Source organism: Archangium sp. Cb G35, assembly GCF_001896145.1.
Classification (GTDB): Bacteria; Myxococcota; Myxococcia; order Myxococcales; family Myxococcaceae; genus Archangium; species Archangium violaceum.
Map to the genome: position 1 here is coordinate 170,337 of NZ_MPOI01000020.1, position 56,716 is coordinate 227,052.

At 69.2% G+C, this 56,716-nt stretch carries 51 protein-coding genes and 1 tRNA gene (1 of these 52 running past the window's edge); 30 read left to right on the plus strand and 22 right to left on the minus strand.

Annotated elements, in window-relative coordinates:
* On the plus strand, positions 1-15 hold the 3' portion of the coding sequence (locus BO221_RS46555; protein ID WP_083682508.1) for a NaeI family type II restriction endonuclease. Its footprint begins 954 nt before the window's first position; 15 of the gene's 969 nt are visible here — the last part of the coding sequence; its start codon lies beyond the left edge, outside the window; the stop codon is at positions 13-15.
* A gap of 87 nt (positions 16-102) precedes the next feature.
* On the opposite strand, the gene BO221_RS46560 is transcribed toward BO221_RS46555, so the two are convergent.
* Positions 103-984, minus strand: coding sequence for a NaeI family type II restriction endonuclease (locus BO221_RS46560; RefSeq protein WP_073567470.1), 882 nt, complete (start codon positions 982-984; stop codon positions 103-105).
* A gap of 45 nt (positions 985-1,029) precedes the next feature.
* Positions 1,030-1,509 (minus strand): very short patch repair endonuclease, encoded by a 480-nt coding sequence (locus tag BO221_RS57750; RefSeq protein WP_369866157.1) that lies wholly within the window; start codon positions 1,507-1,509, stop codon positions 1,030-1,032.
* Positions 1,510-1,875: 366 nt separating this feature from the next.
* On the opposite strand from BO221_RS57750, the gene BO221_RS46570 reads away from it, so the two are divergent.
* The 3 genes from BO221_RS46570 to BO221_RS46575 all read left to right on the plus strand — a co-directional run bounded on the left by BO221_RS46570 (position 1,876) and on the right by BO221_RS46575 (position 3,727).
* The gene (locus BO221_RS46570; protein ID WP_083682512.1) at positions 1,876-2,949 is read left to right on the plus strand and encodes a DNA cytosine methyltransferase; all 1,074 of its coding nucleotides are present in this window, start codon (positions 1,876-1,878) and stop codon (positions 2,947-2,949) included.
* Positions 2,950-2,999: 50 nt separating this feature from the next.
* On the plus strand, positions 3,000-3,110 hold the full coding sequence (locus BO221_RS57755) for an NgoMIV family type II restriction endonuclease (protein ID WP_143196095.1): 111 nt from the start codon (positions 3,000-3,002) through the stop codon (positions 3,108-3,110).
* A 68-nt stretch (positions 3,111-3,178) separates the two neighbouring features.
* A complete protein-coding gene (locus BO221_RS46575) occupies positions 3,179-3,727 on the plus strand; it encodes a hypothetical protein (RefSeq protein ID WP_073567386.1) in 549 nt (182 codons plus the stop codon).
* A gap of 5 nt (positions 3,728-3,732) precedes the next feature.
* On the opposite strand, the gene BO221_RS46580 is transcribed toward BO221_RS46575, so the two are convergent.
* The 4 genes from BO221_RS46580 to BO221_RS55205 form a co-directional block, all read right to left on the minus strand.
* Positions 3,733-4,509, minus strand: coding sequence for a DUF3226 domain-containing protein (locus tag BO221_RS46580; protein WP_073567387.1), 777 nt, complete (start codon positions 4,507-4,509; stop codon positions 3,733-3,735).
* A 2-nt stretch (positions 4,510-4,511) separates the two neighbouring features.
* Complete coding sequence (locus tag BO221_RS46585) at positions 4,512-5,636, minus strand: ATP/GTP-binding protein (protein ID WP_073567388.1); 1,125 nt, start codon at positions 5,634-5,636, stop codon at positions 4,512-4,514.
* 193 nt (positions 5,637-5,829) lie between these two features.
* Positions 5,830-6,744, minus strand: a complete 915-nt coding sequence (locus BO221_RS46590; RefSeq protein WP_158080038.1) for a UbiA family prenyltransferase — start codon at positions 6,742-6,744, stop codon at positions 5,830-5,832.
* Between the two features lie 253 nt (positions 6,745-6,997).
* Positions 6,998-7,150: a hypothetical protein gene (locus BO221_RS55205; RefSeq protein WP_158080039.1), complete on the minus strand. Its 153-nt coding sequence runs from the start codon at positions 7,148-7,150 to the stop codon at positions 6,998-7,000.
* A gap of 215 nt (positions 7,151-7,365) precedes the next feature.
* On the opposite strand from BO221_RS55205, the gene BO221_RS46595 reads away from it, so the two are divergent.
* The 3 genes from BO221_RS46595 to BO221_RS46605 all read left to right on the plus strand — a co-directional run bounded on the left by BO221_RS46595 (position 7,366) and on the right by BO221_RS46605 (position 9,675).
* The gene (locus BO221_RS46595; protein WP_043400916.1) at positions 7,366-7,776 is read left to right on the plus strand and encodes a hypothetical protein; all 411 of its coding nucleotides are present in this window, start codon (positions 7,366-7,368) and stop codon (positions 7,774-7,776) included.
* A gap of 192 nt (positions 7,777-7,968) precedes the next feature.
* The gene (locus tag BO221_RS46600) at positions 7,969-8,400 is read left to right on the plus strand and encodes a CBS domain-containing protein (protein WP_073567389.1); all 432 of its coding nucleotides are present in this window, start codon (positions 7,969-7,971) and stop codon (positions 8,398-8,400) included.
* Positions 8,401-8,523: 123 nt separating this feature from the next.
* Entirely contained in the window at positions 8,524-9,675 is a 1,152-nt protein-coding gene (locus BO221_RS46605; RefSeq protein WP_143196083.1) for a site-2 protease family protein, read from the plus strand.
* Here the strand turns inward: BO221_RS46605 and BO221_RS46610 are convergent.
* Complete coding sequence (locus BO221_RS46610) at positions 9,664-10,233, minus strand: hypothetical protein (RefSeq protein WP_073567391.1); 570 nt, start codon at positions 10,231-10,233, stop codon at positions 9,664-9,666. The genes BO221_RS46605 and BO221_RS46610 overlap by 12 nt on opposite strands.
* 321 nt (positions 10,234-10,554) lie before the next feature.
* On the opposite strand from BO221_RS46610, the gene ggt reads away from it, so the two are divergent.
* Positions 10,555-12,387 (plus strand): gamma-glutamyltransferase, encoded by a 1,833-nt coding sequence (ggt, locus tag BO221_RS46615; RefSeq protein WP_073567392.1) that lies wholly within the window; start codon positions 10,555-10,557, stop codon positions 12,385-12,387.
* A gap of 27 nt (positions 12,388-12,414) precedes the next feature.
* On the opposite strand, the gene BO221_RS46620 is transcribed toward ggt, so the two are convergent.
* Complete coding sequence (locus tag BO221_RS46620) at positions 12,415-13,119, minus strand: Uma2 family endonuclease (RefSeq protein WP_083682544.1); 705 nt, start codon at positions 13,117-13,119, stop codon at positions 12,415-12,417.
* A 326-nt stretch (positions 13,120-13,445) separates the two neighbouring features.
* Positions 13,446-14,891: an ATP-binding protein gene (locus BO221_RS46625; protein ID WP_073567394.1), complete on the minus strand. Its 1,446-nt coding sequence runs from the start codon at positions 14,889-14,891 to the stop codon at positions 13,446-13,448.
* 456 nt (positions 14,892-15,347) lie between these two features.
* On the opposite strand from BO221_RS46625, the gene egtB reads away from it, so the two are divergent.
* The 7 genes from egtB (at position 15,348) to BO221_RS54505 (ending at position 20,796) form a co-directional block, all read left to right on the plus strand.
* Complete coding sequence (gene egtB, locus BO221_RS46630) at positions 15,348-16,682, plus strand: ergothioneine biosynthesis protein EgtB (protein WP_073567395.1); 1,335 nt, start codon at positions 15,348-15,350, stop codon at positions 16,680-16,682.
* 3 nt (positions 16,683-16,685) lie between these two features.
* A complete protein-coding gene (gene egtD / locus BO221_RS46635) occupies positions 16,686-17,711 on the plus strand; it encodes an L-histidine N(alpha)-methyltransferase (protein WP_198956320.1) in 1,026 nt (341 codons plus the stop codon).
* A 225-nt stretch (positions 17,712-17,936) separates the two neighbouring features.
* A complete protein-coding gene (locus tag BO221_RS46640) occupies positions 17,937-18,689 on the plus strand; it encodes a winged helix-turn-helix domain-containing protein (RefSeq protein ID WP_073567397.1) in 753 nt (250 codons plus the stop codon).
* Positions 18,690-18,916: 227 nt separating this feature from the next.
* Positions 18,917-19,090 (plus strand): hypothetical protein, encoded by a 174-nt coding sequence (locus tag BO221_RS55710; RefSeq protein ID WP_198956321.1) that lies wholly within the window; start codon positions 18,917-18,919, stop codon positions 19,088-19,090.
* Between the two features lie 25 nt (positions 19,091-19,115).
* A complete protein-coding gene (locus tag BO221_RS46645; RefSeq protein WP_073567398.1) occupies positions 19,116-19,400 on the plus strand; it encodes a hypothetical protein in 285 nt (94 codons plus the stop codon).
* Positions 19,401-19,437: 37 nt separating this feature from the next.
* Positions 19,438-20,109 (plus strand): DUF2231 domain-containing protein, encoded by a 672-nt coding sequence (locus tag BO221_RS46650; RefSeq protein ID WP_073567399.1) that lies wholly within the window; start codon positions 19,438-19,440, stop codon positions 20,107-20,109.
* A 120-nt stretch (positions 20,110-20,229) separates the two neighbouring features.
* Entirely contained in the window at positions 20,230-20,796 is a 567-nt protein-coding gene (locus BO221_RS54505; protein WP_073567400.1) for a hypothetical protein, read from the plus strand.
* Positions 20,797-21,124: 328 nt separating this feature from the next.
* Here BO221_RS54505 and BO221_RS46660 read toward each other — a convergent pair whose 3' ends face one another.
* From BO221_RS46660 to BO221_RS46685, 5 genes are all read right to left on the minus strand, one after another.
* A complete protein-coding gene (locus BO221_RS46660; RefSeq protein ID WP_073567401.1) occupies positions 21,125-21,682 on the minus strand; it encodes a hypothetical protein in 558 nt (185 codons plus the stop codon).
* Positions 21,682-22,134, minus strand: a complete 453-nt coding sequence (gene bacM / locus BO221_RS46665; protein ID WP_073567402.1) for a bactofilin BacM — start codon at positions 22,132-22,134, stop codon at positions 21,682-21,684. Before bacM ends, BO221_RS46660 begins: the two co-directional genes overlap by 1 nt.
* A gap of 3 nt (positions 22,135-22,137) precedes the next feature.
* A complete protein-coding gene (locus tag BO221_RS46670; protein ID WP_073567403.1) occupies positions 22,138-23,055 on the minus strand; it encodes a ParB/RepB/Spo0J family partition protein in 918 nt (305 codons plus the stop codon).
* A 198-nt stretch (positions 23,056-23,253) separates the two neighbouring features.
* Positions 23,254-24,045, minus strand: coding sequence for a ParA family protein (locus BO221_RS46675; protein WP_073567473.1), 792 nt, complete (start codon positions 24,043-24,045; stop codon positions 23,254-23,256).
* A gap of 3,259 nt (positions 24,046-27,304) precedes the next feature.
* Positions 27,305-28,609, minus strand: a complete 1,305-nt coding sequence (locus BO221_RS46685; RefSeq protein WP_143196084.1) for a sensor histidine kinase — start codon at positions 28,607-28,609, stop codon at positions 27,305-27,307.
* Positions 28,610-28,772: 163 nt separating this feature from the next.
* Here BO221_RS46685 and BO221_RS54515 point away from each other — a divergent pair, with 163 nt between their 5' ends.
* The 4 genes from BO221_RS54515 (at position 28,773) to BO221_RS46705 (ending at position 32,180) form a co-directional block, all read left to right on the plus strand.
* On the plus strand, positions 28,773-29,273 hold the full coding sequence (locus BO221_RS54515) for a helix-turn-helix domain-containing protein (RefSeq protein WP_158079782.1): 501 nt from the start codon (positions 28,773-28,775) through the stop codon (positions 29,271-29,273).
* Positions 29,266-29,775, plus strand: coding sequence for a transposase (locus BO221_RS54520; protein ID WP_083680704.1), 510 nt, complete (start codon positions 29,266-29,268; stop codon positions 29,773-29,775). The genes BO221_RS54515 and BO221_RS54520 overlap by 8 nt, the downstream gene beginning before the upstream one ends.
* A gap of 168 nt (positions 29,776-29,943) precedes the next feature.
* The gene (locus tag BO221_RS46700; protein WP_073567406.1) at positions 29,944-31,575 is read left to right on the plus strand and encodes a sigma 54-interacting transcriptional regulator; all 1,632 of its coding nucleotides are present in this window, start codon (positions 29,944-29,946) and stop codon (positions 31,573-31,575) included.
* Positions 31,576-31,670: 95 nt separating this feature from the next.
* Complete coding sequence (locus BO221_RS46705) at positions 31,671-32,180, plus strand: RNA polymerase sigma factor (protein ID WP_073567407.1); 510 nt, start codon at positions 31,671-31,673, stop codon at positions 32,178-32,180.
* A 124-nt stretch (positions 32,181-32,304) separates the two neighbouring features.
* Here the strand turns inward: BO221_RS46705 and BO221_RS46710 are convergent, their stop codons facing one another.
* The gene (locus BO221_RS46710; protein WP_073567408.1) at positions 32,305-32,973 is read right to left on the minus strand and encodes a hypothetical protein; all 669 of its coding nucleotides are present in this window, start codon (positions 32,971-32,973) and stop codon (positions 32,305-32,307) included.
* Complete coding sequence (locus BO221_RS46715; protein ID WP_073567409.1) at positions 32,973-35,144, minus strand: S46 family peptidase; 2,172 nt, start codon at positions 35,142-35,144, stop codon at positions 32,973-32,975. The genes BO221_RS46710 and BO221_RS46715 overlap by 1 nt, the downstream gene beginning before the upstream one ends.
* A gap of 140 nt (positions 35,145-35,284) precedes the next feature.
* Here BO221_RS46715 and BO221_RS46720 point away from each other — a divergent pair, with 140 nt between their 5' ends.
* Positions 35,285-36,016, plus strand: coding sequence for a M50 family metallopeptidase (locus BO221_RS46720; RefSeq protein WP_073567410.1), 732 nt, complete (start codon positions 35,285-35,287; stop codon positions 36,014-36,016).
* Between the two features lie 6 nt (positions 36,017-36,022).
* On the opposite strand, the gene BO221_RS46725 is transcribed toward BO221_RS46720, so the two are convergent.
* Positions 36,023-36,682, minus strand: a complete 660-nt coding sequence (locus tag BO221_RS46725) for an MBL fold metallo-hydrolase (protein WP_073567411.1) — start codon at positions 36,680-36,682, stop codon at positions 36,023-36,025.
* A gap of 146 nt (positions 36,683-36,828) precedes the next feature.
* On the opposite strand from BO221_RS46725, the gene BO221_RS46730 reads away from it, so the two are divergent.
* Positions 36,829-37,506, plus strand: coding sequence for a hypothetical protein (locus tag BO221_RS46730; RefSeq protein WP_073567412.1), 678 nt, complete (start codon positions 36,829-36,831; stop codon positions 37,504-37,506).
* Between the two features lie 33 nt (positions 37,507-37,539).
* Here BO221_RS46730 and BO221_RS46735 read toward each other — a convergent pair whose 3' ends face one another.
* Entirely contained in the window at positions 37,540-38,874 is a 1,335-nt protein-coding gene (locus BO221_RS46735; RefSeq protein WP_143196085.1) for a hypothetical protein, read from the minus strand.
* A 468-nt stretch (positions 38,875-39,342) separates the two neighbouring features.
* Between BO221_RS46735 and BO221_RS46740 the strand changes: the two genes are divergently transcribed.
* The 7 genes from BO221_RS46740 (at position 39,343) to BO221_RS46770 (ending at position 51,815) form a co-directional block, all read left to right on the plus strand.
* Positions 39,343-41,727, plus strand: coding sequence for a DNA topoisomerase (ATP-hydrolyzing) subunit A (locus BO221_RS46740; protein WP_198956322.1), 2,385 nt, complete (start codon positions 39,343-39,345; stop codon positions 41,725-41,727).
* A gap of 12 nt (positions 41,728-41,739) precedes the next feature.
* Positions 41,740-43,677, plus strand: coding sequence for a type IIA DNA topoisomerase subunit B (locus BO221_RS46745; RefSeq protein ID WP_073567415.1), 1,938 nt, complete (start codon positions 41,740-41,742; stop codon positions 43,675-43,677).
* Between the two features lie 63 nt (positions 43,678-43,740).
* Positions 43,741-45,186 (plus strand): PEGA domain-containing protein, encoded by a 1,446-nt coding sequence (locus BO221_RS46750; protein WP_083682520.1) that lies wholly within the window; start codon positions 43,741-43,743, stop codon positions 45,184-45,186.
* Positions 45,187-45,219: 33 nt separating this feature from the next.
* On the plus strand, positions 45,220-46,443 hold the full coding sequence (locus BO221_RS46755; protein WP_073567416.1) for a PEGA domain-containing protein: 1,224 nt from the start codon (positions 45,220-45,222) through the stop codon (positions 46,441-46,443).
* 48 nt (positions 46,444-46,491) lie between these two features.
* On the plus strand, positions 46,492-48,987 hold the full coding sequence (gene sppA, locus BO221_RS46760; protein WP_073567417.1) for a signal peptide peptidase SppA: 2,496 nt from the start codon (positions 46,492-46,494) through the stop codon (positions 48,985-48,987).
* 257 nt (positions 48,988-49,244) lie between these two features.
* Complete coding sequence (gene rho / locus BO221_RS46765; protein ID WP_073567418.1) at positions 49,245-50,795, plus strand: transcription termination factor Rho; 1,551 nt, start codon at positions 49,245-49,247, stop codon at positions 50,793-50,795.
* Positions 50,796-51,044: 249 nt separating this feature from the next.
* Positions 51,045-51,815 carry an alpha/beta fold hydrolase gene (locus BO221_RS46770; RefSeq protein ID WP_073567419.1) on the plus strand — a complete coding sequence of 257 codons (771 nt, stop codon included), beginning with the start codon at positions 51,045-51,047 and terminating at the stop codon, positions 51,813-51,815.
* A 9-nt stretch (positions 51,816-51,824) separates the two neighbouring features.
* Here the strand turns inward: BO221_RS46770 and BO221_RS46775 are convergent, their stop codons facing one another.
* A complete protein-coding gene (locus tag BO221_RS46775) occupies positions 51,825-53,426 on the minus strand; it encodes a serine/threonine-protein kinase (RefSeq protein ID WP_083682522.1) in 1,602 nt (533 codons plus the stop codon).
* 253 nt (positions 53,427-53,679) lie between these two features.
* Between BO221_RS46775 and BO221_RS46780 the strand changes: the two genes are divergently transcribed.
* Positions 53,680-54,054: a glutaredoxin domain-containing protein gene (locus BO221_RS46780; protein ID WP_043394903.1), complete on the plus strand. Its 375-nt coding sequence runs from the start codon at positions 53,680-53,682 to the stop codon at positions 54,052-54,054.
* A gap of 22 nt (positions 54,055-54,076) precedes the next feature.
* Here the strand turns inward: BO221_RS46780 and BO221_RS46785 are convergent.
* Positions 54,077-54,147, minus strand: a tRNA-Gln gene (locus BO221_RS46785).
* A gap of 297 nt (positions 54,148-54,444) precedes the next feature.
* Here BO221_RS46785 and BO221_RS46790 point away from each other — a divergent pair.
* Positions 54,445-54,945, plus strand: a complete 501-nt coding sequence (locus BO221_RS46790) for an HPP family protein (RefSeq protein WP_073567420.1) — start codon at positions 54,445-54,447, stop codon at positions 54,943-54,945.
* 26 nt (positions 54,946-54,971) lie between these two features.
* Here the strand turns inward: BO221_RS46790 and BO221_RS46795 are convergent, their stop codons facing one another.
* Positions 54,972-56,168, minus strand: a complete 1,197-nt coding sequence (locus tag BO221_RS46795) for a heparin lyase I family protein (RefSeq protein WP_073567421.1) — start codon at positions 56,166-56,168, stop codon at positions 54,972-54,974.
* 376 nt (positions 56,169-56,544) lie between these two features.
* Positions 56,545-56,712: a hypothetical protein gene (locus tag BO221_RS55210; RefSeq protein WP_158080040.1), complete on the minus strand. Its 168-nt coding sequence runs from the start codon at positions 56,710-56,712 to the stop codon at positions 56,545-56,547.
* Positions 56,713-56,716 lie beyond the last annotated feature (4 nt).

A 56,716-nucleotide genomic window follows, 5' to 3' on the forward strand; every position in this document is an offset into this window, starting at 1 on the left:
CGTGCGGCCCCGTGAGCCCGGTTTCCGGCAGGGCCTGGCCAGAGGCGGCCCGCGCTCAAGCCGGGCATACCGGTGCCCGCCACACAGACTGTACAGGTTGCTTCAATCAATAACGTTTTGGAGCCGCATGAGCCGCCTCTCCGCAGCCGTGCGTGGCGCGGCGGAGATCATCTCACCGGCTCCGGTGTGCGGCAGCCCCAGCTTCGCAATCAATCCTGCGTCATAGGACCCGGATAGAAGTGCGATGCCTTCTGCCTTGAGGACGTCCCGTGCACCTCCATTCTCGCGCAGCCTCTTCATGAAATCGTCTTGATCGAACAGAAGCGCATGGATGACCGTCCGGTGCATGGGGACCCGGAGGTTTTCCCGGAAGAATTGGCACGCGCGCTTCTTTCCGCCTTTGACCTTCCGGAGTTCCCGGAACCGGTCCATGTCAAGATGGGCCCAGCGGCTCTCCGGGTATGGAGCGGCCTCAACGAGCCACATGATGTTGCGGAAGGCCCCACTCAGGACACCGCGCTTCTTGTCCTGGTTTGGCTTCCCGAGGTAGCCCTTCCGGGTGACGAGGAGGCCCAGCCAGCAGCGGTGGGTGCGCTCCTCCGAGGCAATGACGAGGACGGGATCCTCGTTCCGGTAGGTCTCAGCCGGAATCATCCAGGTATCCCCGGTCGTGTTCTTGATATCGACGTCCCGCCCATTGATGACCAGGTCACGAAGCCCCTTGGGAACATCGAGCATGTCACGTACGAGGTGTTCGATCTTCAGGCCAACGAACGTCTTCTCGACGTTGTCGAGCTCGGTGACACGCGTCCGGCACGTGAGGACAGGGTCCAGCACGGAATCAATGGCCTTACGGACCAGGGCGGGAAACTGCTCTTGAAGCCGGTCCGCCCCTCCCACGCAGCGGAGAATCGCGCTCCGGATTTCCGCGAGAATTTCATAATCAGGGTGGCCGGGAGCAATGGCCGAGGGAATCTTGCGCATGCGCGTCAAGTAGACACGCATCCGCCTGTCTTGGAAGAAAAGAGGTCAGTCCTCCCCGGGAGGGAAGAACCGGCGGAGTTTCCTCTCCAGCACCTCGGGCCGCCGGGCTTCACACTCCCAGACCACGAGCACACGGAAGCCCAACAGGGAGAGTTGGCGCCGGTTGCGGCGGTCCCGCTGAACGTTCCGTTCCAGTTTGGGCTGCCAGTAGCCCGTGTTGCTCTTCGGAACGCGTCCATCAATGCAGCGCCGGTGCTGATGCCAGAAACACCCGTGAATCAGCACAACGGCGTTGTGGCGCCGCAGGACAACATCGGGTTTCCCCGGAAGCTCGCGGGCATGGAGCCTGAAACGCAGCCCCATCCGGTGCAGGGCGCGGCGGACGGCAACCTCCGGCTCCGTATCCGTGGCCCGGATCCGCCGCATGTTCTCGCTTCGCGCCGCACGGGACAGGGTATCCGCCATTGGTGACGTTTCCAGTAGGGGCATGGACCAGACCTCCGACGTTATAGACGCCGGAGGCATGGTGCAATGGGGATGCCCGGATACAGGGCCGCGCTATGACCCAGAGAAGAGGGCTCAGCGCCAGGAGATGCCAGGGCGGGAGTAGCCGGCCAGCCTCACCCAGGCCCCCCAGGCCCCCTTGCTGAACGGACGCAAGGTGCCGGTATGCGTCGTGGGCGGCTTTGGCGGGTGCGGGCAACGCCGCCGTGCTGCTGGAAGTGCCGGTAAGCGCCGTTCCGCACTAACGGCGAACTTACCGCGCTATTTCTTTACTCGCAGTGCGTTTTCTCGCTCACGATTTGGGGCTACGACAGCCCCGGAAATTGACTGCGGCATCATGTGGGACAAATAACTACCACCCACTCCGTTGTTCAAGCGGGAACCAGGATGCCAAGGGCCGTCACGCAGAAGTCCGACAACACGCCCACCGGAGAAGCCGGAAGTGGCGAGCGCATTTTTACCGCCCTGGAGATTTGCGCTGGTGGTGGAGGCCAGGCGCTCGGGCTGGAGCAGGCCGGATTCCTTCATGCGGGTGTAGCAGAGATCGATGAGAGCGCTTGCGCCACCCTGCTCCACAACCGCCCTGACTGGAACGTGCTCCCGATGGATATCCGGGCGCTCCAGGGCAAGCTCTATAGGGGAATTGATCTCCTGGCAGGAGGCGTTCCGTGCCCGCCCTTCTCCATCGCGGGGAAGCAGCTGGGTCATAAAGACGAGCGGGATCTCTTCCCGGAAGCGCTGCGCCTTGTAGAAGAGGCGCAGCCAAAAGCTGTCATGCTCGAGAACGTCAAGGGATTCTCCTCGGAGAAGTTCGCTGATTACCGGGAACGGCTCAAGAGCAGCCTCAATGAACTGGGATATGCAGTGGAATGGCGTGTGCTCAACGCCTCCGATTACGGAGTCCCCCAACTGCGGCCGCGGTTCGTTCTCGTAGCCTTGCGCCGCCGAGTGGCGAAGCTGTTCCGATGGCCGGAGCCGGTTGGGGCGCCGCCCACAGTCGCCGACACCATTGGTGAATTGATTGCGGCTCGAGGGTGGCCTGGCGCACAAGCATGGCGGGAGAAGGCGCAGGAGATTGCTCCAACGCTTGTGGGGGGCTCCAAGAAGCACGGAGGGCCAGATCTCGGGCCAACACGGGCCAAACAAAAGTGGCTTGAGCTTGGTGTCGATGCCATGGGCGTTGCGAATGAACCGCCCGGTCCGGACCATCCCATAGAGAAGCCTCCACGTTTGACGGTGCAGATGGTAGCCCGGCTACAAGGGTTTCCTGCTGACTGGCAATTCGTAGGAGGCAAGACTGCGGCCTACCGCCAAGTGGGGAATGCGTTTCCTCCGCCAGTCGCTGGTGCTGTTGCGAAAGCGATTATCACCGCCCTGAAATCAGAGCAGCTAAAGATTCCATTGGAGGATGCAACCAAACAGCAGTTGATGCTCCTCGATGCCCGCCGGAAGACTGCTTGAGCCCAAGCTCCTTCAGCCGCGCGTCTGAAGTTCCATGCTGATCTGCTGCAATACGTTTCCCTCATGTTGTAGTGGTCACAGGCAAGCCGCTGCCCAGCCGTATCGCTGCAATTGCCATTGGGACAGGAGAGATGCGCTCCCTGAGTTGCAGCAAAACGTAGCCGCCCACCACCCGCCCACCTACCATGGCCCTTCCCCATGTGGCCCTCGGGCCTGGAGGTGTGCACTCATGGTTCCCACGACGTGGCGCTTCACCCTCTGTCTCGCCGTGCTCTCCGCGAGCGGATGCGCCCACCAGCAACCGGAAGGGGGCCGCGCTCCGGCGCCCTCGCTCTCCCGGTGCTCCAATCCCACTGGCCGCTACTCGATTGCCCACCCCTCCGCCTGGAAGACGAACACCGGCAACGGCGTGGAGCCCTGCCGCTTCTTCCACCCCACCCCCTTCGAGGTTCAGCCCCACAGCGAGGAACCGCTCGTCGCCGTCTCCGTGAAGCGCGAGCCCATGCCGCTCGACACCTTCGTCCAGGGCAACACGGGCTCCAGCAATGAAGTCCTCCAGCAGGAGAAACTCACCCTCGCCGGCCGCCCCGCCGTCCGTCTGGAATTGCGCGCCACCCAGGAGTCTCCCCTGCTCCCCCCGGGCACCCGCGAGTACCTCTACGCCATCGGTGATGGGGACTCCGTCGTCCGCCTCAGCACCCTCGCCATTCGCGGGCTCGACTACGCGGGCAACCGGGCCGTCCTGGATGAGATGGTGCGCACCCTCGAGCTGCGCTGAGCCCTTCACGGCAGCAGCAGGAGTTCCCGAAGAAACTGCCTGACGGCGGAGATGCGCGGCACGTCCAGCGCCACGCCCTCCAACCACCGGTTGTCCTGGATGGACACCTGAATGGCCTTACCGGGCCTGAGAATGCCCGCCATACAGGCCACCATCGCCTTGTGACGCCCCGCGGGCTTGTTGAAGTCCTTCAGGTCATCGGGCGTCAGCGCATGCGCTTCCGCCTGGACCTTGTCCACCAGTAAGCGGACATCCGCGAGCAGCGCCGGATACTGACGTTCCCCGCATTCCAGCAGGAGCGACTCCAGCGTCCCCGAATTCACGTTGTCCGGTAGGACGAAGATTCCGCACCGGGGTGATGCGGCGGAGACCTGCCCTGGCTGATCGGGGATGGTAAGTTTCACCTTGTCCAGCAGCGCCTTGCGGACATCTCCGAAACGAACGCCTGGCGACTTCACCGAGTCGGCATCCAGCAATACCCCGACAGCATCAGGAAGGGTGGTCAGCGCGGCTTGAAGCGTCTCTTCCACCCGGTTGGCGATCTCCGAATCCCCTCCGGATGCATGCACCGCGACCGAGACGGTATCGGACACGAAGAACGTCGGAACCGGGACGCGCCGGCTCAGATCGCCGCCGTAGGGAAACTTCGTCGGCACTAGCGGCCGCCAGTACGGGTCCAGACGCGCTTCGTTGTTCTCGCGCTTGAACTGGTGGGGCTTCAGCAGCCGACCGACGAACTCGACATCGTGAGGGCCTTCGACCACGAGGTAGGCGTATCGCATGCTCACCTCACATCGAGCCCGCGCTCGTAACGCATGCGCTTGAGCAGGTCCTCGCCAAAGCGCCGCGCCGACGTCCGGCCCTCCGTGCGCTCCAGCCGGAATCCCACGATGTCCTCCTCCCGGGTGTCATCCGCACCAAGGATGGCGTCCACCACCTCCAGGCTGTGCGTCGTGGCGAAGACCTGGACGTCGTACTGCTTGCACGCCGCGAGCATCCAACGAAACACCTTGCCGAGCGCCGAGACGTGGATGGCCGTCTCCAACTCGTCGATCAAGAGCACGCCCCCCTTCACCTGCGGCAACGCCAGGGCCAGCAGCAGGGTGCGGCGGATGCCGTCGCCGTACATGCTCAATGGTACGAGCCCAGCGACCGAATCCTTCAGGTACAAAACCGCCTCTCCCCTGGGAGCAAGAACCTCCAATCCAAGAATGCGTGGGTCTATCTCACGCAGCAGCGCACCGACTGATTCCTCGAGACCACTCAACCGAATCTCGGAGAACGCCTCGACCGACACAGAGCCGAGCCACTGGTCCACAGGGCGGACATCGCGAACCGGTACGACCCAATGCGAGAAATCACCATCCGCTGAAACCACCTGCTCTTCATCCCAGATGGTGAAGCTGGTCAATTCAGGAGGAGGGACATCCGCAGAGCTCGTTTCGATCTGAAGTTGAATCCTGGCGCCCCGTCGCTCTCTGCTCAGTTCCAGTTCCCGCTCTCCCACTTCATGCGGGCTCCGAGAGTGTCGAAGCCCCGCAGTCCTGGGCCGAACCCCTCGTAACTCCCGATAGCTCGCCTGAACGCGTCGCACATCCCCACGCCCCGTTGCCGATATGTAGAGATGGCCCTCGCCCGTCTCTTGGGTCTCGCCTTTGTGCGGAAACAACCAACGCAGCAGCTCCGAGTAGGGCCCGAAGGCGCTCATCAGAGGGTCTCGCCTGCTGGCCACCCAGACCCAGTCCACCGGGTTCAGCGGATTGCAGTAGAGCGAGAGCGCCTCCAGTACCGACGTCTTGCCCGAATCGTTGCCGCCCACGAGCAGATTCACCCGCCCGAGTCCCGTCAGCTCCACATCCTGGAGCCCTCGCAGGCGATGAATGGTCAGCGTGTCGAACGGCAGGCTCATTGCGCTCTCCGGCTCCCCTCATCGGGCCGGCGCATGCGCCGCCGGCACGAGGGCTCAGACCTCGCGCCGAGCATATACACGCATCCCTCGGGCTGTGCCCCGACTTCCGCACGCCAGCCCAGCATCCGTTACCTGGACCCCCTCTCAACCTCGTCAGGCGAGAAGGTACCCAAGGACAGGGGCCCCACGCCCCTCACAGCACGACGATCGTGCTCAGCAGCGCCAGGCAGTACCAGTATGTGAACAGCAGGTACGTCCGGTGGTCCGCGCTCCGCGTCCTCCACCCCAACACCCGCACCGCTATCACCCAGCTCACCACCGCCAGCCCCGCTTCGCACGCCACCACCACCGGCGTCAGCCCCAGCGGCTTCATCAACACCTCGTGCATCACCAGCGGCAACACCCCGAACAGCGTCCCCAGCACGTACCTCGTCCGCTTCTCCCCGAACACCAACGGGAACGTCTTCCGTCCGCTCGCCCGGTCTCCCTCCAGGTCCCTCAGGTCCTGCAACGACACCAACAGGAACACCACGCTCGCCAGCACCCCAATCCACCTCCACGTCACCGCCGTCAGCGGCCCCACCAGCTCCCACGCCGCCGCCAGCTGCGTCACCACCCCCAGCGCAATCAGCAGGTTCTTCGCCCACCAGCGCTTCGCTCCCCCCACCTCGTTGTGCACCACGATGATCAGCTGCCACATCAACGCCCACTCCCACACCCCGAACGCCCACCCCACCAGCGTCAGCAGCGTCATGCACGCCACCCACCTCCAGCGCGTCCCTCGCAGTGACACCTCTCCCCGCACCAGCGGCCGGTGCGGCTTGTTCACCCGGTCCTCCTCCACCCCCACCAGCTGATTCGACAGCCCAAAGGCATACGCGAACAGCCAGAAGTACAGCAGCCCCCGGCCCAGCGCTCCCGCCACCTCGCCCGCTCCCAGCCCGTGATGGCTGCTCGCCGCCCCGATGAACAGCAGCGGCGGCACCACCGCCGACGACACGTCTCCCCCCACGAACCTCCAGCTCACCCACAGCTCGCGCACGATGAACCGCAGCCACGCCACCGGCTCCGCCGCGTTCGTCTCCGCAGACAGCGTCCGCATCGTCATCCTCGGCTGCATGGTCTCCACCCCCGCTCGCCCCCGCGCGCGAGCCTTTCACCAATCCTATCTCAATCAGGACAGTCCTGTACTTCACGTCCACCCGGCCGCTCGCGTATTCAGCGCCGCTGGGACTTTGCACACATCCTGGTGCCGCACTCGCCGTCCCCTTCCACCTCGCTGCAAGTGCACACCCTGGCTGCCGCCATTGCGCCAGCCATCACACACGCGCCCAGATTCCCAGACTCCCTGCCTCCGCCCCTCAGGGCCTCGGTCCCGGCAGCAGGCCCTGGATGCGAACCCCGTGGGTGAACGTCGGATAGCGCGCCCGGAAGCTCGCCGCTCCGAGCAGCTCCCGCGGCTCCGCCGACACCTCCGAGTCCTCCAGCAGCCGCACCGGCTCGCGTGGGTTCATCGCTCGCCACCTTCCGCCCTCGCCCGGGCCACCGCGTGAGCGTGCGCGTGTTTCTTCGAACCGATTCTTCCCGTGCCGGATCGCGAGGTTGCACCTCCGCCGGGGTTGTCCTGCCACGAGCGAACACTTCAACCCCCCCGAATCCCCTCATCCAGCAACGTCAGACACCTCCCGTATTGTGTTCTTCATCAAGCTGGTGGATCACGAGGTGCGGCATGAGCTGGATCATCTATTTGATGGGCGCAGCGGGCTTCGATTCGGTGAGGGATTTCCCCGAAGGCTGGTCGCCCCCGCCGCTCGGTCCTCGCGAGGCCGTCATCCGCAAGCTGCGAGAGGTGCTCCCCAGCATCTTCTTCCCCACCCCCGCCGAGGGCTCCTTCCACGGTGACGGCTTCTCCATCACCTTCGAGCTCGGCCCCTGGGAGCCCACGCCCCGCGTGAAGCTCATCGTCCACGGCACCGGGGACGAGGTGCTCGACCTCATCGGCAAGGTGGCCGAGGCGCTGGACGCGCGCGCGCTCGACACGGGGCTCGGCGACTTCATGCGCTTCCACAAGGACCCGGACAGCGGCCGCCACGTCTGGCGCGACGCGCCCCAGCCCGGCCAGTGGATGGCTCCCGCCTGAGCGAGCCACCCGGCAGGCCCCGCTCCCCCGCTCGCTTCCGAGCCCGCTCGCGCACCCTCCGGGAGGACGGCCCCGGCCCGCGTTGCTCCTCGCCGGGATGCACCCCACGGTTCTCCGGAGGAGATGGTGCCCCGGCGCCCGGCGGCACCCATTCGTGGCTCCCCCTCGCGGGGCACCCACCAAGGAGCGGCCATGGCCAAGAGCATTCGTGAAGTGATGTCGAGCGACGTGGAGGTCATCAACCCCAATGACACCCTCCGCGATGCGGCCGAGAAGATGCGCAGCCTCAACGTGGGCCCCCTGCCCGTCTGCGACGGCCAGCGCATCCTGGGGATGATCACCGACCGGGACATCGTCGTGCGCGCCATCGCCCTGGGAAGGGACCCGAACAGCACCCAGGTGGCCGATGCGATGAGCTCCGGCATCGAGTACTGCTTCGACGACGACAACGTGGACGACGTGCTGCGCACCATGAAGACGAAGCAGATCCGCCGGATGATCGTCGTGGACCGCAACAAGAAGCTGGTGGGCATCGTCGCGCTGGGCGACCTCACCGGCGAGGTCAGCGAGCAGAAGGTGGCCGAGACGCTCGAGGGCATCTCCGAGCCCTCCAGCCCCATCTGACGCACGCTCCGGGCCCGGCGCTCGGCAACCCTCGGCCGCCTCCCCGCTCTCCAGCCGGGGGGCGGCCCTTCGTCCCTCCGGCGGATGGTTCCGTGCGTAACGTTCTCCGAGCGAGGTGTCACCGTGCGCGGAGCCATACAGATCGCCACCCTGCGGGGCATTCCCATCCGGGTGCACTACTCCTTCCTGCTGGTGCTGCCCTTCCTGGCGTGGCTCTTCGGGCTCGCCATGGCGGGCGGCATCGGCGCCGAGCGGCTCCGGGGCCACCCGCTGGTGTGGGGCGCGGGCCTGGCGGTGGCCCTCTTCCTGTCCGTGCTCGTCCATGAGCTGGCCCACTCCGTCTACGCCCTGCGCAAGGGCGGCGAGGTGTCCGACATCACCCTGCTCATGATTGGCGGCGTGTCGCGCATCACCCGCATGCCCGAGGGCGCGCGGCACGAGGCGTTGATGGCGCTCGCGGGCCCCGCCACCAGCCTGGTGCTGGGCGTGCTCCTGCGGATGAGCGCCGTGCCGCTCGCGGCCGCGGGCGCCGAGGAGCTGGCTTTCGCCGCCGCCTTCCTCGGCGGCCTCAACGTCTTCCTCGGCCTCTTCAACCTGCTGCCCGCCTTCCCCATGGACGGGGGCCGCGTCGTGCGCGCGCTCCTCACCGGGTGGCTCGGCCGGGTGCGCGCCACCCAGGCGGCCGCGTTCATCGGCAAGGGGTTCGCCGTGCTCTTCGGCCTGGTGGGCCTCTTCGGCGTGCCGGGCCTGTGGACTCCCCTCAACCCCTTCCTGCTCCTCATCGCCTTCTACGTCTTCATGGGCGCCGCGGGCGAGTCACGCGAGGTCCTCCTGCAGACGCTGCTCTCCGGCCTGCGCGTGCGGGAGCTGATGACGCCGCGCACGTCCGCGGTGGGCGCGGAGGACTCGCTCGAGGAGGTGGACACGCGCCTGCGCGCCGAGCGGCGGCGGGCCCTGCCCATGGTGGAGGACGGGCGCGTGGTGGGGCTGGTGACGCAGGAGGCCGTGCTGCGGGTGCCGGCGCCACGGCGCGGACAGACGCTGGCGCGCGAGGTGGCCCTTCCCGTGCCCGAGCTCACCCCGGAAACCCAGGTCTGGGACGCCCTGCGTGAAATGGGCCTGCGTCAACTGCCCCAACTGCCCGTGGTGCAGGACGGCCTGCTGGTGGGCACCCTCACCCAGGAGGACCTCGTGCGCGGCATCCAGCGGCGCGAGCTGGAGGAGAAACAGCGCAACGGCCCGTGGGGCGTGGGCCCGCGCGAGTCACACACCTGAAGCCGGACGCCCGGGCTCCACGGGCCCCAGCGTCTCCACCAGCGACTCGAGCGCCAGCCGCTCCTCGCCGCGCAACCGGCCCAGCACCCGGCCCGCCAGCCCGTTGGAGGCCCTCGCCACCCGGGTGCCCACCTCCAGGAGGCACTCGTGGAAACGCGCGGCCTCGCCCAGGCCCAGCCGCTGCGCCACGCGCGCCACCAGCGGACGCAGGGGCTCCAGGTCCGGCGCCTCCCACAGCCACTCCGGCCCCCACCCGCCGAGCTGGCGCAGCGACTCGCCGCAGATGCGGCCCACCAGCGGGCTGCGCGAGTCCAACCCCGCCTCCAGCACCCTCCGGCAGGCCACCAGCTGCCCCGGCACCACCGGGCCATCCGCCGTGGCCACCCACGCGAAGGCCCTCAGCGGCGCGTCCCTCAGTGCCTCCCACTCCTCCTCCGAGAAGCCACACCGGTGAAAGGCGCGCTCCACCGTCCGCGCCTTCTCGCCCCCCTCCTGCCGGGCGAGGAAGGCCCACTCGCCCCTCGGCTCCCCCCGGACAGACCAGACCCGATGGTCCATGCGCTCTCCCAACACATGTCTGGGTTTCCCCGCCCACGCCGTCCGCCGCGGGAAACGGCTCCCCCCTCCCCGCGCGCGAAGGCCTTCCCCCGTCGCTTCCGGGCTTGCATGGTAGGGACGCGCCCGGGCCCGACAAATCGGCCCCGCCCTCCACACGCCACAAACCCGACACACCCGCGCCCCTCGTGTGCAATGCCTGTCATCCGCGCGCACCCGGGTGCGGGTTGCTTCCACTGTCAGCGTATTCCGTCCGAAATCCTCTCAGACTCCGAGACAGACGAGCGCCTGGAAATGAACACCCGCTGGTAGGCTCCGCCCCCCATGCGAAGGCTCCTCTTCTCCGTCAGTGCGTCGCTGCTGTGCCTCGGCCTCGGCCCCGGCTGTGCCACCACCCCCGCGCCGAAGTCCGAGGCCCACCCGCCGCCTGCCTCCTCGCCCACCGCCACCGGACGCGGCGGCGCCGCCGCCACCGTGGACGTGCGCGCCACCTCCGCCGCCCTCGAGGTGCTGCGCTCCGGTGGCAACGCCGTCGATGCCGCCGTGGCCGCCGCCAGCGTGCTCGGCGTCACCGACCCGTACTCCTGTGGCATCGGCGGCGGGGGCTTCCTCGTCGCCTGGCTCGCCCGGGATGGGCGCGTCGTCACCCTGGACCACCGCGAGACGGCTCCCTCGGGCCTCGAGCGCGCGCGCCTGTATGAGGGGGGCGCTCCCCTGCCTTTCGAGGAATTCGTCACCAGCGGCCTGTCCGTGGGCGTCCCCGGCTCCCTCATGGGCTGGAGCGAGGCCCTGCGCCTGTATGGCTCGCGCTCGCTCGCCGAGGTGCTCCAGCCCGCCATCCGCGTCGCCGAGCAGGGCTTCCCCGTGGACGCCACCTTCCACGAGCAGACGCGTCACAACGTCGAGCGCTTCCGCGACTTCACCAGCTCCGCCGCCCTCTTCCTCGGGCCGGATGGGCAGCCCTGGCCCGTGGGCTCCACCTTCCAGAATCCCGGGCTCGCGAAGACGTACCGGCTCGTCGCCCAGGGAGGTGTTTCCGCCTTCTACCGGGGTGAGATTGCCCAGGCCATCGTCTCCACCGTCACCCGGCCGCCGCTCGCCGCGGGCGCCTCGCGCCTCGTGCGCCCCGGCGTGATGCGGCTGGAGGACCTCGAGCGCTACGAGGCCGTCGTCCGTCCCCCCGTGACGAGCACCTACCGCGGATACACGTTGTACGGCATGGGCGGGCCCGGCAGCGGCGGTGTCACGCTCGCGCTGACGTTGAACCTGCTCGAGCCCCAGGCGCCGGCCTCGCTGTCCCGCGCACGGTTCCTCCACCGGTACCTGGAGGCCTCGCGGCTCGCCTTCGCCGACCGCAATGCCTTCCTCGGCGACCCCGCCTTCGTCTCCGTCCCCGAGGCCGGGCTCCTGTCCCGTGAGTACGCCGCGCGGCGGAGCGCGTTGCTCGAGGGGACCCGGGCCTCCACTACCGCCGCACTGCCCGGCAATCCCTTCCCCTACCAGGGCCCGGCCCGCGCCGTGCTCCCGCGCGTGCCCGAGGTGGCCCGCCCCGCCGCCGAGGAGCGGGTGCCCAACAAGGAGACCACGCACATCACCACCTCGGATGCCGAGGGCAACCTCGTCGCGTACACGTGCACCATCGAGGGCGAGGGCGGCAACGGCATGGCCGTCCCCGGCTACGGCTTCCTGCTCAACAACGAGCTGACGGACTTCGACCTGCCCGCCTCCGTGGACGCTGCCCACCCCAACGCGCCGGCTCCCGGCAAACGGCCGCGCAGCAGCATGAGCCCCCTGCTCGTGTTCAAGGACGGGAAGCCCGTGCTCGCGCTCGGCAGCCCCGGTGGCTCCACCATCATCACCACCGTGGGACAGACCCTCGTGAATCACCTCGACTTCGGCATGCCCATCGCGCAGGCCCTGGCCGCGCCTCGCGTGTCCCAGCGCAACTCGCCCGACCACAAGAGCCAGGCCGAGCCCGCGTTCATCGCCTCGCCCGAGGCCGCCGAGCTCGGTGCGATGGGACATGGATTCACGAATGTGGGGGTCATTGGTGCGCTCACCGCCATCCGCGTCCACGCGGACGGCACCGTCACCGCCGCCGCCGAGCCCTCCCGCCGGGGTGGTGGAAGTGCCATGGTCGTCGAGCCCGTGAAGTGAGATGGGGCCTGGGGAGCGGCTCGGGCCTCACGGCCCTCGGGACTTGAGCCGCTCCAGCTCGGCCTGGAGCTCCGCCAGCCGACGCTCGGCTTCCTCGCGCCGGCGGGCCTCCTCGCTCGCTCGCCGCTGCTCACCCTCCAGCAGCCCCCGCAACCGCTCGTTCATCTCCGCTGGCGCCAGCAACAGGGCGTTTCCCGCCCAGAAGCGCAGCCGTCCTCCCTCCAGTTGCAACTCCAGCCCCAGCACCTCCGAGGTGTACCGGCCCTGCTTCGGCTCCATCCGCACGTACTCCCTCGCCTCGGGTGAGGGCAACCGGTAGGCCTCCAACCTCTCCCGCGCCCGGTCGTAGATGAAGTACTCGGGAATTCCCAACCGGGCGTAGCGCCGCACGTTGTACTCGGCGTCCTTCTTGCGGTCGCCGCCCACGTGCACCTCCATCACCCAGTCCAATCCCTTGCCCTCGTGGCTCACCAGCCACTTGCCCCGCAGGTGCGGCTCCACGTCCAACACCACCAGCAGGTCCGGCGCGAAGCGCCTCTCCCCGGGGTAGTAGATGGGCAGCTCCGACGCGACGTACACCCGGCGCCGCCGCTGCTCGAAGTAGCCCTGGAGCACATCCTGCGCCTGCCGCTTCCCCTGGTTGTGCAGGTCCCCCTCCGGCATGGCCATCTCATCCCACGTCACCTCCGCGGGAAGTGTCTCCACCACCCGCTCCCTCTCCTCCATGCTCATCGCCTCCCACTCCTCCTGTGTGGGGGCTCGGGGAAAGGCATCCACGTCACTCCGCCGATCGTGCGCCATACCCCAAGAGCGTGAGGCGGGTGACCTCCAAGGTCAACCTCCCTCCACGCCTCCCGTTACCCGCCCGACCTCGCTTCCGATGCCCTTCCGCCCGCGGCCCGCCATTCGTGCTGGCGCGAGACACAGCAAGCCACGGGCCGAACGCCGTGCACCTCGCCTCCCGAGCGCGGAGCGGTCCGCGCCGAGCCGTCATCCCCGCTCAACCCTGGACTCGACGTCCGGCGGCGGAGATGAAGCTTCGCGGAAGGCGTGCCCCGCTACCCTGTCCGCTTCCTCGGGCTCGCGTAGGGCGCCAGCAGCTCCGGCCGATCCACCAGGCAGCGCAGCGCCTTGCCCGCGTAGCCCTCCAGCCGATCGATGAACGCGAAGTCGTGCTCGTCCCCGGCCTCGTGCGCCAGCTCGTGCAGGATGATGCCCAGCGTGCGCGGCTCCAACGGATCGTCCAGCCGCACCCGCCCCTTCATGTTCACCCTCAGCACCCGCCGCTCCCGGTCGTACTCCGCTTCCACGTGCGCGCTCGGGTCTCGCACCTTGCGCTCGAAGAACTCCACCCCCACCTCCCTCCCCGTCAGCTCCTTCGACAGGCATCGCACCACCCCCACCAGCCGCTCCGCCCTCGCCCCCGGGTGCACCACCACGTCCCTCGGCGGGCCCTCCATCCGCTCCACGTACGCGTCCGCCCCCTCCACCACCGTCTCCAACTGCTCCAGCGCCGTCCGGGGCATCCCCCGCAGGTCCACCACCTTCGCCCCCAGCTGCCTCGCCCGGTCATCCACCCTCGGGCCCGCCGACAGCACCGCCCTCGGCGGCAATACCTTCTCCACGTACGCCCCCAACGCCTCCTCCCCCAACGTGAAGTGCGCCAGCACCTCCGTCACCCACGCCCCCGACAGCTCCTGCCGGCTCAGCTCCGGCGCCAGCGACTCCAGGATGATCGCCGCCAACGTCCGCTTGTACGGGTCCCTCGCCGCGTCGCGCTCGGCCGCCAACGGAATGCGCTGCTGCACGTCCACGTGCCACGGCAGATGGTGCGGCTCCACCGGCAACCCCAGCTCGTACAGGTGCGGCGTCTCGCCCGGCCTCGGGTAGTACAGGTCCACCCGCGCGCCCCGCTCCACGTACCGCTCCACCCCCCGGTGCAACTCCACCGTCTCCAACGGGCAGTCCTCCAGCGAGTCCTTCGCCCTCGGCGGACGTACGGCGCGCCCGTTGATGAGCAGCTCCACCCCCGGCGGCGGAATGGTCAGGCGCAACAGCTGCACGGCCTCGTCGCGCTCGCGCTCGCTCGTGCGGCGGTAGAGCCGCAGGCACGTGCCCACCAATCGCGTGTTCGCCTTCACGTGCCGCCCCGTGTCGTCGAAGACGAGCGTGCGCCCCACCGTCTCCACCTCGGCGCGGTCGCTCGAGGCGATCATCTCCTTGAGCCCCCGCCCCTTGCGCCCCCGCCACGTGGGCGGCGTGTCCTTCTCCCCCAGGAACACCGTGAAGGCGAACTCGTCCCGCGCCAGGCCCGCCGGCGCGTCGTCCTCGATGCGGACCTCGTCCTCCTCCAGGCGCACCTTCACCCGCCGCGCCCGCTGGTCGAACGCGTTCTGCAACGCCTCGCGCACCAGCTGGCCGAGCGGCCTCGCCCGGTTGGAGCGCCTCCAGCCTTCCTCCGACAACTCGAACCACTCCGAACGGCCGTTCCGGGCCTGGCTCATCGAAAGTCTCCCCGCTCCGGGCCCCGCGGGCGCCATGCGCCGCCGCCAGGCTTCCGGGCAACAGGGCAGAACACTCCAGGCACAGCGGCTCTTCCCCCGCGCGCCTGTCCGGGCAGCGGGCTGGGAGGAACGTGGAGCGGGCGCTCAGGGGAGGTGGGTGAGCTCGAGCTCGAAGCCCCTTCCTGCGCTCGACACCCTCACCCCAACCCTCTCCCAGAGGGAGAGGGGGCCTTACACAGTCCCAACCCGGGACCCTGGCACCCTCACCCCGTCCCTCTCCCGGGGGGAGAGGGGTTGTAGGCCTCCAGACATCCCAAGTCCCCGTCTCCTGGTTCGCTCGCGTCTCTCCCTCCTGGCGCTTCCTCCCTCCGGGCGTACGCTGTCTCACGGCGGGCTCGCGCCACGGCACGGGGACACTCCCCCCACCACCCGCCGCTCCCTACCTTCGGAGGCACGATGCACAGCCCCCTCGAGGCCCCCCGGGACACGGGCCAGCTTGAGCTTCGTCCCTGGAAGTCCGCCGCAGTCTCCGCCCTCTCCGCCGCGCGCTCGCGCCTGCTGCGCATGCTCGAGGGCCTCCCCGAGGACGCCCTCACCCTCCAGCACTCGCCCCTCATGTCCCCCATCGTCTGGGACGTGGCCCATCTGGCCAACTACGAGGAGCAGTGGTTGCTGCGCGCCCTCGGCGCCCCCTCCCTCACCGACTCCGCCTTCGACTCGCTCTACGACGCCTTCCGCCACCCGCGCTCCTCGCGCTCCCAACTGCCCCTGCTCTCGCCCTCCCAGGCCTTCGCCTACGCCTCCCGCGTCCGCGAGGCCTCCCTCGAGTGGCTCCACCACATTCCCGAGGACTCCCCCGTCCCCCTGCTGCGCGGCGGCTTCGTCTTCGGCATGGTGGTCCAGCACGAGCAGCAACACCTGGAGACGCTCGCCGCCACGCTGCAGCTCATGACGAGCCACGTGTACCGGCCCGCCGCGCTCCCCCGCCCACGTCCCGCTCGCGCCGCGCAATATGAGGTCTTCATCCCCGGCGGCCCCGTGCGTCTGGGCAGCGACGCGCCCTGGGCCTACGACAACGAGCGTCCCGCCCACACCGAGCACGTGCCGGACTTCCTCCTGGACTCGCACCCCGTCACCAACGGGGACTACGTCGTCTTCGTCGAGTCCGGCGGCTATGACGACCCGCGCTGGTGGGACCCCCAGGGCTTCGAGTGGATTCACGCCCAGGGCATCCGCCACCCGCTCTTCTGGCTCCCCCAGGAGGGTGGCGCCTGGCTGCGGCGGCGCTACGGCCACGTGGAGCCCCTTCCCAAGGACGAGCCCGTTCAGCACGTGTCCTGGTACGAAGCGGACGCCTACGCGCGCTGGGCCGGCAAACGGCTGCCCACCGAGGCCGAGTGGGAAAAGGCCGCGACGGGCTCGGACGGCCAGCCCCGCGTGTACCCCTGGGGTGACGCGGCACCGGACTCCTCCCACGCCAACCTCGGCGGCGACTCCTGGGGCCCCTCTCCCATTGGCAGCTACCCCGCGGGCCAGAGCGTGGACGGCGTCTGGGGTCTCCTCGGAGATGTCTGGGAGTGGACCTCCAGCACCTTCGATGGGTATTTGGGGTTCAAATCATTTCCCTACCGTGAATACTCCGAGGTGTTCTTCGGAGCGGAGTACCGGGTGTTGAGGGGTGGAGCGTGGGCGAGCGCGCCGGTGGCGGTGCGCAACAGCTTCCGCAACTGGGACTACCCCATCCGCCGGCAGATCTTCGCCGGCTTCAGGTGCGCGCGAGACGCGAGGTGAGACATGAGACAGGGCGGCGGGATGGGCGGAACGGGGCTGGGGCGGCAGCTCGAGCCCGAGGTGACGGTGGAGGTGCACGTGCGGCCGGGGGACGCGCAGCGGGCGCTGCACTCGGAGGTGCTGGCCGGGCTGTGCGGAGACAGCATGCCGCGGGAGCTGTCCCCCAAGTGGCTCTATGACGAGCGGGGCAGCCAGCTCTTCGACGAAATCACCCGGCTGCCGGAGTACTACCCCACGCGGCGCGAGCGGGAAATCCTCGTGGCCCACGCGGGGGACATCGCCCGGGCGAGCGGGGCGGACACGCTGATTGAACTGGGCAGCGGGAGCAGCGAGAAGACGCGGCTGCTGCTGGACGCGCTGCGGAGCACGGGGCAGCTGAGGCGCTTCGTGCCCTTCGACGTGAGCGAGGCCTTCCTGAGGCAGGCGGCACGGGCGGTGGCCGGCGAGTACCCGGGGCTGCGGGTGCACGCGGTGGTGGGGGACTTCGAGCGGCACCTGGAGCAGCTCCCGAGGGGAGGCCGGCGGCTGGTGGCCTTCCTGGGCGGGACGATTGGCAACCTGAAGCCGGCCGAGCGCGCGCGCTTCTACGGGCAGCTGGCGTCGGGGATGGAGCCCGGCGAGGGGCTGCTGTTGGGGACGGACCTGCTCAAGTGCCGCGATCGGCTGTTCGCGGCGTACAACGACAGCGCGGGGGTGACGGCGGCCTTCAACCGCAACGTGCTGCACGTGCTCAACCGCGAGCTGGGGGCGGACTTCGAGCCCGAGGCCTTCGAGCACCTGGCGCCCTTCGACGAGGAGAACGGCTGGGTGGAGATGCGGCTCATCTCCTCGCGGGCGCAGGCGGTGAAGCTGCCAGCGCTGAAGCGGTACGTGAACTTCGCCGAGGGCGAGGTGCTGCGCACGGAGGTGAGCTGCAAGTTCCGTCCGGAGCAGGTGGAGGCGGAGCTGGCGGCCGCGGGGCTGTACCTGGCCGAGCGCTGGACGGACGCGGCGGGCGACTTCGCCCTCTCGCTGGCCCTCAAGCGCTGAGCGCGGCGCCGTGAGCCCCGGGGGGAGCACCCTCCGGGCGCGCTCTCGCGCAACTTGTCCAACAGTTGGACAAGTTCGCGCGGCTCGCGCCCGGAAGGCAGCTCCACCGCTCAGGCCGCATCCCGGGGTTGGACGAGCATCCGGAGAAGGCGACGGACCTCGCACGCGGGCTGCTCCCGGCCTGGCTGGCCCACCTGCTGCAAAGCCCGCGGCGGGGAGGCGGCAATGGAGCAATTGGAGCGAGCGAAACTGGCCAGACGTATCGAGGAAGACCTCGAGCAGGCGATTTCCCGGGGGGAAATCCATCCGAGCGGAGTTCTTCCCCCGGAGCAGTTGCTGGCGCGGCGCTACGGTGTGGCGAGGGGGACGGTGCGGGAAGCACTCCTGCGTCTGGCGGCGCGCGGGCTGATCCTTCTGCGCCAGGGGCGGCAGGCCCGCGCGGTGCCGCTCGAGCACGCCTTGACGCTCGAGAGCGTGGGCGTGGCACTCCACGCCCGGGGAGGAGCACGTCCCGAGAGACTCCGTCTGCTGGAGGGCTACTTCGAGCTCAAGCGGGAGACGGCCGTCGCGCTGCTGGTCCGTGCCTGCGAGCACGCATCCAAGAGGGAGTTCGAGCCCCTCCTGGATGCCTGTTTCATGCTTCGAGACGGCACTCGCTGGGACGATGGCTCCAAGGCCTGGGTGGTGCGGGAGTTCGCGCTCCTGCGGACGGCAGCGGCCGCGGCGAATCGTCCCGGACACCTCCTGCTCGTCCAGTCGCTGGAGCGGGCCTTCAAGACCATGGAGGAAGTTCTGCGCCCACTCCTCATGTCCCAGGCGGTCCTCCACTGGGCCAATCGGACGATGGATTGGCTGTACGACCGGAACGTGGAGGCGCTGAGCCGAGACCTCCCCCCGCTCCTCATGGCCTGCGATGAACACGTTCTCGGAGGCCTCACCGCGTCCGAGCGGACCGTGGAGCACCCGGAGTCAGGGTGAGCCCACCGCACGAATGCGGAACAGCCACGGGTCCATGACACGAGGACCTGCCGGGCGCGATGTTCACGAACTTGTCCAACTGTTGGACAAGTTGTGAAAGAGCGCGCCCGGAGGGCTGTCCGCGCGGGCCCCCTCCAGGCAGGCGGCCCTGCCTTCGCCAGGGCTCGTGACGGCCCCCTCCGGCGTGCCCAGCTTCCGGGAAACTCCTTCACGGGCGAGGTGGGAACATGGAGCGGAAGAACCCCGAAGAGAAGACGGTGCCCCGGCAGGGCGCGGGCCAGGACGAGCGCATCCGCCACAAGGGCGAGGACCGCTCCACTCCCGAGGAGAAGAAGCCCGGCCCCCAGCCCGATGGCAACGGCGCCACCGGCGAGCCCGCGGCCTTCCCACCGCATAATTGAGAACGGCGGCGCGCGGGAGACCCCCATGGCTTCGGAATGGGCGGAGGAGGCCGAGCGGCAGGCCAGGGCCATCACCCGGGATCTCCTCGAGGTGGGCCGGGTGAAGGGCTTCCGTGTGACGTACCAGAAGCGCGAGGCCCGCTTCGCCCTCCGGGCGGGAACGGCCACCGCCTGGTTCTCCGCCCACGACTACGACACACCCCAGGGCATGGACTGGCTCCAGCTGCGCATCGACATCCTCACGCGCGTGCGGCGCGGCATGCGGCCCGATGTCCAGGACGACGCGTCCACTTCCACGTCCGCGCCCTGACCCGCCACGAGACCCGAGAGACTCCGGAGACCCATCCATGAAGATGCTGCTTCACGAGCTGCACCCCGCCGCCGTCCACGCTCCCCTCGCCCTGCTCCCCACCGCCACGGTGGCCGATGTCATCGCCGTCACCACCGGAGACCGCACCTGGGCCAGGGTGGGCCGGCGGCTGTGGGTCGCGGGGACATTGAGCGCCCTCTTCTCGGGGCTCGCCGGACTGGCCGCCTCGCAGGAGGTGAAGCTCGAGGAGCCTCGTGCTCGCGACATGGTGTTCCTCCACGGCCTCGGCAATGCCGTCATCACCCTGGGCGCCGTGGGCGTGACGCTGTGGCGGCTCGGCCGGCCTCCGTCGGTGGTGCAGTGCGCGCTCGGAATCGCCGCCAACGTGGCCGCCGTCTACACCGCCACCATCGGCGGCAAGATGGTCTACGAGCTCGGCGTGGGCATCAACCCCATGCCCGTGGAGGGCTCGGTGGGGACGCTCAAGGGTCCTCCGCTGCTCTCCCGCGAGGCTCCCCGCGCGCTCATCCGCGATGCCGTCCTCGGCGTTCGCTGGCTGCTCGGCCGGGCGCGCGGCATCTTCTCGGGAGCCGTGCCGCTGGCCTCCGGCGCCAAGGGGTTCGGTGAAGGCACCCAGGTGCCCGCGGTGACGAGCGAGCCCCTCGTGGATGACGCCACCCTCTCGCCCTCGCCACGGCCGCTCTACTGAAGGAGCGGAGTTCTTCGTCAGGCTGGCAGGTGCGCGGGACAGGCCGGGTGACAATCCGTCCCGTCCGGGGATGTCCCCTCTCCCCCTGGGAGAGGGAGCGCAACACGAGCACTGGCATGCATGCTGCTGACGTGTTCGCCCATGCACTCCTCGCCTCATCCCCGGCTCCTCGCGCTCCTGTCGCTCCTCCTGCTCGCGGGCTGCGAAGATGCCAAGGATAGGGACCTCCGGCGCATCGACATCACCCGGCGCATCGGCCGGCTCGCGCCGCTCCCCACCCAGGCCCGCGACGTCCAGGTGTACGAGGTCTCCAACACGTTCGCCTCCTCCTTCTGGCTCCGCTTCGAGGCGCCCGCCGGGTCCATCGAGGCCTTCCTCGCCGCCTCACCGGGCCTCGCGGGCGTGGTTCCGCAACGGATGTGCTCCCAGGAGCAGACGGCGGCGGCCGGGGCCCTCGCGATGAGGCCACACCCGCCCCTCCCCGGCACCGTCTCGCTCTCCGTCAGCACCGGAGACTCCTGCGAGCGGCGGGACATCCAGGTGCACTCCCAGTTGCCCTGGTTCGACGTGGGCCAGGTGCGGACGGGCCGGCTCTACGTCATTCCCCAGGACAGCGACGCCAACGGCGGCACCCTCGTCGTGGATGACGAGCGCCACACCCTCTACGTGGCGGTGTCGCACAGTTGAGCGCCCGCCCCCCCACACGCGCGGTGCGGAATTCGCGGGGCCGCCCGGAGTTGGCTCAACCGAAGACCACCCGACACTCCAGAAGCGCAACTCACACGGCGAGCGTCCGCGGGCACACACACCTGTCGACGGCGGCCCCACGGGCCGAACCTCCGCGAGACACTCAGTCGTCCACCACTCGCGGGAGCCACGAAACACGGGCACCCACCAGAGCGCCGGCCGTCCGGGGGGAAGGGCCGGTTCCCTGGTGCGAAGGGGGGATGCATCGGGCGCGCACCCGGAGTTCAGGACTCCGGGTGGCCGCGCCCGATGTCTTTGCGGGCCCCGCTCAGCGCGGCGGCTGGAACTCGATGCCCTTGCAGGCGTCCGAGGCCTGGAGCACCTCGTCGGCGCCAACCCCCGGGAAGGTGGCGCACAGGAACAGGTCCTTCTCCACGCGCCGCGCCCCGAAGAGCGCCGGGTAGCTCGCGCCCGAGCCCCCATCCTCCAGCTTCGGCGTGAGCCGCACCCGCACCAGCGAGAAGTCCTCGCCCCCGGCCTGCTGCTCCAGCGTGTGCTCGAAACCCTCGAAGGACTCCCCCACTGTCTGGAGAAGCGACTCGGGAGCGGGCAGCGTGGCCCCCTGGCCGGGGCGCAGGTCCACGCGCAACACCGGGCGCCCGGGCGGGCCGAATTGGAAGCTCCCATCCGAGGCCACCTGGGCCGTCCACCCCGGCGGCATGGGCACCTTCACGCCCACGCGCCGCTGAGGGACGGGCCGCTGCTCCGGGGCCGCGGGCTCCGGAGTCACGGGCGCCTCGTCCTGCTTGCAACCACCGCAGCCGGCGGCCAGCCAGCACAGCGCCACCAGGGCGGCGCGCACGGACTGGCTCCCGGCGCGGCGCACTACTTCTTGTCTCCACCCGGAGGCGGCGGCGAGCCTCCACCCTTGCCGAGGTTCTCCATCTTCGTGGTGCCCTCGAAGATGACGCCCCGGTCCATGGTGAGCGCCGGGCTCTCCAGACTGCCCTTCACGCGCGCGGGAGCGTGCAGCTCAATCAGCTGCGCGGCGCGCACGTTGCCTTCCACGGTGCCATTGATGATGACGGTGCCGGCGTTGATTTCCGCCGTGACGCGGGCCCCATCCCCAATGACGAGCACGTCCTTGGTGATGATCTGCCCGTTGAACTTCCCGTCGATACGAACCTGTCCCTCGAAGGTGAGCTTCCCCTCGAACTCGCTGCCCTTACCGAGCAGCGTGTGCACCTCACCCGGACGCGTTGCCACGGATTCATCCTCCCGTCTGCCGCCTAGAAGCGGTACGTTGGTCTTCTCTTCCTTCTTGCCGAGGAGCGCCACGCGCTACTCCTTCCTGAGTACCTTCAGGATGCGATCGAGGTCATCGTACGAGAAGTAGTCGACCTCGATGGTGCCTTTTCCACCGGTCTTCTCCACCAGACGCACTTTCGTGCCCAGAATCCGCTGGAGCTCCTCGGTGAGCGCCTTCACCTGCGGGCTCACCTTGGCCGGCTTGCCCGAGTCCTTCGCCTTGCCGCCCTTGGACTGCTGAACGAGCTTCTCGGTGTCGCGCACGCTCAACTTGCGCGCGGCCACCTGCTGGGCCAGCTCGTTCATCTCGGGGATGCGGGGCACGCCGAGCAGCGCACGGGCATGGCCGGCGCTCAGGTTGCCCTCGGCCACCATGTTCTTCACCTCGGGGGGCAGGCCGAGCAACCGCAGGGCGTTGGCCACCGTGGAGCGCTCCTTGCCGACGCGCTGGGCCACCTGGTCCTGCGTGAGGCCGAACTCCTCGACGAGCCGGTGATAGCCCTCGGCCTCTTCCATGGGGTTGAGGTCCGCGCGCTGGAGGTTCTCCACCAGGGCGAGCTCGAAGGCCTCGACCTCCGTCACCTCGCGCACGATGGCGGGAATCTCATGCAGGCCCGCGAGCTGCGAGGCCCGCCAGCGGCGCTCGCCGGCGATGATTTTGTAGCCCTCGCCGTCCTTGCGCACGAGCACGGGCATGAGGACGCCCTGGGCCTTGATGGACTCGGTGAGCTCGCGGAGCTTCTCCTCGTCGAAGTGGCGGCGGGGCTGGAGGGTGTCGCGGTGGATGGCCTCGATGGGGAGCTTGAGGACGCTGCCCTTGGGGGGAGCGGGAGGCTCGGGAGGAATCACCACCGCCGCCGCGGCGGCCGCGGCGGGAGGAGGAGCGGCCTGGGGGATGAGGGCGGAGAGGCCACGGCCCAACGCCCGCTTCTGCTTGTCACCGTTCAGCACTGCTTGGTCTCCACCGGGAGGGCCCGGCATTACCGGCCCGGGAGCACCCGGGCGGCCACGTCCCTGGACGGCAGCACCTCGGCCGGGGGGACGCGGGAGCCCGGCGGGGGCGAGCGGAGCGGGGGACCGCTCCAGCCCGATTCAGCGTTTGGGAGGCCCCCGCCTATATAAGGATGCGGGCGGGAGGCGGCCCGGGGGCTACGCGACCTTGCGAGCGGGGGGCGGGTTGGGCTCGCGCTGCATGATTTCGCGGCCGAGCGCCAGGTAGCTCTCACAACCCTTGGACTTGATGTCGTAGAGCAGGATGGGCTTGCCGAAGGACGGGCACTCGGACAGGCGCACGTTGCGCGGGACGACGGACGTGAAGACCTGCTCCTTGAAGTACTCGCGCACGTCGGCGACGACCTGGTTGGCGATGTTCGCGCGCGAGTCGAACATGGTGAGCAGGATGCCCTCCATCTTCAGCTCGGGGTTGAAGGCCTGCTTGACCAGGTCGATGGTGTGGTTGAGCTGGGAGAGGCCCTCGAGCGCGTAGTACTCGCACTGGAGCGGGATGAGGACGGAGTCCGCGGCGATCAGCGAATTGAGGGTGAGGAGGCCGAGCGAGGGCGGGCAGTCGATGAGGATGTAGTCGTACTGCCCGGCGATGGGCCGGAGGGCATCGCGGAGGCGGTACTCGCGACGCTCCTGGTTGACGAGCTCGACCTCGGCGCCGGTGAGGTCCGGGGTGGCGGGGACCACCTGGAGGAAGCGCAACTCGGTGGGGTGGAGGAGCTCGCCGATGGGGCGGCCACCGAGGAGGGCGTCATAGACGGTGCCCTGGAGATTCTCGCGCTTGAGGCCGAGGCCGCTGCCGGCATTGCCCTGGGGGTCCATGTCGACGAGGAGCACCTTGCGCTCGGCGGCGGCGAGGCTGGCGGCGAGGTTGATGGCGGTGGTCGTCTTGCCGACGCCGCCCTTCTGGTTGGAGATGCAGATGATTCGACCCACGTGGCCCATCCTTGCGACGCCCCGGGGATGCCGGGGGCTCTGCGGGGGAGGCATGTAGCGACTGCGTATTGATCCATCAAATCGACGGCTGATCCAGTCCGCGACCGGATCAGACTTCTAGCTCGCCTGCCTGACATCCGCCCGGCGAACGCCGGATTCCACTCCGAGCCAATTTCCCCTCGCCCCCCGGGAGAGGGACGGGGTGAGGGTGCCCGGACCCCGGGTTGGATCCGCGACAAGCCCCCTCACCCCCTGGGAGAGGGCTGGGGTGAGGGTCATGGGGCCGACGCGAGAACCCCGCCCCCGCGGTCCGCGAAAGAACCCCGAAGCCCCGCACCGTTCCACGTGGAACCTCGGCTGGCCGGGACACGCCTCCGCGTCCACGAGGCTCCGCCGTTCCACGTGGAACACGCCTCAGCCAGAAAGCTCCTCCTCCCGCCCAAGGCCCGGCACCCATTCGTCCGGTCCATCGTTCCACGTGGAACATCCTCACGGAGCCGTCCCCCCACTCAAGCAGCAGGCCGCGTTCCCAGCTCCCCATCCCTGTTCCCGGGACGAGGCCTCCCCCAGGGAGGAGTCAGGGCTTCTCTTCGCATCCCCATCAGGCACGTCCGCGAACCCGCGACCCTGCCGGGAACACCTCCCATCCAGAACCAGGGCTCCAGCCGAAACCTCCCCTTTCACCTGGAGCGGGGCTCCTGTTCCACGTGGAACGTCCTCGCGAGGGCTCCCCAGCTGCCAGTCCGCGCCGGTGCTCCCCGGCCCCCGGGTGGGGCGTTCCACGTGGAACACCTTCCGGCCGGAAAGGCCTCCCGAGCCCACCGCCCGCCAGCACAGGGCAGCGCCCCCTGCACCCTGGGCGGACCGCGCCCTCACTTGTTCCACGTGGAACAGCCCTGCCCGGAACACCTCCCACCCAGAACCAGGCTCCAGCCAAAACATCCCCATCCATCTGGGGCGGGTCTCCTGTTCCACGTGGAACGTCCTCGTCAGGGTTCCCCTGCCCCCCATCCGAGTCCGGTGCTTCCCCCTGCCAGAAAAGCCCCTCGGGTTGCCCTCCCACCAGGATGGGGCAGAGGGCCTGGTTCCCCCAGGTAGATCGCCCTTCCTCTTGTTCCACGTGGAACGTCCTCGCGCAGGCTTCCCTGCCGCCATTCGGTTCGTAACGGGGATGCCCCGCCCCCAGGCAGCGCGTTCCACGTGGAACACACCTGTCCGGGAGGCATCCCTTTCAGAACCAGGACCCCATCAGAGCCCCTTCGCCCTTCCCCGCCAGGAATGGGTCTCCTGTTCCACGTGGAACGCCCTCACGGGGAGCCCGAGCCACCCGTCCGGGCCCGGTGCTCCCCTGCACCCAGGCGGCGCGTTCCACGTGGAACACCTTCCGGCCGGAAAGGCTCCTCGGGTCGCCCTCTGCCAGAACGGGGCAGCGGGCCCGGTCCCCTGGGTAGAGCCCGGTCCTGCTTGTTCCACGTGGAACAGCCCTGGCCGGGATACCTCCGGACACCAGGGCTCCAGCGAGAACACCCCGCCCCTACCGCCTGACGTGGCCTCCCTGTTCCACGTGGAACGTCCTCACGAGGATTTCCCAGCCGTCCATTCAGTCCGAACCAGGGACTCCCCATTTCCGCCCCCTGGCGGGGCGTTCCACGTGGAACACCTTCCGGCTGGAGGGGCCGCTCGGGTTCCCCTCCCGCCGGAACAGGGCAGCGGGCCCGGTCCCCTAGTTAGAGCCCGGTCCTGCTTGTTCCACGTGGAACAGCCCTGGCCGGGACGCATCCCTTCCGGAACCAGGACCCCACCAGAACCCCCTCGCCCTTCCCGCCTGGAATGGGTCTCCTGTTCCACGAGGAACGGCCTCGCGAGGCCGTCAGTCCGAACAGGGGGCATCCCAGTCCCACCACAGGCGGCGCGTTTCACGTGGAACGCCTTCCGGCTGGAGAGACCGCTCGGGTTCCCATCCCTCCAGGACAGGGCAGCGGCTCGGTCCCCCTGAGTAGAGCCCGGTCCTGCTTGTTCCACGTGGAACGTCTCCAGCCAGGAACGCTCGTGTTGCGCATCCCCCCTCTGAGACAGGGCGGGGGGAGGGCCATGACTCACGTGTTCCCTGCCCGCCTCTCGGCCCGCCACTGCCGAGTGAAGGTGCCGGGTGCCGCCCGTGACGCCGTTTCACGTGGAACACGCAGCCTCCGGCGAACCCCCCTCCCCTGTTCCACGTGGAACGCGCTTCCCCGGGCAGCATGTCCGGCGATCGCCGCGTCCGGTGGCTCTGTCCGAACGGGCTCGCGGCAATGCCCTGCGGACGGGCTGGTCCCTGGCCCGGGTGGACCCCTGCCCCGCCCAGCCCACCCCGCGCGGCTGTTCCACGTGGAACAGCCAGGAGGTTTCCGCGTCCCGCGGCGCCGGGGGAAAGGAGCCGCCAGTCTTTCGCCTCTCTTCTCCCAGCACCGCCGAAGAGGGCTCCTCTACTGCATGGAGTCGGGCTGGGTCCGCAGCCGCCCCTCCATCGACAGGCCGAGGTCCCACTCCATGACGGCCCCATGAGCCCAGTGCAGCTTCATGTCGACGCCTCCGCGCACCGCCTCTTCGCGCGAAGTTCGGAGCTTCCGATCCGGCGCTCGCCGCCCCTGTCGTCCAGGTGTAGGGGGTTGCTGCGTCAGCGCTCTTCTCGGCCGCCCCCGCCCGCACCTCCGCGACCTGGGTGGCGTCACCCCGTCGAGCGTGAGGCGGACCGGCGGAACGGCTTGGAGCGTAGGGACCCGAAACCCCGGGCCCACTTCCCGCTCTCGCGCCTCACTCCGCGCACCGGGCCCAGCAGGAAGGCGACGCCGGGTTGTTGCCGCGAATACTCGCTCAGCCGCGCCCACTGGCCCTGCTCCCTGTCCGCCACCGGCAACAGCATCGCCACCTCTGGTATCACCCGCGGCCCCGGGCTCACTGCGGCTGGCCTCTCGACACCGTGTCCGCCGCCCTCCCTCGTCCCCTGCGCCGCGCTCCCTGCCCACCCCGGTGCGCTCATCCGCAGGCACAGCAACCAGGAGCGAACGGAGAACGGCCGCGCGAGTCCTGACGCATCCGTTCCTCAGCGGCCCACTGGCCCTGGCGGGGTGCGTCCACGGACTCTCCCTGGACTTCCCGCCACGTGCCCGGCCCGGCCCTCGCACGGGCTCAACCCGGGGACCCAGGCACCCTCACCCCGGGGGCTTGCCCCCCTTTGAACGACGGGGGGCTCCTCTCCCGAGGGGAGAGGGGTGGGACTTCACGTACCGCGCTGGGACTCGCCTCTCGCCAACGGCAACCGCACCGTGAAGCACGTGCCCCTCCCCTCCTCCGACTCCACCTCGATACGGCCCCCGTGCCCCGTCACGATGCCGTACGCCACCGCCAGCCCCAGCCCCGTCCCCTCCCCCACCGGCTTCGTCGTGAAGAACGGTTGGAACAACTGCCCCACCACTTCCTTCTTCATCCCCACCCCGTTGTCCCTCACCTCCACCACCGCCTCCCCCGGCTCCTCGCGCGTGCTCACCTTCACCACTCCCTCCCGCGCCTGCACCGCCTGCACCGCGTTCATCAGCAGGTTCAACACCACCTGCCCTATCTGTCTCGGCTGGCCCACGATGGGCCTCAGCGCACCGAGCTCCAGCTCCATCCGGCACCGGCCCCTGCGCTCCCCCTGCGACAGCCTCAGCGCCGACGACACCTCCGCGTTCAGATCGAACTCCACCGGCGCCTCCGGATCGTTCCGCGCGAAGCGTTTCAGGTCCGCGACAATCGCGTTCACCCGCCGGATTCCGTCCAGCGTCGCCGGCAGCACGTCGTCCACGTACTCGCGCAGCTCCTCCGGCAGCTCCCGCTGCGCCGCCAGGTCCCGGCTCAGCAGCCGCACGTTGCTCGTCACGAAGGCCATCGGGTTGTTGATTTCGTGCGCCACCCCCGCCGCCAGCAGCCCCAGGCTCGACAGCTTCTCGTGCGCCACCAGCTGCCCCTGCATCCGCTCCAACCGCCGGTGGCTCTCCCTCGAGGCCTCCAGTGCATCGATGAGGATCAGGCAGCGCGTCTCGCCCAGTCCGTAGAACGCGCACGCCGCCAGGCAGAACAGCCCCACCGTCCCCGGCTCCACTCCCTCGCGCAGCCCCAGCCCCGCCGACACCGCCAGGTGCAGCCCCAACCCCACCCGCCGCACCGTGAGCCCCTCCCTCGACGGCGCCCCGCCATTCAGCATCACCGCCTGGAGCATCATGTTGAGCCACCCCAGCAGGCTCCAGTGCACCAGCTGCGACTCCGCCGCGCTCAGCGCCAGGTTGCCGAGCAACAGCGTCCACTGCTCCCCCTTCCGCAGGCGCTCCCCCCGATTCAGCCGGGAGAGGGGGCTCGTGTTGAGCACCGCCCGGACGGCGAAGAGCCCGCATAGCGCCCCCACCACCCGCCACCTGCCCCATGCATGCGCCACCAGCAGCCCCTGGGTGAGCATCACCGTGCCGATGGCCCAGGCCGCCAGGCGCCGGTTCAAGACCTCCCCATTCCCCTCGGGATTGCCCACCGTCTGGGCCTCTGCTGGCCTCATGTCGCGTTCCCCCCAGTGAACGCATCGAGCACTCGCGGATGGGCCTGTTGGCCCTCGGCTTCGGGTCACCGGCCAACGCCGTCTCGGTGCAGGTGGAAGTCTAAGCCCCTGGACATAGATATTGTCCACCCCCGGGATGAGACCGCGAGGGGTAGACGAGAAGATGCGCGCTCAGCTGCGAAAGCTGAGCCGCGCACCTGATGCAGGCTGGTGGGTGCGTGAGCGGGTCGACATGGTGCTGCTGGCCGCCAAGGGCTGGAGCGCGCCGCTCATCGCCCAGCACCTGGGATGTAGCGACAAGACCGTGCGGCGTGTGCTGCGCGCTTTTGAGGCCAAAGGGGTAGAGGCCCTGGAGCGGCAAGTCAGAGGGCCGCCACCTGACCTGGCCCAACGCCAACATGTCCACGCCGCTCTCGCCGCCCTCTTGGCTCAGCCACGCACGTGGACGTCGGGTCAGCTGGCGCTCGCCTTGCGCGAGCATGGCGTGCGGCTGGGAGCCCGGCAGGTGCGGCGCTATCTGGCGGACCTGGGGGCGAGCTGGCAGCGCACGAAAATGACGTTGGCCCACAAACAGCGGACGGACGAGGTGGCACGTGCCCGCCGTCATCTCTCCAGGCTAAAAAAACGCCCGAGCAGGGAGGGTAGACCTCTACTACCTGGATGAATGCGGCTTCTCGCCGACACAGCCCACGGGTTACAGCTGGGCGGCGCTCGGCCAGCGTAAGCTCGTCCCGTACGAAAACCCCCAGGGGCGGAGAGTCAACGCGCTGGTGGCTTACAGGCCGCTGGGCTCCAGGCCCACGCTGCGCTACCTCGTGCACCCACGCACGCTGACCAGTCGCGACGTGTTGCACCTGCTCGAGCGGCTCGCTTCGCCCCCGCGCTCCTGCGTGGTGGTGCTGGACAACGCGGGCATTCACGTCAGCAGGCAGGTGCGCGAGCAGTTGCCGCGCCTGGCTCGACGGGGACTGACGCTCTACTACCTGCCGGCGTATGCGCCTGAGCTCAACGAGGTCGAGGCGGTGTTTCAAGTCCTCAAGCAGTACGAGATGCCCGAGCGCAGCTACCACACCCTGGCGCAGCTGCTCGCCGCCATCCGGCGGGCGCTGGCCAGCTACAGCCAGCGCCTCCACCGACGTGGACAGAAACCGTGTCCAGGGGCTTAGTCCCCTGTCGCGGTGGACCCGGACCCCTCCCGGTCCGGGTCTCCCAGGTGGACGATGCTTTGGGTCGGCTTCGAAAACACTACCTCAAAAATCATCCCGGGTGGGTTGCACGCTGGTCGCTCCACGGATTAGGAGTGTCCCCGCAACTGACTTTTCAGGGAGGGTTCGATGCCGGAGCTGGTGTTCTTTCGTCGGGGCGAGGAGGTGTTGAGGGTGGGGCTGGGGCGCGAGCGCATGGTGCTCGGCCGCGGCGAGAAGAGCGACGTCGTCATCCCCGACCCCGAGGTGAGCCGCCGGCAGGTGGCCCTCGTCTTCGACGGTGAGCGCTGCACGCTGGAGGACCTGTCGGGTAAGGGGACCCAGGTGGCCGGCGCCTCCATGAAGAAGGGCGAGCTGGCCGATGGCGCGGACATCACGCTCGGCCAGTGGCGCGCCGTGTTCCGGCTTCACGGCAGCGGCCAATCCGACGCCGCCACCGAGGTGGGTGACCGCACGGAGCTCCAGCCCCGCGACTCCACCTCGCGCTGGCAGCCCGCCCAGGTGCGCATCCGGCAGGGCTCCAACGAGACCGTCCAGAAGCTCAACGCCGACAGCTTCACCGTGGGCAAGGATCCGGCCTGTGACCTGGTCATCCAGGACTCGTTCATCTCCAGCCGTCACCTCAAGGTGACCCGGCGCGATGGCCACTTCCACGTGCTGGACACCAACTCCACCAACGGCACCTGGCTGGGCCCGGTGCGCGTCTTCGAGGTGCAGGTGGGGCTGCCCACCACGCTGCGCCTGGGCCAGACGGACCTCGTCCTCGAGTCCGTCACCCCGGTCCGCAAGGAGCTGTCCTTCCACGGCATCATCGGCGCGGATCCGTCCGTGAAGCAGCTCGTGGACATCATCGAGCGCGTAGCCCCGTCCTCCGCGGCGGTGACCATCCTCGGTGAGTCCGGCACCGGAAAGGAGCTGGTGGCCCGCGCCGTCCACGCGTGCTCCCAGCGCGCCGACAAGCCCTTCATCCCCGTCAACTGCGCCGCCATCTCCAAGGAGCTCATCGAGAGCGAGCTGTTCGGCCACGAGAAGGGCTCGTTCACCGGCGCCACCAACGCACGCAAGGGCGCCTTCGAGGAGGCCGACGGCGGCACCCTCTTCCTCGATGAGATCGGCGAGCTGCCCGTGGACCTCCAGGCCAAGCTGCTGCGCGCCCTGGAGAGCGGGGAAATCAAGCGCGTGGGTGCCAGCAAGCCCTCCAACGTGGACGTGCGCGTGGTGGCCGCCACCAACCGCGACCTGCTGGCGGCATCCCGCGACGGCCGCTTCCGCGAGGACCTGTACTACCGCCTGTGCGTGGTGCCCCTGCACCTGCCGCCGCTGCGCAACCGGCGCAGTGACATCCTCGGACTGGCCGAGCACTTCCTGCGCATGTACTCGCCCCGGGGCCAGACGGTGCGCCTCACGTCCGAAGCCATGGAGCGGCTCCAGCAGCACGCCTGGCCCGGCAACATCCGCGAGCTGCGCAACGTGGTCCACCGCGCCCTGCTGCTGCGCAAGGGCGCCGCCATCGACGCCCCGGACATCACCTTCGACCAGGAGGTGAACCGCGAGACGGGCGTGTCCGTCCCCGAGCTGCCCCCCGGCATGACGCTGGAGCAGATGCTCCTCAAGCTGGAGCGGCAGATCGTCGAGGCCGCCCTGCGCCGCTGCAACAACAACCGCGAGCGCGTGGCGCGTGAGCTGGGCGTGGCCCGCTCCACCCTCTTCAAACGGCTCAAGGAGTGGGGCCTCACCCGCCAGGAAGAGGAGACGGAGTAGGTCCGCTCCCGGCTTCCACACCCGTTAGATCCTTTTCGCGGCCCATTCGTTCCAACCTCCAGACACCCGATGAGGGTGTTCAGGAGGCACACATCATGGATGCCGCGGTCATCGCCTTTCCACCCTTCGCCGAGTTGTACCGCCAGTACCGCACACGGGCACTGGCCATCGCACGCCGCATCGTGGGCGATGCGGACGAGGCGGAGGATGTGGTGCAGGATGTCTTCACCCGGCTGGCCCAACGCCCCGGCGGCTTCGACGGCCGCTCGTCGTGCTCCACGTGGTTGCATCGTGTGATGGTGAACAGCAGCATCAACTGGTTGCGGGCCCGCAAGCGCCGCGAGCGGTTGCAGCACGAGCCCGAGAGCCCGGCCTCCCCCGAGGCCCACGCGGTGGGCACCGAGATGCAGCGTCACTTCGAGGAGGCCCTGGACAAGGTCAGTGAGCAGCAACGCCAGGTGCTGTGGCTGCGGGAGATGCGCGGCTACAGCTACCCGGAAATCGCCGCCATGCTGCGCATCCCGGAGGGCACCGTGAAAAGCGCCCTGCACCGGGGCCGGCAGCGCGCCCTCGCCGAGCTGGAGGAGCGCGGTCAGCAGCCGTGAGGCTGCGGTGGTGAAGTGAAGGGGGTGCCACGGCCTGGAATACGGGATACGTGGCACCCTCACCCCGTCCCTCTCCCGGGGGGAGAGGGGAAATTGGGGAACAGGGGCTCCCTCTTCTTCGTCCTCAGTCCTCCGACTTGGAACCCACGAATTGGTCTTCCTTGTCTCGGAACAGCAGGTTGAAGCTCGTCAGTGAGCCGTAGATGCGGGTGATGTAGCTCTGCATCTCCACCTTCTCGGCGTCCGACAGCTTCGGGTGCGCGTTGAGCTTCTGCTCCATCACCCGCAGCTTGTCCCGCACCATGACGATCTTGTGGAAGAAGGCGTCGATGGGCAGGTCCTTGCCCTGCACGTCCGTCTTGCCGGGCACCAGCTTGATGCTGCCACCCTCCCACTTGTTGGCCAGGGGTGGCGCCTCACCGCCCTCACCCACCGCCTCCCGGATCAGCTCCATCAACTCCGCGCGCGTCATGTTCAGCTCCAGGCCTTCCAGGTCCACCACTTCGTTCGGATCCCGCTCCCGCCTCCGGACCACCGGCGCCACGCCGCGTACCGTCCGCTCGCGCCGCGAGGTGTCCGGGACGGCCTTCGCGGCCACGCCCCGGGGCAGGAACTTGTTGCACAGAGGCGCCGAGGGCGGGAACAGCCCCCGCTCCGCCTGCAACCGGCAGACGCCCACCCAGCCCCGGTGATCCACCGAGTGCGCCGCCCACAGCTTGCAGTTACCGCACACCTTCTCCTCCGGTCCGAAGACCGGAAGGGGCGGCGGGTTGCTCCCGGCCCCGTCCGACATCAGCGCCGCTCCTGGGCCTTGGGACCCTTGCGCACGCCCAGCTCGCGCAGCAGCCCGTCCGCGTCCTCGACCTGATCCAACATCCACAGCACGTAGCGCACGTCCACGTTCACGTTGCGCGCCACGTCCGGGTTGTAGCCGAAGTCATTCGCCACGTTCTCCCACACGCGGTCGAAGTTGAGGCCCACCAGCTGGCCCTTGCCGTTCACCGTGGGGCTGCCCGAGTTGCCGCCCGTGGTGTCCGCGTCCGCCAGGAAGTTCACCGGCACGTCCTTCAGCCGCGAGTCCACCCAGGGCCCGTACTTCTTCGCCGCGGCCGCGGCGGCCACCTTGTCCGGAACGATGAAGGGCACCTGGCCCGTGTGCTTCTCCATCACGCCCGTCAGCGTCGTCTGCGGCGTGTAGAAGGCCCCGTCCCGAGGCACATAGCCCTTCACCTTCGCGAACGACACCCGCAGGGTGCTGTTGGCATCCGGCGCCACCGGCTTGCCCGCATGCGCCATCACCGCCCGGCGCCACGGGGGCATCAGCCGCACGTTCGCTCCCGCGCGCCGATCCCTCAGCTCGTCCAGCGCCACCACCTCCGCCGCCAGACCGAAGCCGAAGTCCAGCAGCGGATCCTTCCGCGCCCGGAGCTGCGCCTCCGTCTCGCCGGCCATCTTCTGGCGCTCGGCCAGGTCCAGCACCTTGGAGCTGGCGTACAGGGCGTCGATCTTCGCGGACACGTCCTTCTCCGCGTACGTCCGGCCGAAGTGCTTGTCGATCGCCGCGATGCGCTCGCCCTCGCCGAGCGCCTGCGCCCGCCGCACCAGCGCGAGGAGCATCCGCTTGTCCGCCGCCGCGAAGTAGTTCTTCTGCTCGCGCTCCAGCCGGTCCGCCAGCCGGGGCAGCTCGCGCTCCATGAACTCGGGCCGGCGCTCGAGGTCCGGCTTCGCCCGCTCCTGCGCCAGCCGCGCCAGCGTCAACGCCAGCGACGGACCCTTGGACCCCATGCGCAGCACGTCGAGGAGGAACTCGCGCTCGAACGTCTTCCCCTTCTCCGCATGCAGCGACAGCAGCTCCGAGCGGGCCTTCATCGCGCCCGCGTGCTCCTTGCGCTTCTCCGCCCAGGCCACCACCGCCGCCTCGGCCTCGCGCTGCTTCTCCACGATGCGTCCGCGCTTGAGCCCCGCGAGCTGCCCGCCCGCGTTCTTGTAGCGGTTGCCCATGCCCTTGAGCGTCGGGGCCACGGCGAGCTTCCCCGCCGGATCCTTCTCACCCTCCTCCTTGAGGATGCGGATGAGCTCGCCGTACACGTCGATGACGCGCGGGTAGAAGCGCGACTGGCGCTCGGCCATGTCCTCGGCCAGCAGCGCGCGGAAGGTGGTGCCGGGGTAGCCGAGCACCATCACGAAGTCGTCCGGCTTCACGCCCTGGGTGGACAGGGGGAAGAAGAACTCCGCCTTGTAGGGCACGTTCTGGGCGTCGTACTTCGCCGCCGAGCCGTCCGGCGCCGAGTAGGCCCGGATGATGGAGAAGTCACCGGTGTGGCGCGGCCACGTCCAGTTGTCCTCATCGCCGCCGAACTCGCCCACGGCGCGCGGCGGCGCGTACACCAGCCGCACGTCCGCCAGCTCCACCGAGTCGAACAGCATGAACTGCACCCCGCCATCGAAGCTGGCCACCCGGCAGCGCGTGGCCGGGCGCTTCTCACACTCGGCGACCAGCTCCTTCTCCTTGCGCTCCATGGCCTTCTGACGCGCGAGGTCGTCCGCACCCTCGGGCACCGCGGCGAACATCTCCTTCGTCACGTCCGTGAAGCCGCGCGGCACCAGAACGCGCGAGCCCTTGCCCGGCAGCTCCTCCTCGCGGCTCTTCGCCAGGTAGCCCTGGGCGAGGAGGTCGCGCTCCGGCGTGCTGTGCTCCTGGACGATGGAGAAGACACAGTGGTGGTTGGTGATGATCAGGCCCGTCTCGGCGATGAAGGCGCCCGAGCAGCCGCTCACGCTCACCGCGCCGGCCAGCAGGCCCGTGCCCCGCTTGGGATCCCACAGCCGCTTGGGCGGCACCTGGAGCCCCTGGGCCTTGAGCCACGCCGGGTCGAGTTCGAGGACCTGTTGGGGGGTCCACTTCCCTTCCCCAGCCAGAGCCGGGGCAGCCACGAGAGAAAGGAGCAGGAGCGTCTTCTTCATCGTGCCCCCTCCCTACCGCGTCTTCCGCCCGCAGGCGACCGTCTTGGACGTTCGCGACGCCTGGCCACCCTCCTGCCGTCCCCGGAGGGGGGCGGAGGCCCCTGGAAGAACCCGGGAACAGACGTGTTCTGGGACCCGCGATGCAGACCTCGAGCGGCTCCAAGTTGGACTTTGGCCGGGTGGCCCTTCTCCTCGTGCTCCTGGGCGCGGGCTGGTACTTCTGGGACTCGCCCGTGGTGTGGCCCCTGAAGTTGCTGGTGGTGATGATGCACGAGGGAGGTCACGCACTCGCCACCCTGCTCGCCGGGGGCGCGGTGGACCGCGTCACACTGGCCGCGACCGGCTCCAGTGCCTGCCTGTCCCATCTGCCCGAGGGCCTGATGGCGCAGGTGGCCGTGTACTCCGCCGGCTACGTGGGCAGCGCGCTCGCCGGAGCCTTCCTGCTGCTGGCCACCTACCGCTTCCGGATGCGCCGCCTCGTGCTCGCCACCGCATGCGTGGGCCTCGCGGTGATGGGGGTCCTCTACGCGGGCGACGGCCTCACCCTGGCCTTCTGCATGGGCACCGCGCTCGTGCTGGGGCTCGCGGCGAAGTACCTCCCGGATGGGGGCGTGGACATGCTCAACCTCCTGCTCGCCGCCTTCTCCGCGCTCTACGTGGCGTTCGATCTGCGCTCGGACCTGTGGAGCGGGGCCGCACGCTCCGTCAGTGACGCGGCGCGGCTAGCCCACCTCACCCCCGTGCCCTCGTGGGCCTGGGCCGCGCTCTGGTCGTTCGTCTCGCTCGCGCTGCTCGGCCTCTTCGCCCGCTGGTCCCTGCGCGCCGCGCGCCCCGAGGGCCTGGGCTATTCGCTGACCTCCGGCCGCCGCTAGGAGCGCTCAGCGCCTCGGGCGCATCCGGTAGGCCACGAAGGAGGCCACGTCCGGGAAGGCGAAGTACGGGTTGTGCTGGCGCACGTCGCTCATGGCCGCCACCGGCACGCTCGCGTAGTCATGCCCGGGGAAGAGCCGGGTGCTGTCCGGCACCTTGAGCAACACCTGGGACAGCGAGCGGTACATCGCCTCCGGGTCTCCCCCGCGCATGTCGCACCGCCCGCAGCCGTTGATGAAGACGGTGTCTCCCGACACCAGCGCGTCCTGGGCCAGCAGGCAGTGCGAGCCCGGTGTGTGCCCCGGGGTGTGCAGGGCCTGGAAGCTCCGCCCGCCCACCGTGAGGGTATCCCCCGGCCCGATTGGCCGCAGCGCCCCGGGCGCCAGCCCGCGCAGGTCCACCGAGAAGTCCACCTCGGCGCGCTGGGCGTACACCGGCACGTCGTGTTTCGAGAGCAGTTCGGGTATCCCGTTGGTGTGATCTCCGTGGCAGTGCGAGACGAAGGCGCCCACCAGGCGCTTGCCGTCCTCCACGAGGGCCTTCTCGATGGCGGGCACGTCCCACGCGGGGTCCACCACCAGCACCTCGTCCGAGTCCTTCGGGCCCACCAGGTACACGAAGTTGTCCATCGACCCGAGCTTCAACTGGCGCACGTACAGAGATTCCATGGGCAATCCTCCAGGCGGCGCACTGCATGACGGCGTCCAGCCCTCCAGTGTATGCGTTGTGAGCAAACCTGGGGGCCTCTCTTGAGGAGGAACAGCGCTTCGCATTTGAATGGCGCCCCCTCCCTTCCCCCGCTGAGGAGACACCCTTGAAGAGACCGCTGCTCCCCCTGGCCCTCACCCTGCTCGCCACGAGCGCCATGGCCAAGGACCGGGCCACCCTCCGTCACACGCCCTCCGCGGACGAGGAGCGCCCCGTCGTGGTGGACGCGACAGTGGGCCCCCAGGGCGGCGACTTCGCGCTGCGGCTGCGCTTCCAGAAGCCCCCCTTCGGACAGGAGTGCGGCTCGCGCTGCGCCAACGCGACGGTGCTGATCGACACGGATGCGAACCCCCGCTCCGGCCTGAAGCTCTCCGACAAGGCTCCCGAAAACGGCGCGGACCTGGCCATCATCGTCCAGGGGACGCGCGACATGTCCGGTGCGAGCTCGGACAACTACCTGCGCGTGAAGGTGAGGCAACTCGCGGACGGGGCCCGCACCGTTGATGAGGGTGAGCTGATCGCCGAGTTGGATCACCGGCGCGATTCCGACCGCGTCCACATCGAGGACAACACGGTGTTCCTGCTCATCGACGCGAGCAACAACGTGCCCTCGGGCCGCAAGGCGCGCATCGTGTATCACCCGCCCGGCGGCAAGGCGCTCCAGGCCACCATCCCCGGCATGCTCAGTGGCAGTGCGAACAACAGCAAGGTGATGATCTTCCGCCGCGGCGGCTGGGGAACGGCACGCCAGGGCGGCCAGCGCGTCGGGGGCGAGAGCAAGTAGGCACGCGGCCACTGAAGGCGCGCTGGAATCCGCTCAGGGCGTCGCCAGGACCGAAAGCTCGGGCGTCTGGCCCTCCGGGAGGAGGAGCAGCGAGTCCCCCTCACCGGGCTGGAGCTCCAGAACGGTGGGCAGCAGCACCTCCTGGCCGGGATAAAGGGAGGGAAGCCCGGAGGGCCATGTGCCACTCCCCGCGCGCCGCTGCTTCACCACCGCCAGCGCGAGCAGGAGATCCAACTGCGCGCGCTGCTTGTCCACGCGCACGGCGAAGCGCTCGTAATCCGCGATGGTCTCGCTGACGAGTGGGTTCCAGGAGCTCATGATGGCACGGGTCTGCTCCGCGAGCCGGGGCGCGCGCTGGTCCGGGGGAAGGTCCACCACCGCGATGGCCTGACCGATGCGCTCGTGCATGAGGGGCCACGCATGCAGCATCGCCTCGCGCGCGAGAATGGGTGGCATGTCCATGGCGAACAGGTTCTTGGCGGACATCTCGATGGCCGCGGCCCTGGCTCCAGGCGGGAGCGCGTCGAGCTGGCTCCGTGCGAACAGCGCGCCCGCCAGACAGAGCGGCATATAGGCACGTTCATCCCGCAGGGAGGTGGAGAGGGGGGCCACGCTCGGGCGAATGCGCCGCAGCGCCACCTCGGCCCGCTGCTGGCCGCCAGGTGAGGCCCGATCAATCGCCTCGGCACAGGAGAAGAACAGGAAGCCATGACTGGTGGCGGAGACCATCGACCCGATGATCGCGTTGCCGTAGGACAGGTCCCGCGCGAGCGCGAGCCCATCGAGGCAGGTCTCCACGGCCGCGTCGGCCTCTCCTCGCGCGGTCTGGAGACGCACCTCGAGCGCGGCGAGCTTGAGCATGCGCATCAGCGGCAGCAAGAGCGTGCGCTGGTAGGGGTGCTGGGGGTCATCGAAGATGCGCAGCCCCTCGGGCAACACGCCCACCTCCCTGCGGGAGGCCTCGAGTGTCCGCCGCATCAGCGGCCGGCCCCTATCGACCGCCTCGTGGCACTCGCGGCGCAACTCCGAGACGGGACGTACGCCGTCGCGGACCTCGGCGCAGGCCGTGTCCACCTCCTCCGGGTTCTGGGGCTCGGAGTCATGGAACGCGATGAGCTCCGGCATCAGCAGCCCGAGCGCCTCGGCGAGAGAACCTGGGAGGGGCTCGTCCACATGGGAGGAGCGCACCACGCGCTCCGCGGCGGCGAGGCGCTCATGGACTTCCGCCACGACCTCGTCCGCGGCCTGGTGCGCCCGCCGTTCCAACCGCCAGCGCGCCCCGAGGGCCGCCAGCAGGACCAACGACAGGCTGCCCGCCACGAGGATGAAGAGGGTCGGAAGCCTGCTCGTCGCACCCTGGGTCGTCATGCCCGGCATTGTGCACCCAGGGTTGAACGAGCGGGGGGCTCCCAGCGCATGGCCTCCCGCCAGGGGAACTCAACGCCCGTGCTCACGCTCCTCCGCTCGCCTGAAGTCCTGCCGGGTAGGTGAACCACGCAGGTTGTGTCAGACCCCCGAGGCAATATCTCCTCATCGCTGTTGGACCCTACCGCCCGTACGGCCCACTCCCACCCCTCGTCCCGGTCCCAACCCAGGCAGACGAGCGTGATGACCTCACCTTGGAGGCCCTTCATCACTCGATTTTCTGGCCCCAGATACTGAACATATGTATAGACACCCCACCCCCGAGGCGTTGCAACCCCTCGAATTTGTTCCCTTTCACAGTGGGCCGTGGTACTCCCGCCGGCTCATCACCTTCCGTCCCGGGCCCGGAGTGCGCGAGCCGCGCCCCGCGTTTTAGAGGGATACGGATGGTCCTGACCTGAACACATGAGCATGCTCGCACAAGCGGATAACAAGACGCGGAAGAAGCAGGGAGCCTCGGGCGGCGGTGGCGATGGCACCGCCTCGGCCGCGGGAGGCGGTGGCGGTGGTGCCACGCCCGCCGCGCTCGCCGATGAGGCCCGCCGCCGCTACCTCAACTACGCCCTCTCCGTCATCACCTCGCGCGCCCTGCCCGACGTACGTGACGGCCTCAAGCCCGTTCAGCGCCGCATCCTCTACGGCATGTGGAACGACCTGAACCTCACGCACGACGCCAAGTACAAGAAGTGCGCCCAGGTCGTCGGCGCCATCATGGGCCCCTACCACCCGCACGGCGACACCGCCATCTACGATGCCCTCGTGCGCATGGCGCAGGACTTCTCCCTGCGCTACCCCCTCGTGGACGGCCACGGAAACTTCGGCTCGCTCGATGGCGACGCCGCCGCCGCCTACCGTTACACCGAGTGCCGTCTGGAGAAGCTCGCCGACGAGCTCCTCAACGAGCTGAGCCAGAAGACGGTGGACTTCCGGCCCAACTACGACGGCACGCGCACCGAGCCCATCGTCCTTCCCTCGCGCGTTCCCCACCTGCTGATGAACGGCACCACGGGTATCGCCGTGGGCATGGCCACCAACATCCCGCCCCATCACCTGGCGGAGCTGTGCGACGCGCTCACCGCGCTCGTGGACGACAACACCCTCACCGTCAAGCAGCTGCTCAAGTGGGTCAAGGGTCCGGACTTCCCCACCGGCGGCGAAATCCTCAACTCCCAGAAGGAGCTGCAGGAGATCTACGAGACGGGCCAGGGCAGCGTGCGTCTGCGCGGCGAGTACGAGCTCGAGGAGCTCAAGCGCGGCGGCCAGCAGATCGTCATCACCTCCATCCCCTACACGGTCAACAAGTCCACGCTGGTGGCCAAGTTCGGGGAGATCGTCCGCGAGCGCAAGCTGCCGCTCATCGTGGACGTGCGCGACGAGTCCACCAAGGACGTGCGCATCGTCCTGGAGCTCAAGAAGGACGCCAGCCACGAGCTGGCCATGGCGTACCTGTACAAGAACACGCCGCTCCAGACGAACTTCAACGTCAACCTCACCTGCCTCGTGCCCAACCCGGAGAACCCCGAGGTGGGCACCCCCAAGCGTCTGGGGCTCAAGGAGATCCTCCAGTACTTCCTGGATTTCCGCCTGCAGGTGATCAAACGGCGCATCCAGTACCAGCTCGACGAGCTGAAGAAGCGCGTTCACATCCTCGAGGGCTTCGAGAAGGTCTACGACGCCCTGGACGAGATGATCCGCATCATCCGCGCCTCCGAGGGCAAGCAGGACGCCGCCAAGAAGCTCATCGCCCGCTTCAAGCTGGATGAGATCCAGGTGGAAGCCATCCTGGAGATGAAGCTCTACAAGCTGGCCCGCCTGGAAATCCTCGTGGTCCAGAACGAGCTGAAGGAGAAGCGCAAGCAGATCAAGGAGCTGGAGGCCCTGCTCAAGAGCAACCCGCGCCTGTGGGCCACGGTGAAGGACGAGCTGGCCGAGGTGAAGGCCGCCTACGGCATGCAGAAGCGCCGCACCAAGGTGAGCCGCGGCGGTGCCGAGGAGATGACCTTCGACGCCGAGGCGCTCATCGCCGACGAGGACGCCCACGTCGTCATCACCCGCGACGGGTGGATCAAGCGCGTGCGCGAGGTGAAGGATCCCTCCTCCACCCGTCTGCGCGAGGGCGATGCCGTGATGACGGTGCTCGCCGGAAGCCTGAGGGCGAACCTGGTCCTCTTCAGCAACTTCGGCACCGCCTACGTCACGCGCTTCAACGACGTGCCGGCCTCCACGGGGTACGGCGACCCGGTGCAGAAGCTGTTCAAGTTCGACGACGGCGAGCGGATTGTCGCCGCGCTGTCGCTCGACACCCGCCTGTGGCGCCCGGAGAAGCTGCTGGGAGTCACGAAGCAGGGCATGGGCATGCGCTTCCCGCTGGCCCCGCACCTGGAGCTCTCCACCCGCGCCGGGCGCCGCTACGCCAAGACGGGCGAGGGCGATGAGATCGTCGGCGTGCAGCCGGTGGAGGACAAGGACCTGGTGGGCGTGCTCACCGAGCGGACCGCCGCCCTGGTGTGCAAGGTGGCGGAGATCAACGAGCTGGCCGGCCCGGGCAAGGGCGTCACCGTCATCAAGGTGGACGAGGGCGACCGGGTGGTGGACTTCGTGGTGGCCCCAGCGGGCAACAAGGAGGCGGGGGTCGCTTTCGAGACGCAGAAGGGCCGCAAGCTCGTCCTGCACACGGGCAGGTTCGAGGTGACGGGCCGCGGTGGCAAGGGCCACGAGATGTCGCGCAAGGACGCGGTGAAGGAGGTGGCGCGCGCGCCCCTCTACATCCCGCTGCCGGAGCAGAAGAAGGAATAGCCGGAGACTGTCATGGCGACGACCAAGAAGACGACCTATACGGGCGCGGACATCCAGGTCCTCGAGGGCCTGGAGCCGGTCCGCAAGCGCCCGGCGATGTACATCGGTGGTACCGACGGCACGGGCTATCACCACCTGCTGTGGGAGATCCTCGACAACTCGGTGGACGAGGTCATCAACGGCTATGCGTCCACCGTGGAAGTCACCCTCCACAAGGACTGCCGCACGGTGACGATCACCGACGATGGGCGAGGCATCCCCATCGACATCATGCCCAAGTACAAGAAGCCGGCGGTGGAGATCATCCTCACCACGCTTCACGCGGGCGGTAAGTTCGAGCAGGGCAACTACATCCACTCGGGCGGTCTGCACGGCGTGGGCAGCTCGGTGGTGAACGCGCTGGCGCGCAAGATGGTGGTGGAGATCAAGCGCGACGGGAAGCGCCACGTCCAGACGTACGGCCGCGGCAAGCCCCAGACGCCGCTCAAGGCCGAGGGCCCCGCGCGCGGCACCGGTACCTCCATCACCTTCGAGCCGGATCCGGAGATCTTCGGCGAGAAGCTGAAGTTCGACGCGAAGCTCATCCGCGAGCGGCTCGAGGCGAAGAGCTACCTGCACAAGGGCATGACCGTCATCTGGAAGGATGAGACGGCCACGCCCGCCGTGAAGGAGGAGTTCAAGCACGACGGCGGCATCGCCGAGTACCTCACCAAAGTGGTGGCCGAGCGCGGCAAGGCGGTGGTGCCCTCGGGCAGCACGACGATCTTCTACCACTCGCGTGACAACGGGGTGCGCCTGGAGGCCGCGCTGGTGTGGACGGAGGCCACGGACGAGCACATCCGCTCGTACGTCAACGGCATCCCCACGCCGCTGGGCGGTACGCACGAGGCGGGTCTGCGCAGCGCCGTGGTGAAGGCGGTGCGCAACTACATGGAGACGCACGACATCTCGCCCAAGGGCGTCACGCTCACCGCGGAGGACATCCGCGAGGGCGTGACGGCAATCCTCTCCACGTACGTGGTGGAGCCGCAGTTCCAGGGCCAGACGAAGGGGCGCCTCAACAACCCGGAAACCTCGGCCCAGGTGGACGGCGTCATCCGCCCCGCGCTGGAGAAGTGGCTCAACGACAACAAGTCCATCGCCGAGTCGGTGGTGGCCCGCATCACGCTGGCCGCCCGCGCCCGCGAGGCCAGCCGCGCCGCCTCCCAGGCCATCAGCCGCAAGACGGCCGTCAGCCACCGGCTCAACCTGCCGGGCAAGCTGGCGGACTGCTCCTCGACCGACCCCGCGCAGAGCGAGCTGTTCCTCGTGGAAGGTGACTCCGCAGGTGGCAGCGCCAAGCAGGGCCGGGACCGGCGCACCCAGGCCGTCCTGCCGCTGCGCGGCAAGGTGCTCAATGCCGAGCAGGCCTCCACCGACAAGGTGGTGGGCAACAAGGAGCTCACGGACATCGTCAGCGCCCTGGGCTGCGGCATCGGCAGCGACTTCGACATCTCCAAGCTGCGCTACGGCCGCATCTTCCTGATGATGGACGCCGACAGCGACGGCAACCACATCGCCACGCTGCTGCTCACCTTCTTCTACCGGCACCTGCGCCCGCTCATCGAGCAGGGGCACATCTACCTCGCCCAGCCGCCCCTCTTCCGGGTGGACATCGGCAAGGAGACGTACTGGGCGCTCGACGAGGTCCACCGCGATCGGATCATCCGCGAGAAGACCAAGGGCAACGCCAAGCCCAGCGTCATGCGCTTCAAGGGTCTGGGTGAGATGACGCCGGACGAGCTGAAGGAGACCACCCTGGATCCGAAGCTCCGCCAGAGCCTGATGGTGACCATCGACAACCCGCTCCTCACCGATCAGGTCATCAACGATTTGATGGGCCGGGATGTCAGCGCGCGCTTCAAGTTCATCATGGAGAGCGCCAACGAGGTCGAAGACCTGGACGTGTAGGACCCAGGCAGCCCCGGGCGGGGCATGGTGCGCGGGCCCCCGGCTCGGCTAGCATCATGCCCCGTGCGATTGAAGACCCCCCTCGCCCTTTCGCTCGCGCTGCTGCTGGGAACGGCCTCCGGAGTCACCGAGGCCGCTCCCCGCCGTGGTTCGTCCGCTTCGGCCCGGAAGGCGAAGAAGAAGGCGCCCGCCGCCGAGCAGAATGCCCCCGCCCCGGAGTCCACCGGGACTCCCGCCGACGAGGAGCCCACGTCGGCCGCGGATACACCCGTGGCCCCCCGGACAACGCTCGCGCCGGCCCCGGCCGCTCCCATGGAAACCGCTTCCGTGAGTCCGGCCCCAGCGGCCCAGCCCGCGCCCCCCACCTGGGCGGGCCAGGTCGCGGTGCTGGCCGTCCCCGCGAAGCCCGACGCCACCCCGTCCGCCATCCGTGCCGAGACGGACTTGCGTGCCGCGCTCGGCGACCAGACGGGCGTGCGGCTGGTGGACCTCGGTGCCCTCTTCCCGCCCCCGCCGCCCGCCCCCCTGGAGCAGGGCGATGCCCTCTACGACGAGGGCAAGAGCCTCTACGACAACCTGGACCCCGAGGCCGCGGCGAAGAAGCTCGCCGAGGCGGCGGCCTTCTACGAGCGCTACCCGGTGGAGACGAAGCCGGAGCGGCTGAGCCGCGTCTACGTGTTCCTGGGCGCCTCGCGGCTGCTCAACGGAGACACCGCCGGAGCGCAGGAGGCCTTCGTCCGGGCGCAGCTCCTGGCTCCCTCCCGCCAGCCCGAGTCCGCGCTCTTCGGGCAGGACGTGCAGGACGCCTTCAGCGCCGCGAAGGAAACCCTGTCCCAACAGCCGCGCGGCACGCTCGCCATCGACTCCGTGCCCTCCGGCGCGCAGGTGGCCGTGAAGGGCGAGAGCCTCGGCACCACGCCGCTGAAGGACGTGGAGCTCGCGCCCGGCTCCCACCCGGTGGTGCTCACCCTCCCCGGTTACGTCCCCTTCGGCGTCTTCCATCAGGTGGCGCCCTCCCAGCGCGGTGAGCTGCGCCCCACGCTGGAGCCCACCCCGGGCCTCGCCGCGGTGCGTGAGCTGGCCGCCAACGTGTCCGCCTCCCGCTCCCTCACGTCCGACACGCTCCCGAAGGGAGTGGCGGAGCTCGGCGAGAAGCTCGGCGCACGCTACGTGGTGCTCGCCCGGATGGAGCAGGACCGCGGTGGCCGCACCGAGGCCGTGCTGTATGCCTGGGACGTGCAGATGAAGAACCGCCTGCGCGGGGTGAAGTTCCATCCCGATGAGCCCCGCAGCCGCGATTCCGCCGTGCAGCAGGTGCATGCCTTCCTCACCGGCCAGCACGTGTCTGGCCCCTCGCTGCCCCTGGCCCTGCCCGCGGTCATGAAGAAGCCCTGGTTCTGGGCGGCGGTGGGCGGGGTGGCGGCGGCCACCACCGCGGGCATCCTGCTGGCATCCCAGCCCCAGAAACCCCTGGGCATCCGGCTCGGCAACTTCGGTGCTGGTTGGTAGCACCCCTCACGGCCCTTCCCCGAGGTCCACGTCATGAAAGCCCTTGTGCTTCTGCTGCTCCCCTCCCTCGCGCTGGCGGCTCCCCCGCCTCCCAAGCCCCAGCGCATCGCCTCGCTCCTCGTCCCCATGGACCCCACGGCCGAGTCGAGCGGCCCCAAGATGGAGAGCTACATGAACGAGGCCCTGACCGAGTTCCAGGGCTACACCCTGCGCAAGCCCGAGGATCTCTTCGGCCTGCCGCAGGACGACGAGGCGCTGGTCGCGCTCAAGCGAGGCAAGCAGGGGCTCGAGGAGAGCCTCGCCGCCTTCGACAAGAAGCAGTACGAGGAGGCGGAGCTGAAGATCCGCGCCACCATGAAGGAGCTGCAGAAGGCGGCTCCGGCGATGACGGCCTCGTGCAATCCGCTGTGTGACGCCACCGCCCTCTACGCCGCGGTGATGCACCAGCGCGGTGACGTCGAGGAGACGAAGCTGGCGCTGTTGGACCTGATGGCGCTCAACCCCACCTACGAGCTGGACACCAAGCGTTACAGCCGCGACTTCATCGCGCTCCGGGTGCAGGTGGCCACGGGCGTGCACGCGGCGCTGCGCGGCGGGGCGACGGTGAAGTCCCGTCCGGCCGGGGCGCGCGTCTACATCGACAACGAGTTCAAGGGCTACACCCCGGTGACGGTGTCCACGCTGCCGGTGGGCAAGCACCTGCTGCGCCTGGAGCGCGCCGGCTTCCGCGTGTACGGGCAGCTGCTCGAGGTGAGCCCGGATGACGTGGAGGCGAGCGCCGCGCTGCAGCCCACGGACGACTACAAGGCCTATGACGCCCGGCTGGACACGGTGGCCAACGAGGTGATGCGCGCCAACGCCACCTCCAGCCAGGCGGTGGCCGGGCTGGGCAAGGCGCTCGGGCTGGAGCGGGGTTTCGTGGGCACGGTGCGTGACATTCCGGACAGCGGCACCACCGAGCTGGTGCTGGGCCTGTTCGACATGAAGGACGGCAAGCGGCTCGGCGTGCGGCGCGTGGTGCTGCAGGGCGACGAATTCGGCCAGCTCAAGTCGGAGATGGCCCGGCTGGTCAATCACCTGCTGAACAATGCCGAGGGCGGCGCGGAGAAGCGGGTGAAGTCCTCGGATCCACTGGAGAACAGCCACGGCATGGACGAGTGGAACCGCGAGGACCGCGGCGGCAAGCGGCGCGACCAGGAGAAGAAGGGCAAGAAGGGCGATCCGCTGGAGGGAGTGAACGGTACCGAAGATTGGTGAGACGCGGCGCTTGTACGCCGGAGCGCGGCGCCTACAGTCTGGAGGGCCATGCGTGCCCTCTCCCTGTTGCTGCTGCTCCCCGGCCTCGCGCTCGCACAGACGGGGCTCATCGTCCAACCCGCCACGCCGCCGCGCGGGGTGACGCTGCCCCCCACCTCCGCCGCGTTGGTGGACGAAGCCACCGCGCTCTCCGTCAACCCCGCCGGCCTGCGCTTCGTGGGGCCCCCGCAGCTCTTCTACCTGCACGAGCGCAACCTCGTGCGCGACCAGTTGGGTGACGGCGTCTACCTGGGCACGACGCTGGGCGGCCTGGGCGCCGGCTTCAGCATGGAGTGGATACGCGGGCAGGGGCTGCCGGACTATCGCAAGACGTCCTTCGGCCTGGCGCTCGGCTCCCGGCGGCTGTCGCTGGGCGTGGGCTACCACAACCTCTCCTCGCGCGATGCCTCGCTGGACAGGCTGTACGGCATCGACCTGGGCCTCACCGTGCGCCCCACGCGCTTCCTCTCCGTGGCGGCGGTGGTGAAGGACGTGAACGCTCCCGAGGAGGGGCCCTACACCCTGCCCCGCAGCTACAGCCTGGCCGTGGGCGTGCGGCCCTTCGGCGAGCGCGTGACGCTGGGCGCGGACTACCTCGCCGCGGAGGGCGCCTGGGACGAGGGGCGCCTCACGTACACGGTGCAGGCCGCCATCGTGCCCGGCTTCGGACTGGGCGCGGGCCTCTCGCATGGGCTCGGGGGTGACCGCACCGTGGCGCTGCAACTGGCCGCCACGCTGGACAGCTCGCACTTCGGCCTCACCTACGCCGGTGGAGGCGCCCAGGGCGGCGGCTCGGACCATGTGGTGGCGGTGCGCATCTCCGGCCAGAAGTACGCGCCCCTGAATCTCGGCGGGGGCTCGGTGGCGATGCTGGACCTGGACGACGAGTTGAGGGAGCGGGGCGGAACCCTGTCGCTGCTCGGCTTCACCGAGCCGGACCCGTACCTGCGGCTGACGCGGTGGATGCACGAGGCCACGAAGGATCCACGGCTCGAGGGCGTGGTGCTGAAGGTGTCGGGCCTGCCGGGTGTGGACTGGGGCAAGGCCGAGGAGCTGCACCAGGCGGTGCTGCGGATGCGCGCGGCCGGCAAGAAGGTGCTGGCGGTGCTCTACAACGTGGGTGACCTGGAGTTCTTCGTGGGCTCGGCGGCGGACGAGGTGTACGCGCTGCCCTCCTCGTCGCTGCTCATCAACGGCCTGTCCGCCCACGTGACGACCCTGGGCGGGACGATGGAGAAGCTGGGCGTCACCTGGGACGTGGCACGCGTGGGCGAGTACAAGACGGCCCCCGAGCAGCTCACCCGCCGCGACATGAGTCCCGCCCAGCGTGAGACGATCGAGGCCTACCTGGACACCCAGGTGGCCCATGACGTGGCGACGGTGACGAAGGCGCGCCGCATCACCCCCGAGCGCCTCCGGGAGGCCTGGAGCGCCGGCATCCTCACCGCCACCCAGGCCAGGGAGCTGGGGCTGGTGGACGGAGTGCTGCTGCCCGAGGAGCTGGAGGACAAGCTGAAGAAGCTGGTGCCCGGGGCCTCGTACAACCCCACCTACTCGCCCCGGGACGAGCGGGAGCTGCGCTGGACCGGGCGCCGCCGCATCGCCGTGGTGCAGGTGCTGGGCGCCATCGCCGGAGGGAAGAGCCGCAAGCCTCCGCTGGGGGGCGAGGCGATCGCCGGCGCGGAGACGGTGGTGCTCGCCCTGGAGCGGGCCCAGCGGGACCCGAAGGTGGCCGCCATCGTGCTGCGGGTGGACTCGGGCGGCGGAGACGTCCTGGCCTCGGAGCTGATGTACCGCGCCGTGCTGGAGGCGAAGAAGCACAAGCCCGTCATCGCCTCCATGGGGGACGTGGCGGCCTCGGGTGGCTACTACGCCGCCATGGGCGCCCATGAAATCTGGGCCTCGCCCACCACCCTGACGGGAAGTATCGGCGTCTTCTATTACAAGCCCGCGCTGCGCGGCCTGCTGGGCGACAAGCTGGGGGTGAACCAGGAGACCATCAGCCGGGCGCCCATGGCCGACTTGCTCGGCATCTGGCAGCCGTGGACGGAGGCGGAGCAGAAGGCGATGCAGGCCTGGGTGGACTCGAGCTACGACGACTTCATCACCCAGGTGTCCGTGGAGCGGAAGCTGGACAAGGCGAAGGTGGATGCCATCGCGCGGGGACGGGTGTGGGCGGGCACCGCGGCGAAGGAGCGTGGCCTGGTGGACAACATGGGGGGCCTGATGGAAGCGGTGGAGGCGGCGCGCAAACGGGCCGGCGTGCCCGCCCGGGAGGAGCTGGACCTGGTGATGGAGGGCGACGCGCGAGGGCTGTTCTCGTCCCCGGGCGGAGAGCCCGGGGTGGGCGAAGCCGCCCTTCCCGAGCTGAACCTGGGGCCCGTGCTGGAACCCGCCCTGCCGCCCGGGGTGCAGGCGCTCGTGCGCGAGGCGGGCCTGGACGCCCCCTGGTTGCTGGAACCGGGTCTCAAGGCCGTCCAGCCCTACACCCTGCGGGTCCGCTGACGTCTCCAAGAGGACACGGAGGGCGAAATTCTCCAGGCGCCCGGCGGGTCCTCTGTTAATGTTGTGGAGCGCTTTCCGGTGGCCCACGAGGCCGCCGGGACGCTCCAGGGGCCGGCGGTTCGGTCGGCGGGTGGCTCGTGCCAGGCGCGAGCTGTCCCCAAGACCCCGCGCCGGGCTTCTGTCCCACAGACCGCTGTACCTCGTGCGCCTCCGGCCGGGGACTTCTTCCCAGGGGACGCGCCGAACTCCGTAGACCCATGAGCGAAACCGACAACCGCGACCCCCGAGACCTCCCGACCCCCATGGCCGCCCGCGCCGAGGCGCCCCCGGACATGGACGACGGCGATGACGAGGGCGATGACGGCCCCGACGAGGGCGAGGGCTCGGCCCCTGGACAGGGACAGCCCGGGGGTGGCCCGCCCGGCCAGGGTGGAGGCCGCCGCCGCCGCCGCCGCCGTCGCCGCAGGGGTGCCCAGGTGCAGTTCACCCCGGAAGGGCAGGCCTACCGCATGGTGGCCGGTCCGGACGGCCAGCCGCAGCAGGTGTTCCTCACGCCCCAGGAGCTGCAGCAGTACCAGCAGCGGATGGCGCAGCAGCAGGCCCAGCAGCAGCAGCCCCAGCAGGGTCAGCACGGCCAGCAGGGTCAGCACGGGCAGCACGGGCACCACCAGGGTGGGCAGCCGAGGCAGCATCAGCCGGCACCCCAGCCCTCGCTGGCACCGGTGGAGGGCGTGCTCGACACCGAGGTGAAGGGCCCCAACGCCTACCTGCGGCAGCTCAAGCGCAACCTGCTGCCCTCGCCGGACGACGCGGAGATTCCGAAGAACCTGGTGCAGAAACTCCGGCTGCGCTCGGGCCAGTACCTCCACGCGCTCGCGCAGACGAAGGGCAACAAGGGCCTCATCCAGCGCGTGGAGCAGGTGGACGGCCGCCCGCTGGACCAGGTGGGCCGCCAGCCCCACTTCGCGGACCTCACCTCCGTGGATCCGGTGGAGCGCATCAAGCTGGAGAACGGCCACCGCGAGATGGTGACGCGGGTGATGGATCTGATCGCCCCCATCGGCAAGGGCCAGCGCGCCCTCATCGTGGCGCCGCCGAAGACGGGCAAGACGATCATGCTGCAGCGCATTGCCCAGGCGGTGGTGGCCAACCACCCGGAAATCCACCTCATGGTGCTGCTCATCGACGAGCGCCCGGAAGAGGTGACGGACATGCGCCGCAGCATCAAGGCCGAGGTGCTGGCCTCGAGCTCGGACCGGCCGACGGGAGACCACCTGAAGATCGCCGAGCTGGCGCTGGAGCGGGCGCGGCGGCTGGTGGAGAGCGGCAAGGACGTGATGATCCTCCTGGACTCCATCACGCGACTGGCACGCGCCTACAACAAGGAAGTGGACAACTCGGGCCGGACGCTCTCGGGTGGCGTGGACAGCCGCGCGCTGGAGCGGCCCAAGCGCATCTTCGGCGCGGCGCGCGCCACCGAGGAGGCCGGCAGCCTGACCATCGTGGGCACGGCGCTCATCGACACGGGCAGCCGCATGGACGAGGTCATCTTCGAGGAGTTCAAGGGCACCGGTAACTCCGAGGTGACGCTGGACCGGTTCCTCGCGGAGAAGCGCATCTTCCCGGCCATCAACATCGGCCAGTCCGGCACGCGCAAGGAGGAGAAGCTCTTCACCCACAAGGAGTACGAGAAGGTGAAGAAGATGCGCCAGATGCTCTTCGCGGTGAAGCCCGTGGAGGCCATGGAGGCGCTCGTCAAGCGGCTCAGCCGCTACACGTACAACGACGAGTTCCTCGAGGAGCTGTGAGCCACACTCCCTCGCCCTCCGGGAGAGGGTGGGGGTGAGGGTGTCCGGGCCCGTTCTCCAACCCGTGACCCACAATGGGGACAGAGGGTTCAACCCGGGTTCACCCGATACCCTCACCCCGTCCCTCTCCCGAGGGGAGAGGGGAAATGGCCGCGGGTAAATGGCTGGGGGAAATGGGCCGCGGGGAAATGGCCGTGGGGAAATGGGCACGGCCATGTTCCCTGAAGGAGATTAGGCTCCCGCTCCACCATGCCCATGCAGCGTGTTGGAGACCTCGAGGTGCACTACCGGGAGCGCGGTCAGGGCTCGCCGCTGGTGCTGATTTCCGGCAACTGGACCACGAGCCTGTGGTGGCAGCCTTTCATGGAGCTGATCCCACCCGGCCTTCGCGCCATCTCCCATGATCTGCGCGGACGCGGCCTCACCCGCGGCCCCCCGCTCCCCCAGTCCATCCCCACGCACGCGGCGGACCTGCACGGCCTGCTCGATGCCCTGGGGCTGATGCGGGTGCACCTGATCGGCCACTCTCTCGGCAGCGCGGTGGCGATGCAGCTCGCGCTCGAGCACCCGGAGCGCGTGCACACGCTCACCGTGCTGGCACCCGCCTGGGTGGATGGCATGCCCGCGGCGTACAACCTGCCCTCGCACCAGCTCTCCCTCCACGACAGCCGGGAGTACTTCGCGACCGCCATGCGGGGCATGGCCCCGGGCGCCCCGGATGACTCCCTGTGGCAGCAGCTCCTCGACGAGGGCCACCAGCAGAACCGCGACGCCTCGCTCGCCACGATCCAGGCCCTGGTGGACTGGGCCCCCGGCGAGCGCCTGAAGGCTCTGCACGCCCTCCCCTCCCTGGTGGTGAGCGGCGAGACGGATCCCCTCTCCACCGTGGACATGGGCAAACGCTGCGCCAGCCTCCTGGGGGCCCGTCACCACGTGATGAAGGGCGTGGGACACTCGCCCAACCTGGAGACGCCGCGCGCCTTCCTCGAGATATGGCGGGAATTCGCCACCGAGCAGTGAGCAGCGGCGCTACGCCACGCGGTCCACCAGCTGCGTCACCAGCGTCTGCGTCCCGGTGAGGCCCGAGGGGTCTCTCCGGGGCCTGGCCGTCTCCATGTTGGAGCCGTTCATCATCCACCAGCGCTCGGCGTCGTCCTCCGTCCACCGCCCCGCGTCCGCGCACGCATCCAGCGCCAGGCGCAGCTCCCGGGCACTGGCGAACCGGTCATCGGGGTGCTTCGACAGGCAGCGCATGAGGATGTCGCACAGGTCCCTCGGCAGCTCCCGGCCCAGCCGCGCGCCCGGGGGCGTGGGCGCCGTGTGCAGGTGGTGCGAGCAGATCTCCACCGAGGTGCGGCCCTCGAAGACGTGGCAGCCGGTGAGCAGCGCGTAGCCCACCGCGCCCAGCGAATACAGGTCCGCGCGAGCATCCACCCGCCCCGGGGTGACGATGGCCTCGGGAGCCAGGTAGAGCGGCGTGCCGACGACCATGTGCACCCGCGAGGCGGACAGGTCATCGCTGCCCACCTCCTTCACCAGCCCGAAGTCGAGCACCTTCACGAGGTCCGGCATGCCGCGCCGCCGGCACAGGAACAGGTTGGCGGGCTTGATGTCACGGTGGAGCAGCCCCAGCCCATGTGCCTCCTCGAGCGCGCCGCACACCTGGCGCAGCATGTGGATGATCCGCGCGGGAGGCTGGGGCCCGTCCACCATGAGCAGCCCATCCAGGTCCACACCCTCCAGGTACTCCATCACGTAATAGAAGAGCCCGTCCGCGGTGCGGCCGTAGTCGTAGATGGCGATGGTGTTGGGATGGGTGAGCTGGCTGGTGAGCTGCACCTCGCGCTCGAAGCGCTCCATGCCGTGGCCGTCCGCGTCGTTGCGCAGCAGCTTGATGGCGGTGTGGCGGCGCAGCAGGGCATGGCTGGCCAGATAGACCTCGCCCATGGCCCCGGCACCCAGACGCATGATGAGCGTGTACTGGCCCAGCTTGCGCGCCGCCTGCACCTGTTTGCGCAGGCCGTAGATGACCTGGGAGACGAGGGTGGACATGAAGACGGCCACGCCGCTCCAGAGCACGGCATCCAGCGTGGGCACATCCGAGCCTGAATGCTGGCGCACCTGGGACATCACGGCGACGACGGCTCCGTCCGGCAGGGCGCCGAGCAGCGAAATCCAGAACGCCCGGCGCACGGTGCTCGGGACGATGACGGAGTGGGAGATGAGGGCGCCGTTGGTGACGAGCAGCAGCGACAGGGGATCCGCGTCGAAGTAGGCGTCCAGCTTGAGCAGGAAGAGCACGCCCAGCAGACCGGCGCTGTCCACCCAGGACAGGGTGCGCAGGGAGAGGGGCCCCCTCCGGCAGATCATCCAGAGGATGAGCGAGAGGCAGGCGCCAACCAGGTGAAAGGCATAGTTGGGCGCGAACAGGGCGTGGGCCCAGGGCACGCCGACGAAGAGGACGGCCGCCCCGGAGGTGACCACATAGAAGGCGGAGGTGAGGAAGAACAGGGACCGGAAGAGGAGCTCGAGCCGCTCCTGCAGGAAGGCGCGTGCCTCATCGGACGCGAGCGAGGTCGCGTTGATCGAGAGAGGCGACGACAGGTGGGTCCTGACCGGGGAGAGCTCCATCGACCCCCTGTTGTACACCACCCTGACAGTAGGTGTGGATACCCCGTGCTCCCCGATAGGAACTGGAAGGGAGCCGGTGGCCAGGCCAGGCCCGGCGAGCGCGCGGAGGAACCGGCATCCATCGCATGCTTGGGGTTCGTCGCGCCCGGCTTCGCCGTCTCCGGCCTGGCCACCGCCCTCTCCCAATAGAGACGCGGAGGTCCTCGAACCCTGACACCGGCTCCTGACGCACCATGTTAAGGTGCTCGCCCCTATGACCGACCCCCGTCCCCTCCTTCCTGAAGACAAGCGCACCCCCTCCGCGACCGAGGCCATGAAGGGATTCCACCGCGACATCGTGGACCAGGTCCGCGCCGCCGTGGAGAAAGACGCCGTGGTGGTGGTGGGCATGGCGCAGAACCCCGTCGTCAAGCGCGTGCGCCAGACGCTCGAGCAGGCCAACATCCCATTCACCTACCTGGAGTACGGCAGTTACTTCGGCATGTGGAAGCAGCGGCTCGCCATCAAGCTGTGGAGTGGCTGGCCCACCTTCCCCCAGGTCTTCGTGCGCGGCGTGCTCGTGGGCGGCTTCGACGATACGCGCAAGGCGCTGGAGGATGGCTCCTTCAAGAAGCTGCTCGGGAGCTGAGCACGGCGCTCGATTCCAGCGTTTCCGGGAGCAGGGGTCGAACCTGCATCTGCGGGGTCAAAGCCCGCGGTCCTGCCGTTGAACGATCCCGGAGGGAGTGCTCGCCCTCCAGGGACGCCGAAACGGGTGGGGCCTGACGAAACCACTCCCCTGCCCCACGGCCCTGCCCTCGAGGGCATGCGGGCCCGGCGGCTTCCTGCCCCGAGAGGATGCGCCGCGCAGACGTTGCGTGCGTCTTGGGCTCCAACGCAGGGCCTGCGCGCGTCCCACTCGGGCCCCCCTCGTGAGGGGCATGGCGCTCCCCTTGCACTGGAGGAGGCTCACACAAGGCCCTCCCGCCGCGTGGACGCAGTGACCGCCGCGGCTCGGGCCCCCGATAGGAGCACGACCATGCGAGCCTTCCCCATGAACAACCGCCCGATGCCCTTTCCGAGCGAGCTGGAGGAGTCGGAGCCGCTCCCCTCGCCGGCCCTGTGGGCGGTATGCGACGTCATGAGCCGGGAGGTCATCGCCGTCAACCCGGACACCAGCTTGCAGACGGCGGCCGAGTTGATGCTGGAGCACGCCATCAGCGGCATGCCCGTGGTGGACGAGCAGGGCCGGCTGCTGGGCATGGTGTCCAAGACGGACCTGGTGCGCCAGCGGCTCGCTGGGGAGGACGAGTCCGGCGTGACGCTACCCTCCGGCCAGCACCTGGTGGATGTCACCACCGTCGAGGACGTGATGACGCGGCACGTGCTCATCGTGCCGGAGAAGGCGTCGCTCACCGAGGCCGCGAAGATCATGGTCAACGCGGGCGTGCACCGGGTGCCGGTGGTGAGCTCCCGGGGCACGCTGGCGGGGTTGGTGACCACCTCGGACATCGTGCGCTGGGTGGCGGGGCTGCCGTAGACGGCGAGCCCCCCCCGGGGCCGGCGCTACTGCACGTCCTGCAGGCTCCGGCCCTGGATCCACCCGTCGTGGTACACCACGCCCACCGGGACGATGGTGCTGTTCCGGTAGAGGCCCACCTTCAGGTAGTTGGTCTGCCCCGAGTACAGGGTGGCCGCGGAGCGCTTGGGCAGCACGAGCTGGCCATTGTGGTACAGCTCGACGAAGCCCACGCTCGAGTTGGACGACCACTTCACGTGGAAGATGAAGTCCTGCCACTGACCGCGCACCAGCGGCGTGCTCCACACCACGGTGCTGCCGTTGACGCGCAGGTAGATGGTCTCACCGTTGACGTAGAACTCCACCGGCGGCGAGCCGTTGTTGCCACTGTGGTGCCACTGGGTGAAGAGCTGCCACGTCTTCGCGCTGGGGTAGTCCGAGGCGAACATCGTGTTCCAGCGGTAGTAGTACTCGTCGCCCTCCTTCTCGTTCGTCATCCGCACCAGCTCGTTGCGGTTGCCGCTGGCGCTGATGGGGTTGTCCCCCTGGCGGACGGTGACCTTGATGGCATGGCTGCCCTGCCGCGTCGGCGAGGACACCACCTGCAGCCGGTCCGAGCTGACCATCTGCGTGCTGCTCCACTGGGAGCGGTCACCCGTCTCGAAGTCGCCGCGCCACACCACGCCGGTCCCCGAGCCCGAGCCCGGGCTGCCGGACGAGGGCGGAGCGCACGCGCGGGCCTCGGCGATGCTGGCCCAGTCGTTCAGGGTGTTGCCGTCGACATAGATGCGCACGCGGCGCGTGGTGCGCTGGGCGAAGGAGTAGGTCTCCGCCCCCGTCGTCGTACCGCTGCTCTTTCCGGAGTAGACCTGCGTGTAGTTCATCCCATCCGAGGACACGGTCACGCGGAAGTTGCTGGCGCGCTGGTTGCCCTGGTGCCACGCGATGGTCACGCCCGAGATGGTCTTCGAGGCACCCAGGTCATAGTCGATCCACGACCCCTTGCCGAACATGCTCCAGCGCGTGCCGAACTGGTCGTCCATCGTATTGGCCGGCACGTTGCCGTCATGCCCCTTGGCAATCACCGACGTCGCGGTGAGGGGCACGCAGTTCGGCGCGGTCAGCGCGTCCGAAGCGACTCCCAGTGTCTCGGAGGGCTCGCCAAGGCTCAGGTCATCGGCGTTTCCGCAGCCAACACCAGCGAGGGCGATCAGGGCTTCAACCAGCAGGAGGGTCTTCTTCATGTAGGGGCTCTCCATCGAGCTCGAGACAGACAGGGGGTGGACCCGGACCACATGGGGTGGCCGGTGGACATCGGACCAGAGGTGTTTGCGAGAAGCGGCTCTCCCGTTGCGCCAACCAGGGCCCTGCCCTGATCAACGAAAGGAGTTGCACGCGACTGTGAGGCTTTGACTCCTTGTCAAAGGCGCACGGAGCATCCCTCAGCTTTGTCTTCAAATCAACACGCTGCGTCGATGCCCGCGCGGAGAGCAGGCGGACAGACGAGGGGCCAAAGACAGCCGGGAATAGGAAATCCGTTGCCAATCACAGACAGCTTTGTCAGGCGCGGCGTCCACGTGACAGCCCGCACGGCCCAGCGTCACGCAGTCCACGGCCTGCCTATCCCGGGTCGAGCAGTTCCCTGAGACGCGCCGCCACCACCCGGACCGCGGCACGCTCCCAGGCCTCGGGCTGGATGACCAACCACATCGGCCGGCGCGGGAGCTCGGGCACGTCGAAGAGGCGCTCCAGCTCCGTCTCGACCTGGGCCCACCCGGCTGGCAGCACCGCC

Excerpts from the sequence above, each read along its gene's own strand:
- BO221_RS46560 (WP_073567470.1), bottom strand. The coding sequence starts at position 984 with ATGCGCAAGATTCCCTCGGCCATTGCTCCCGGCCACCCTGATTATGAA.
- BO221_RS57750 (WP_369866157.1), bottom strand. The coding sequence starts at position 1,509 with ATGCCTCCGGCGTCTATAACGTCGGAGGTCTGGTCCATGCCCCTACTG.
- BO221_RS46570 (WP_083682512.1), top strand. The coding sequence starts at position 1,876 with ATGCCAAGGGCCGTCACGCAGAAGTCCGACAACACGCCCACCGGAGAA.
- BO221_RS46575 (WP_073567386.1), top strand. The coding sequence starts at position 3,179 with ATGGTTCCCACGACGTGGCGCTTCACCCTCTGTCTCGCCGTGCTCTCC.
- BO221_RS46580 (WP_073567387.1), bottom strand. The coding sequence starts at position 4,509 with ATGCGATACGCCTACCTCGTGGTCGAAGGCCCTCACGATGTCGAGTTC.
- BO221_RS46585 (WP_073567388.1), bottom strand. The coding sequence starts at position 5,636 with ATGAGCCTGCCGTTCGACACGCTGACCATTCATCGCCTGCGAGGGCTC.
- BO221_RS46590 (WP_158080038.1), bottom strand. The coding sequence starts at position 6,744 with ATGACGATGCGGACGCTGTCTGCGGAGACGAACGCGGCGGAGCCGGTG.
- BO221_RS55205 (WP_158080039.1), bottom strand. The coding sequence starts at position 7,150 with ATGAACCCACGCGAGCCGGTGCGGCTGCTGGAGGACTCGGAGGTGTCG.
- BO221_RS46595 (WP_043400916.1), top strand. The coding sequence starts at position 7,366 with ATGAGCTGGATCATCTATTTGATGGGCGCAGCGGGCTTCGATTCGGTG.
- BO221_RS46600 (WP_073567389.1), top strand. The coding sequence starts at position 7,969 with ATGGCCAAGAGCATTCGTGAAGTGATGTCGAGCGACGTGGAGGTCATC.
- BO221_RS46610 (WP_073567391.1), bottom strand. The coding sequence starts at position 10,233 with ATGGACCATCGGGTCTGGTCTGTCCGGGGGGAGCCGAGGGGCGAGTGG.
- ggt (WP_073567392.1), top strand. The coding sequence starts at position 10,555 with ATGCGAAGGCTCCTCTTCTCCGTCAGTGCGTCGCTGCTGTGCCTCGGC.
- BO221_RS46620 (WP_083682544.1), bottom strand. The coding sequence starts at position 13,119 with ATGAGCATGGAGGAGAGGGAGCGGGTGGTGGAGACACTTCCCGCGGAG.
- BO221_RS46625 (WP_073567394.1), bottom strand. The coding sequence starts at position 14,891 with ATGAGCCAGGCCCGGAACGGCCGTTCGGAGTGGTTCGAGTTGTCGGAG.
- egtB (WP_073567395.1), top strand. The coding sequence starts at position 15,348 with ATGCACAGCCCCCTCGAGGCCCCCCGGGACACGGGCCAGCTTGAGCTT.
- egtD (WP_198956320.1), top strand. The coding sequence starts at position 16,686 with ATGAGACAGGGCGGCGGGATGGGCGGAACGGGGCTGGGGCGGCAGCTC.
- BO221_RS46640 (WP_073567397.1), top strand. The coding sequence starts at position 17,937 with ATGGAGCAATTGGAGCGAGCGAAACTGGCCAGACGTATCGAGGAAGAC.
- BO221_RS55710 (WP_198956321.1), top strand. The coding sequence starts at position 18,917 with ATGGAGCGGAAGAACCCCGAAGAGAAGACGGTGCCCCGGCAGGGCGCG.
- BO221_RS46645 (WP_073567398.1), top strand. The coding sequence starts at position 19,116 with ATGGCTTCGGAATGGGCGGAGGAGGCCGAGCGGCAGGCCAGGGCCATC.
- BO221_RS46650 (WP_073567399.1), top strand. The coding sequence starts at position 19,438 with ATGAAGATGCTGCTTCACGAGCTGCACCCCGCCGCCGTCCACGCTCCC.
- BO221_RS54505 (WP_073567400.1), top strand. The coding sequence starts at position 20,230 with ATGCTGCTGACGTGTTCGCCCATGCACTCCTCGCCTCATCCCCGGCTC.
- BO221_RS46685 (WP_143196084.1), bottom strand. The coding sequence starts at position 28,609 with ATGAGGCCAGCAGAGGCCCAGACGGTGGGCAATCCCGAGGGGAATGGG.
- BO221_RS54515 (WP_158079782.1), top strand. The coding sequence starts at position 28,773 with ATGCGCGCTCAGCTGCGAAAGCTGAGCCGCGCACCTGATGCAGGCTGG.
- BO221_RS46700 (WP_073567406.1), top strand. The coding sequence starts at position 29,944 with ATGCCGGAGCTGGTGTTCTTTCGTCGGGGCGAGGAGGTGTTGAGGGTG.
- BO221_RS46705 (WP_073567407.1), top strand. The coding sequence starts at position 31,671 with ATGGATGCCGCGGTCATCGCCTTTCCACCCTTCGCCGAGTTGTACCGC.
- BO221_RS46710 (WP_073567408.1), bottom strand. The coding sequence starts at position 32,973 with ATGTCGGACGGGGCCGGGAGCAACCCGCCGCCCCTTCCGGTCTTCGGA.
- BO221_RS46715 (WP_073567409.1), bottom strand. The coding sequence starts at position 35,144 with ATGAAGAAGACGCTCCTGCTCCTTTCTCTCGTGGCTGCCCCGGCTCTG.
- BO221_RS46720 (WP_073567410.1), top strand. The coding sequence starts at position 35,285 with ATGCAGACCTCGAGCGGCTCCAAGTTGGACTTTGGCCGGGTGGCCCTT.
- BO221_RS46725 (WP_073567411.1), bottom strand. The coding sequence starts at position 36,682 with ATGGAATCTCTGTACGTGCGCCAGTTGAAGCTCGGGTCGATGGACAAC.
- BO221_RS46735 (WP_143196085.1), bottom strand. The coding sequence starts at position 38,874 with ATGACGACCCAGGGTGCGACGAGCAGGCTTCCGACCCTCTTCATCCTC.
- BO221_RS46740 (WP_198956322.1), top strand. The coding sequence starts at position 39,343 with ATGCTCGCACAAGCGGATAACAAGACGCGGAAGAAGCAGGGAGCCTCG.
- BO221_RS46745 (WP_073567415.1), top strand. The coding sequence starts at position 41,740 with ATGGCGACGACCAAGAAGACGACCTATACGGGCGCGGACATCCAGGTC.
- BO221_RS46755 (WP_073567416.1), top strand. The coding sequence starts at position 45,220 with ATGAAAGCCCTTGTGCTTCTGCTGCTCCCCTCCCTCGCGCTGGCGGCT.
- sppA (WP_073567417.1), top strand. The coding sequence starts at position 46,492 with ATGCGTGCCCTCTCCCTGTTGCTGCTGCTCCCCGGCCTCGCGCTCGCA.
- rho (WP_073567418.1), top strand. The coding sequence starts at position 49,245 with ATGAGCGAAACCGACAACCGCGACCCCCGAGACCTCCCGACCCCCATG.
- BO221_RS46770 (WP_073567419.1), top strand. The coding sequence starts at position 51,045 with ATGCCCATGCAGCGTGTTGGAGACCTCGAGGTGCACTACCGGGAGCGC.
- BO221_RS46775 (WP_083682522.1), bottom strand. The coding sequence starts at position 53,426 with ATGGAGCTCTCCCCGGTCAGGACCCACCTGTCGTCGCCTCTCTCGATC.
- BO221_RS46780 (WP_043394903.1), top strand. The coding sequence starts at position 53,680 with ATGACCGACCCCCGTCCCCTCCTTCCTGAAGACAAGCGCACCCCCTCC.
- BO221_RS46790 (WP_073567420.1), top strand. The coding sequence starts at position 54,445 with ATGCGAGCCTTCCCCATGAACAACCGCCCGATGCCCTTTCCGAGCGAG.
- BO221_RS46795 (WP_073567421.1), bottom strand. The coding sequence starts at position 56,168 with ATGAAGAAGACCCTCCTGCTGGTTGAAGCCCTGATCGCCCTCGCTGGT.